The organism is Paucibacter sp. M5-1 (genome assembly GCF_027498415.2).
Classification (GTDB): domain Bacteria; phylum Pseudomonadota; class Gammaproteobacteria; order Burkholderiales; family Burkholderiaceae_C; genus Roseateles_E.
Genome location: NZ_JAPZLM020000001.1, coordinates 1,465,675 through 1,519,920 on the forward strand (window position 1 = coordinate 1,465,675; position 54,246 = coordinate 1,519,920).

The 54,246-nt window shown below is 67.4% G+C and carries 57 protein-coding genes and 1 pseudogene (1 of these 58 only partly in view); 29 read left to right on the plus strand and 29 right to left on the minus strand.

All coding sequences use genetic code 11. The features are described from left to right. Positions 1-26 precede the first annotated feature (26 nt). A complete protein-coding gene (locus O5M90_RS06755; protein ID WP_137944487.1) occupies positions 27-797 on the plus strand; it encodes a hypothetical protein in 771 nt (256 codons plus the stop codon). 251 nt (positions 798-1,048) lie between these two features. On the opposite strand, the gene O5M90_RS06760 is transcribed toward O5M90_RS06755, so the two are convergent. Together O5M90_RS06760 and O5M90_RS06765 are read right to left on the minus strand one after the other, a co-directional pair. Then, positions 1,049-1,738, minus strand: coding sequence for a hypothetical protein (locus O5M90_RS06760; RefSeq protein ID WP_137944488.1), 690 nt, complete (start codon positions 1,736-1,738; stop codon positions 1,049-1,051). Then, positions 1,738-2,214, minus strand: a complete 477-nt coding sequence (locus O5M90_RS06765) for a hypothetical protein (RefSeq protein WP_137944489.1) — start codon at positions 2,212-2,214, stop codon at positions 1,738-1,740. Before O5M90_RS06765 ends, O5M90_RS06760 begins: the two co-directional genes overlap by 1 nt. A 284-nt stretch (positions 2,215-2,498) precedes the next feature. Between O5M90_RS06765 and O5M90_RS06770 the strand changes: the two genes are divergently transcribed. Genes O5M90_RS06770 through O5M90_RS06780 form a run of 3 tightly spaced genes read left to right on the plus strand, consistent with a single transcriptional unit; the run spans position 2,499 to position 5,742 of the window. Continuing rightward, entirely contained in the window at positions 2,499-3,665 is a 1,167-nt protein-coding gene (locus tag O5M90_RS06770) for a CBASS cGAMP synthase (RefSeq protein WP_137944490.1), read from the plus strand. Continuing rightward, the gene (locus tag O5M90_RS06775) at positions 3,662-5,278 is read left to right on the plus strand and encodes a ThiF family adenylyltransferase (RefSeq protein ID WP_137944491.1); all 1,617 of its coding nucleotides are present in this window, start codon (positions 3,662-3,664) and stop codon (positions 5,276-5,278) included. Before O5M90_RS06770 ends, O5M90_RS06775 begins: the two co-directional genes overlap by 4 nt. Next, positions 5,266-5,742: a Mov34/MPN/PAD-1 family protein gene (locus O5M90_RS06780; protein ID WP_137944492.1), complete on the plus strand. Its 477-nt coding sequence runs from the start codon at positions 5,266-5,268 to the stop codon at positions 5,740-5,742. The genes O5M90_RS06775 and O5M90_RS06780 overlap by 13 nt, the downstream gene beginning before the upstream one ends. Positions 5,743-5,807: 65 nt before the next feature. Here the strand turns inward: O5M90_RS06780 and O5M90_RS06785 are convergent, their stop codons facing one another. From O5M90_RS06785 to O5M90_RS06795, 3 genes are all read right to left on the minus strand, one after another. Continuing rightward, complete coding sequence (locus O5M90_RS06785; protein ID WP_137944493.1) at positions 5,808-7,220, minus strand: CBASS cGAMP synthase; 1,413 nt, start codon at positions 7,218-7,220, stop codon at positions 5,808-5,810. A gap of 1 nt (position 7,221) precedes the next feature. Beyond that, positions 7,222-8,220, minus strand: coding sequence for a CBASS cGAMP-activated phospholipase (locus O5M90_RS06790; RefSeq protein WP_137944494.1), 999 nt, complete (start codon positions 8,218-8,220; stop codon positions 7,222-7,224). Positions 8,221-8,665: 445 nt separating this feature from the next. Continuing rightward, the gene (locus O5M90_RS06795) at positions 8,666-9,130 is read right to left on the minus strand and encodes a hypothetical protein (RefSeq protein WP_137944495.1); all 465 of its coding nucleotides are present in this window, start codon (positions 9,128-9,130) and stop codon (positions 8,666-8,668) included. 84 nt (positions 9,131-9,214) lie between these two features. Between O5M90_RS06795 and O5M90_RS06800 the strand changes: the two genes are divergently transcribed. The 3 genes and pseudogenes from O5M90_RS06800 to O5M90_RS06810 all read left to right on the plus strand — a co-directional run bounded on the left by O5M90_RS06800 (position 9,215) and on the right by O5M90_RS06810 (position 10,473). Beyond that, complete coding sequence (locus tag O5M90_RS06800) at positions 9,215-9,460, plus strand: helix-turn-helix domain-containing protein (RefSeq protein ID WP_137944496.1); 246 nt, start codon at positions 9,215-9,217, stop codon at positions 9,458-9,460. Positions 9,461-9,703: 243 nt separating this feature from the next. After that, a pseudogene (locus O5M90_RS06805) lies at positions 9,704-10,222 on the plus strand (nicotinate phosphoribosyltransferase); the annotation flags it as partial. Between the two features lie 53 nt (positions 10,223-10,275). Beyond that, complete coding sequence (locus O5M90_RS06810; protein WP_137944497.1) at positions 10,276-10,473, plus strand: putative motility protein; 198 nt, start codon at positions 10,276-10,278, stop codon at positions 10,471-10,473. Positions 10,474-10,493: 20 nt separating this feature from the next. Here the strand turns inward: O5M90_RS06810 and O5M90_RS06815 are convergent, their stop codons facing one another. Both O5M90_RS06815 and O5M90_RS06820 read right to left on the minus strand, forming a co-directional pair. Then, entirely contained in the window at positions 10,494-11,309 is an 816-nt protein-coding gene (locus O5M90_RS06815; RefSeq protein ID WP_269840453.1) for a LytR/AlgR family response regulator transcription factor, read from the minus strand. A 10-nt stretch (positions 11,310-11,319) separates the two neighbouring features. Then, positions 11,320-12,402: a sensor histidine kinase gene (locus O5M90_RS06820; protein WP_269840454.1), complete on the minus strand. Its 1,083-nt coding sequence runs from the start codon at positions 12,400-12,402 to the stop codon at positions 11,320-11,322. A gap of 92 nt (positions 12,403-12,494) precedes the next feature. On the opposite strand from O5M90_RS06820, the gene argH reads away from it, so the two are divergent. The 3 genes from argH to O5M90_RS06835 all read left to right on the plus strand — a co-directional run bounded on the left by argH (position 12,495) and on the right by O5M90_RS06835 (position 15,873). After that, positions 12,495-13,904, plus strand: a complete 1,410-nt coding sequence (argH, locus tag O5M90_RS06825; protein WP_269840455.1) for an argininosuccinate lyase — start codon at positions 12,495-12,497, stop codon at positions 13,902-13,904. 51 nt (positions 13,905-13,955) lie between these two features. Further along, the gene (locus O5M90_RS06830) at positions 13,956-14,438 is read left to right on the plus strand and encodes a hemerythrin domain-containing protein (protein ID WP_269840456.1); all 483 of its coding nucleotides are present in this window, start codon (positions 13,956-13,958) and stop codon (positions 14,436-14,438) included. 205 nt (positions 14,439-14,643) lie between these two features. After that, the gene (locus O5M90_RS06835) at positions 14,644-15,873 is read left to right on the plus strand and encodes a DNA polymerase Y family protein (RefSeq protein WP_262969430.1); all 1,230 of its coding nucleotides are present in this window, start codon (positions 14,644-14,646) and stop codon (positions 15,871-15,873) included. Here the strand turns inward: O5M90_RS06835 and O5M90_RS06840 are convergent. Next, a complete protein-coding gene (locus O5M90_RS06840) occupies positions 15,870-16,778 on the minus strand; it encodes a LysR substrate-binding domain-containing protein (protein ID WP_440401902.1) in 909 nt (302 codons plus the stop codon). The two genes, O5M90_RS06835 and O5M90_RS06840, sit on opposite strands and share 4 nt — an antisense overlap. Before the next feature lie 70 nt (positions 16,779-16,848). Between O5M90_RS06840 and O5M90_RS06845 the strand changes: the two genes are divergently transcribed. The 3 genes from O5M90_RS06845 to O5M90_RS06855 are packed head-to-tail and all read left to right on the plus strand — an operon-like array spanning position 16,849 to position 19,567. Beyond that, the gene (locus O5M90_RS06845) at positions 16,849-18,201 is read left to right on the plus strand and encodes an acyclic terpene utilization AtuA family protein (RefSeq protein WP_269840457.1); all 1,353 of its coding nucleotides are present in this window, start codon (positions 16,849-16,851) and stop codon (positions 18,199-18,201) included. Between the two features lie 8 nt (positions 18,202-18,209). After that, positions 18,210-18,572, plus strand: a complete 363-nt coding sequence (locus tag O5M90_RS06850; protein ID WP_269840458.1) for an AtuA-related protein — start codon at positions 18,210-18,212, stop codon at positions 18,570-18,572. Positions 18,573-18,598: 26 nt separating this feature from the next. Then, positions 18,599-19,567, plus strand: coding sequence for a Bug family tripartite tricarboxylate transporter substrate binding protein (locus O5M90_RS06855; protein WP_269840459.1), 969 nt, complete (start codon positions 18,599-18,601; stop codon positions 19,565-19,567). Here O5M90_RS06855 and O5M90_RS06860 read toward each other — a convergent pair. Beyond that, positions 19,539-19,949 (minus strand): YbaN family protein, encoded by a 411-nt coding sequence (locus O5M90_RS06860; protein ID WP_269840460.1) that lies wholly within the window; start codon positions 19,947-19,949, stop codon positions 19,539-19,541. The genes O5M90_RS06855 and O5M90_RS06860 overlap by 29 nt on opposite strands. 34 nt (positions 19,950-19,983) lie before the next feature. Here O5M90_RS06860 and O5M90_RS06865 point away from each other — a divergent pair, with 34 nt between their 5' ends. The 3 genes from O5M90_RS06865 (at position 19,984) to O5M90_RS06875 (ending at position 23,353) form a co-directional block, all read left to right on the plus strand. Then, a complete protein-coding gene (locus O5M90_RS06865; RefSeq protein ID WP_269840461.1) occupies positions 19,984-20,883 on the plus strand; it encodes a LysR substrate-binding domain-containing protein in 900 nt (299 codons plus the stop codon). Positions 20,884-20,950: 67 nt separating this feature from the next. Then, positions 20,951-22,105, plus strand: a complete 1,155-nt coding sequence (locus O5M90_RS06870) for an alpha-hydroxy acid oxidase (RefSeq protein ID WP_269840462.1) — start codon at positions 20,951-20,953, stop codon at positions 22,103-22,105. A 9-nt stretch (positions 22,106-22,114) separates the two neighbouring features. Continuing rightward, positions 22,115-23,353, plus strand: coding sequence for an anion transporter (locus O5M90_RS06875; protein WP_269840463.1), 1,239 nt, complete (start codon positions 22,115-22,117; stop codon positions 23,351-23,353). 6 nt (positions 23,354-23,359) lie between these two features. Here the strand turns inward: O5M90_RS06875 and O5M90_RS06880 are convergent, their stop codons facing one another. The 12 genes from O5M90_RS06880 to O5M90_RS06935 form a co-directional block, all read right to left on the minus strand. Continuing rightward, on the minus strand, positions 23,360-24,718 hold the full coding sequence (locus O5M90_RS06880; RefSeq protein WP_269840464.1) for a serine hydrolase domain-containing protein: 1,359 nt from the start codon (positions 24,716-24,718) through the stop codon (positions 23,360-23,362). A 91-nt stretch (positions 24,719-24,809) separates the two neighbouring features. After that, a complete protein-coding gene (gene paaZ, locus O5M90_RS06885) occupies positions 24,810-26,861 on the minus strand; it encodes a phenylacetic acid degradation bifunctional protein PaaZ (RefSeq protein WP_137941900.1) in 2,052 nt (683 codons plus the stop codon). A gap of 104 nt (positions 26,862-26,965) precedes the next feature. Beyond that, positions 26,966-28,123, minus strand: coding sequence for an ABC transporter substrate-binding protein (locus O5M90_RS06890; RefSeq protein ID WP_269840466.1), 1,158 nt, complete (start codon positions 28,121-28,123; stop codon positions 26,966-26,968). A 38-nt stretch (positions 28,124-28,161) separates the two neighbouring features. Then, the gene (locus O5M90_RS06895) at positions 28,162-28,782 is read right to left on the minus strand and encodes a TetR/AcrR family transcriptional regulator (protein ID WP_137941898.1); all 621 of its coding nucleotides are present in this window, start codon (positions 28,780-28,782) and stop codon (positions 28,162-28,164) included. A gap of 7 nt (positions 28,783-28,789) precedes the next feature. Next, entirely contained in the window at positions 28,790-29,869 is a 1,080-nt protein-coding gene (gene paaE / locus O5M90_RS06900; protein ID WP_137941897.1) for a 1,2-phenylacetyl-CoA epoxidase subunit PaaE, read from the minus strand. After that, a complete protein-coding gene (gene paaD / locus O5M90_RS06905) occupies positions 29,866-30,390 on the minus strand; it encodes a 1,2-phenylacetyl-CoA epoxidase subunit PaaD (RefSeq protein ID WP_269840467.1) in 525 nt (174 codons plus the stop codon). The genes paaE and paaD overlap by 4 nt, the downstream gene beginning before the upstream one ends. Beyond that, on the minus strand, positions 30,390-31,163 hold the full coding sequence (gene paaC / locus O5M90_RS06910; RefSeq protein ID WP_137941895.1) for a 1,2-phenylacetyl-CoA epoxidase subunit PaaC: 774 nt from the start codon (positions 31,161-31,163) through the stop codon (positions 30,390-30,392). The genes paaD and paaC overlap by 1 nt, the downstream gene beginning before the upstream one ends. 10 nt (positions 31,164-31,173) lie before the next feature. Then, entirely contained in the window at positions 31,174-31,476 is a 303-nt protein-coding gene (gene paaB, locus O5M90_RS06915) for a 1,2-phenylacetyl-CoA epoxidase subunit PaaB (protein WP_137941894.1), read from the minus strand. Then, a complete protein-coding gene (paaA, locus tag O5M90_RS06920) occupies positions 31,473-32,480 on the minus strand; it encodes a 1,2-phenylacetyl-CoA epoxidase subunit PaaA (protein WP_137941893.1) in 1,008 nt (335 codons plus the stop codon). Before paaA ends, paaB begins: the two co-directional genes overlap by 4 nt. 11 nt (positions 32,481-32,491) lie before the next feature. Continuing rightward, the gene (paaK, locus tag O5M90_RS06925; protein WP_269840468.1) at positions 32,492-33,802 is read right to left on the minus strand and encodes a phenylacetate--CoA ligase PaaK; all 1,311 of its coding nucleotides are present in this window, start codon (positions 33,800-33,802) and stop codon (positions 32,492-32,494) included. Next, complete coding sequence (paaI, locus tag O5M90_RS06930; RefSeq protein ID WP_137941891.1) at positions 33,799-34,236, minus strand: hydroxyphenylacetyl-CoA thioesterase PaaI; 438 nt, start codon at positions 34,234-34,236, stop codon at positions 33,799-33,801. The genes paaK and paaI overlap by 4 nt, the downstream gene beginning before the upstream one ends. A 6-nt stretch (positions 34,237-34,242) precedes the next feature. Then, positions 34,243-35,055 (minus strand): enoyl-CoA hydratase-related protein, encoded by an 813-nt coding sequence (locus tag O5M90_RS06935; protein WP_269840469.1) that lies wholly within the window; start codon positions 35,053-35,055, stop codon positions 34,243-34,245. A 143-nt stretch (positions 35,056-35,198) separates the two neighbouring features. Between O5M90_RS06935 and O5M90_RS06940 the strand changes: the two genes are divergently transcribed. Next, positions 35,199-35,810, plus strand: coding sequence for a phenylacetic acid degradation protein PaaY (locus O5M90_RS06940; RefSeq protein ID WP_269840470.1), 612 nt, complete (start codon positions 35,199-35,201; stop codon positions 35,808-35,810). Here the strand turns inward: O5M90_RS06940 and O5M90_RS06945 are convergent. The 3 genes from O5M90_RS06945 to O5M90_RS06955 are packed head-to-tail and all read right to left on the minus strand — an operon-like array spanning position 35,788 to position 39,024. Continuing rightward, on the minus strand, positions 35,788-36,606 hold the full coding sequence (locus tag O5M90_RS06945; RefSeq protein WP_269840471.1) for a TIGR03915 family putative DNA repair protein: 819 nt from the start codon (positions 36,604-36,606) through the stop codon (positions 35,788-35,790). The genes O5M90_RS06940 and O5M90_RS06945 overlap by 23 nt on opposite strands. Further along, the gene (locus O5M90_RS06950) at positions 36,603-37,847 is read right to left on the minus strand and encodes a putative DNA modification/repair radical SAM protein (protein ID WP_269840472.1); all 1,245 of its coding nucleotides are present in this window, start codon (positions 37,845-37,847) and stop codon (positions 36,603-36,605) included. The genes O5M90_RS06945 and O5M90_RS06950 overlap by 4 nt, the downstream gene beginning before the upstream one ends. 55 nt (positions 37,848-37,902) lie before the next feature. After that, entirely contained in the window at positions 37,903-39,024 is a 1,122-nt protein-coding gene (locus tag O5M90_RS06955; protein WP_269840473.1) for a YbdK family carboxylate-amine ligase, read from the minus strand. A 217-nt stretch (positions 39,025-39,241) separates the two neighbouring features. Between O5M90_RS06955 and moaA the strand changes: the two genes are divergently transcribed. The 7 genes from moaA (at position 39,242) to O5M90_RS06990 (ending at position 44,924) form a co-directional block, all read left to right on the plus strand. Then, the gene (gene moaA / locus O5M90_RS06960) at positions 39,242-40,354 is read left to right on the plus strand and encodes a GTP 3',8-cyclase MoaA (RefSeq protein ID WP_269840474.1); all 1,113 of its coding nucleotides are present in this window, start codon (positions 39,242-39,244) and stop codon (positions 40,352-40,354) included. Between the two features lie 3 nt (positions 40,355-40,357). Continuing rightward, entirely contained in the window at positions 40,358-40,936 is a 579-nt protein-coding gene (locus O5M90_RS06965; RefSeq protein WP_137941884.1) for a GNAT family N-acetyltransferase, read from the plus strand. After that, a complete protein-coding gene (moeA, locus tag O5M90_RS06970; RefSeq protein ID WP_440401904.1) occupies positions 40,933-42,216 on the plus strand; it encodes a molybdopterin molybdotransferase MoeA in 1,284 nt (427 codons plus the stop codon). The genes O5M90_RS06965 and moeA overlap by 4 nt, the downstream gene beginning before the upstream one ends. 146 nt (positions 42,217-42,362) lie before the next feature. Next, positions 42,363-42,713, plus strand: coding sequence for a hypothetical protein (locus O5M90_RS06975; protein WP_137941882.1), 351 nt, complete (start codon positions 42,363-42,365; stop codon positions 42,711-42,713). Between the two features lie 3 nt (positions 42,714-42,716). Then, positions 42,717-43,262 (plus strand): cell division protein FtsI, encoded by a 546-nt coding sequence (locus tag O5M90_RS06980; RefSeq protein WP_269840476.1) that lies wholly within the window; start codon positions 42,717-42,719, stop codon positions 43,260-43,262. Between the two features lie 7 nt (positions 43,263-43,269). Next, positions 43,270-43,962: a flagellar basal body L-ring protein FlgH gene (locus O5M90_RS06985; protein WP_440401905.1), complete on the plus strand. Its 693-nt coding sequence runs from the start codon at positions 43,270-43,272 to the stop codon at positions 43,960-43,962. 134 nt (positions 43,963-44,096) lie between these two features. Beyond that, entirely contained in the window at positions 44,097-44,924 is an 828-nt protein-coding gene (locus O5M90_RS06990) for a Crp/Fnr family transcriptional regulator (protein ID WP_269840478.1), read from the plus strand. On the opposite strand, the gene O5M90_RS06995 is transcribed toward O5M90_RS06990, so the two are convergent. Next, positions 44,921-45,484, minus strand: coding sequence for a dihydrofolate reductase family protein (locus O5M90_RS06995; RefSeq protein WP_269840479.1), 564 nt, complete (start codon positions 45,482-45,484; stop codon positions 44,921-44,923). The two genes, O5M90_RS06990 and O5M90_RS06995, sit on opposite strands and share 4 nt — an antisense overlap. A gap of 115 nt (positions 45,485-45,599) precedes the next feature. Continuing rightward, on the minus strand, positions 45,600-46,274 hold the full coding sequence (locus tag O5M90_RS07000) for a DJ-1/PfpI family protein (RefSeq protein ID WP_269840480.1): 675 nt from the start codon (positions 46,272-46,274) through the stop codon (positions 45,600-45,602). 92 nt (positions 46,275-46,366) lie between these two features. Here O5M90_RS07000 and mfd point away from each other — a divergent pair, with 92 nt between their 5' ends. The 5 genes from mfd (at position 46,367) to O5M90_RS07025 (ending at position 51,902) form a co-directional block, all read left to right on the plus strand. Next, on the plus strand, positions 46,367-49,831 hold the full coding sequence (mfd, locus tag O5M90_RS07005; protein ID WP_440401906.1) for a transcription-repair coupling factor: 3,465 nt from the start codon (positions 46,367-46,369) through the stop codon (positions 49,829-49,831). Positions 49,832-49,892: 61 nt separating this feature from the next. Beyond that, complete coding sequence (locus tag O5M90_RS07010) at positions 49,893-50,216, plus strand: antitoxin (RefSeq protein ID WP_440401907.1); 324 nt, start codon at positions 49,893-49,895, stop codon at positions 50,214-50,216. Between the two features lie 8 nt (positions 50,217-50,224). Beyond that, entirely contained in the window at positions 50,225-50,632 is a 408-nt protein-coding gene (locus tag O5M90_RS07015; RefSeq protein ID WP_269840647.1) for a PIN domain-containing protein, read from the plus strand. Positions 50,633-50,655: 23 nt separating this feature from the next. Further along, positions 50,656-51,351 carry a phosphoserine phosphatase SerB gene (gene serB / locus O5M90_RS07020; protein WP_440401908.1) on the plus strand — a complete coding sequence of 232 codons (696 nt, stop codon included), beginning with the start codon at positions 50,656-50,658 and terminating at the stop codon, positions 51,349-51,351. Continuing rightward, the gene (locus O5M90_RS07025) at positions 51,348-51,902 is read left to right on the plus strand and encodes a flavin reductase family protein (RefSeq protein ID WP_269840482.1); all 555 of its coding nucleotides are present in this window, start codon (positions 51,348-51,350) and stop codon (positions 51,900-51,902) included. The genes serB and O5M90_RS07025 overlap by 4 nt, the downstream gene beginning before the upstream one ends. Here the strand turns inward: O5M90_RS07025 and rraA are convergent. The 3 genes in view from rraA to O5M90_RS07040 are tightly spaced (at most 30 nt apart) and all read right to left on the minus strand, a layout consistent with a single transcriptional unit that may run on beyond the window. Beyond that, entirely contained in the window at positions 51,889-52,389 is a 501-nt protein-coding gene (gene rraA / locus O5M90_RS07030) for a ribonuclease E activity regulator RraA (protein ID WP_269840483.1), read from the minus strand. The two genes, O5M90_RS07025 and rraA, sit on opposite strands and share 14 nt — an antisense overlap. 30 nt (positions 52,390-52,419) lie before the next feature. Next, positions 52,420-52,650: an RNA-binding S4 domain-containing protein gene (locus tag O5M90_RS07035; protein ID WP_269840484.1), complete on the minus strand. Its 231-nt coding sequence runs from the start codon at positions 52,648-52,650 to the stop codon at positions 52,420-52,422. Between the two features lie 4 nt (positions 52,651-52,654). Further along, a protein-coding gene (locus tag O5M90_RS07040; protein ID WP_269840485.1) for a thiamine pyrophosphate-binding protein crosses the window boundary here: on the minus strand, positions 52,655-54,246 show its 3' portion. 133 nt of this gene lie beyond the right edge of the window; only the last 1,592 of its 1,725 coding nucleotides appear in the window; its start codon lies beyond the right edge, outside the window; it ends in the stop codon at positions 52,655-52,657.

Sequence of the window (54,246 nt, forward strand, 5' to 3'; positions counted from 1 at the left end):
TCCCCAACAACAACGGAAAAGTCCCCATGCGACTCGCCCGCATCGCAGCCACTGCGGCCATCATTGCCGCGCTGAACACCGCCCATGCCGGTGTCAGCAAGGCGGTGGACACCGCCGGCGCCATTCAGAACTTCGACGTCCTCGGCGTCAAACTCGGCATGACCGAAGCTCAAGCCGTGGCGGCAATCAGGCAACGCTTTCCAGATGGCAGTAAGGACAGCCGCGGTCGCACCATCAAGTTGAAGATATCGGATTACGCTTGGCCCAACTCGATCACCCGCGCGCCAATGCGCGCCGGCATCCGCTTCGATATGTTTGCCGAGCAGAAGAGCAACTACGATTTCGTCAAGATCCTGATCCACGATGGCAAGGTCTGGGCGATCTGGCGCGACGACACGACGTCAACCTACTCCTATGAGAAGACCATCGGCGACATGAGCAGCAAGTACGCTGGTGCTGCGCCCATCAACGACTATTTCGACATCCTCATCAACGGGCAACGCAAGAGCGACGGCACCAAGACGCTGACGGGCTTCGAGCTTTACCAGGGCGCCTGCAGCGACAACACCCTGCCGTTCGGCCGTGTCAACCAGGGCGACTCGATGCGCCTTGAGAACGGCTGCAACAAGGTCTTCCGGCTCAACTACGGCGTGATCTCAACCGCCGGCGTGAAGAGCATGGGCAACGGCAGCGCCCAGCTCGTGGATCTGGATGCAGGTCGAGCGTTCTTTGCGTCCATGGCGAGTGCGGCGGCAAATAGCGCGGCTAAGGGAGCGACGTCGGGTGCCAAGCTCTAAACCGACGCTGATATCCTTTCCGCAGCGGTTGCGGTCCGTCGCCGCGGCGGCACTGACGCACGGTCTTTGTAGCGTAGCAGTCATCCGTACGGCGTCGGTTGCTCTTGCTCGTTGACCGCTTATGGTCGAGCATCCGACGTTATCTGCGCAGAGCCAGACCAAGTCAGTCAACCGACTGCTGTCTCCACTGCATTGGCAATGCCAACGCTACCGACCGTTACAGACTGAGCGATAGCGAAAGCAGTCGGAATTTATTTAACGACAGCCGAGCCCGGGATCTTCCGCAACTCGGCACGGGCCTGCTGGGCATCAGCAAATGAGCCGATGCCGTTGAAATCCCGCGTCACAAGGTCCAGAGAAATGCGGCCGCGGGTGGGCGAGTTGGTCCAGTAGTAGCCTTCCAACCGCTTGTCGCCGGAGGTGAGCTGAAGGTCGCCGTAGCCGATGGTGATCTTGTCCTCGGCATCCTGCATCCGCCTCATCTCGAACACGTACTGAAGCTGCGCTATTGCGCTCCGCGGCTCCACCATCATGGTTTCCAGCGTGGAGCGAGCTGGCTGGCCGGGCGTGTAGGACTGGATCGTCAGGAAGAAGTAGCTCTGCTGGACCACGAACGCGATCGGGATGGGCGGCAACGGATCGGCACCTTCGGAGGACTTGAACTCCGACTTCAGCTCACCCCACCACAGTCCATGGACCATGCGCTTGTCCATGAGCCAGGCGAGCTTCGGGTACTTCCACTGCAGCTTTGAAAGCAGCAGGATCAGCAGCGGCGGCACGGCCAGCGCAGTAGAGACGCTTTGCCAGATGACCTTCAACGGGTGCGCCTGCAGTTCCGCCAGGCGGAAGAAGAGGATCGCGGCGGCCACCACCAGCACGACATAGCCGCAATACTTGAACAACCGCAGAAGATCGGCGTAGGTCAGGCTTACGGGCAGCATCAGAGGGTTTCATTCAAGGTCAGCCGTCCGGCTTCGTAGATAGAGGCCACTCGTTCGTGGGTCAGCAGCCCGATGGCGGCGATCCCCGCCACATTCGACGCCAACAGCGCCGTCATGTGCCGGGCACCACTGGCCCGGGGCGGGCCTGCGGACGGATCGGGTAGCGGCGGCGCGATGAACTGGCAGAGGTGGGTAAGCGACGCAGAGCCCGCGTGGACGAAATGGAAGCCGTCATGCCAGCGCGATGACCGGCGCGCCGTTCGGGCCAGCACGTCACAGATGGGCTCTAGCCCCTCGATCGGGAGCTCGAAGCGCTCATTGCCACAGACTTCAAGCTGCAGGTGCGGCAGCGCAGCCAGCGAATCGTAAAAAACGATGCCCAGCCCGACGAAGTCGTTGGCCAGCCGGGGAGCGGCGTGCCGCAGCAACTGAAGCGCACTGAATGCTTGGAGGGAACGCAAAGGCAGGATCTCCATACAGGCACGAGCCTGACGATCTACCAATCATAGATGTAGCCTATGTGTTGCTGAAGACAGATTGATCGATGAACGATCACCGCACTCTATAAGTATCAACCCTATATTGTCAGCGCGGCTATTGAAAATCCTAACGTCGTCACCATTGGTGTTGTGGTCGAGATCCTCAGCACGCTTTGGAGCAGTAGCCGGCTTGCCGGCTGAAGGGTGGCACGGGTGGCTCGGCACCTGCAAGCGACGCGTCTGGACGCGCGTCGTGCCGTCCACCTCACGCCCATCTGCCCATGCTGAACCTGAGCGCCCTTTTTTACACAGAAGTCGAATTTGAACCCTGCCTCTTCGGCAACCTGAACCTGCGCGACAACGACCGCAAGGACATCGCCGATGCCAAGCATGAGGTCCGGATGGCGCTGCGCGACGGAATCCCCCGGGTCTACGCGGCGGAAGGTCATCCCGGCAAGGTCCCGCAGCCGCGCTTTTTCACCCAGGGCTCCTGGGCGTACAAAACGTTGAACGCCCCGGCGCAGCGGCCCCAGCAGGCCGACGTCGACGACGGGTGCTATCTGCCGCTCAGCTTCCTGAACCAGACCGACAGCCCCAGCGTCGCGGCGGACGTCTTCTTTGGCGTGGCGGAGGAGGCGCTGGCTGACCTCGTCAAGGAGAAGGGCTGGAAGCTCTCTGGCAAGCCCACCTGTATCCGCGTGGAGATCAGCGACCTCGCGCACATCGACATCCCGCTGTACGCGATCCCGGACAACGAGTTCGAGACCCTCGTCAAAGCGGAGAACGCCCTGCGCGCTTCCCTCGATGGCATCCGCAACTTCGCCGAAGCGGCGATGGACAGCTGGGAAGATCTGCCCAAGACGAAGGTGCTGCTGGCCCACCGCGAGGAAGGTTGGATGCACTCCGATCCCCGCCCGGTTAAGGAGTGGTTCGTCGACCAGGTCGAAACCAGGGGCGAACAGCTCCGCCGCGTCGTGCGCTACATCAAGGCGTACCGCGACTGGACCTGGAAGTCGGGTGGCCCCAGCTCGATCCTGCTGATGGCGGCGGCGGCACCGCTGTTCGTGAAGCAGGATCGTCGTGATGATCAGGCGCTGGTCGACGTCGTCAAGCAGCTGCCGGCGGCGCTGCGCAAGGGCGTCAGCAACCCGATCAACTCGAAGGAGTCGCTGACCGACCGGCTGCGTTCGGTCAGCGATGAAGTGGACTTGGTCGAACAGGCGGCGCTGCGGTTTGAGGATCTGGGCCGCCGACTCCAGGCGGCCCTGGATGCCGGCAGCGCCGAGCAGGCGTGCACCTGGCTGCAGGGGCTATTCGGGCCGCGCTTCCCTGACCGCCCCGACCGCGTGAAGGTGGGCGCGGTGGCTTCGGGTGTGGCCGCCGCCATCGCTTCCTCCCCGGCGATCGCCGGCCCGAACGAACTGGTCGGGCGGACACGCGCCGGATGAAATTCGAGAAGGTCGCAATCCCGGACCTGACAGCCGCGCTACACCAGCGCGGCTTTTCGTATTTGAAGCGCGACGGGCGCGGCTGGATGAGGTTCGCCGGCCAGCTGCGTCTGAAGGCGAAGAACTACCCCTGTGAGCTGGCTGTCTCGCCCGCGCTCGATGAATTTCCTCGTGTTTGGCTGACGCCGGTTCCGCCGGGACGTCCTGAACTGCAGCCACACCTCAGCGCGAGCGGGTATCTGTGCTACCTGGCGTTGGGCTCGGTCATCTTCGACTTCTTCGACCCGATCCGCCAGACGATGGTCTGCCTCGACCGAGCTGAGCAGGTCTTGGAAGACATCCTGGCCGGCAAGATGGTCGAGGATCTGGCGGAGGAATTCCACATCACCTGGGGCAGCAACTGGTGCATGCTGGACGTCGACGAGCGCCGGCCCGGCGGTCTGGACGCCTACACGTTCGGTGGAAAGACGAGCATCGTCACGGACGACGAGACGCGCACCCACGCAAAGCTAGAAGCCTTTGGCCTGGGCCTGCCCAAGGTCGAATTGTCAGCGTTTCGCGTGCGCACCAAGGTAAGGCCGATGCCGCTGCAGGAAAGCTGGCCGCCCAAGACCGTCCAGACGTTCCTGAAGTGGCAGAACACGTTGGACCCGAGGTGCAGCAAGAAGATCGAGCAGCGCCTCATGGAGATGTTCCGGGTGAAGGCGACGCGCGTGTTGGTCCTGATCGACTCGCCGCAGGTCCAGTACGGCATCGAGGTGGACCTCAAGCGCGATCCCGCAGGCGCAGGCAACAAGCCGTCGCTGCGCGAGATCCTCTACCGTCTGCCAGTCCACCACATCTCCGTGTGCCGCATCGATGACCCGTACCTTGCCGAGCGCAACCTCCCCGGCTCCAAGACCCTCGCCGGGCTCAAGGTCGGGCTGGTCGGGTGCGGGACCATCGGTGGTTATCTCGCCGAGATGCTGGCGAAGGCCGGCGCGGGCACGGTTGGTGGGAAGCTGACGTTGGTGGACATGGGATCGCTTGAGCCAGGCAACCTCGGACGCCATCGGCTCGGTTTCAATGCACTCACCAAGAAGAAAGCGGAGGCGATGTGCGAGGAACTCAAGCGCGTCGCGCCAGGCATCGACGCGGTGGCCGTGGTCGGGGATGTCAAGGATGCGAACCTGGGGCCGCTGGACCTGTTGATCGACGCCACCGGGGAACAGGGCCTGACCGACTGGCTCACGTGGCAGTACGCCGACAAGGTGCCGTTCCTGTCGACCTGGGTGGAGGGGGCTGGCGCCGCCGTCCGCGCCCTGATGAAGGCCAAGCCTGAACTCGCCTGTGCGCGATGCGTGTCACAGCCGCCCCTGAAGGACCAATACCGCGTGTTCGACGTGCCGCCGGAGGTCATCATGAAGGGACATGGCTGCGAAGGACTTTACGTCCCGTTTCCTGCCGCCGCGTCCGTGCAGGCGGCCGCGCTGGCGATGGAGATGGTGCAGGCCTGGTTGGACGGCGCCGAGTCGCCCAGCTTCAGGACGCGCGTGCTCGATCAACAACGCGCTGCCCACTTCAAGGATTCCTCGCCCCAAAGGTACGAAGGATGCCCCGCATGCGCCACGTGAGCGACTGGACGCTGGCCGACGGCAGCCTGCTGCTGAACTTCTCCGACGAAGTCCGCGGTGTGTTCGAGAGGAATGTCCAGGTGGGCGACCTCCCGGAGAGCGGCGGCGTGCTGCTGGGGACTGTCCACGAGCGCGGCCTGCTCGTCACCGTGGCGACAACGCCCACGCGCCTGGACCGTCAGCTCCGCTATCTCTTTGAACGGTTGCCGTTCGGCCACCGCGCGGTGGCAAGACGCCAGTGGCGCCAAAGCGCTGGCACCACCCGCTACATCGGTGAGTGGCACACGCACCCGCAAGACATCCCCGCCCCCTCAGGCATCGATCTGAACGAGTGGCGGAAGCTGGCCAAAAAGAGGGCCGACAAGCGACCGCTGCTGGCCGTCATCGTTGGTAGACATGGCCTTCACGTGGAGCTGGCGCACGGTAACGGCCATCGAGAACTGCTCAGTCCTTACATCGAATGAGCACGTAGGGTGCAGCGCCTGCGCTTCATGTAGCCGCAACTCCACTCAGGCCAGTTCGATGTGGATCATCGCCGACGCTTCATGCGCAACCGCGTGTACGACGGCTTTGCGGGGGCGTGGACGTGGTGCTGAACGTCGCGGATGGTGACCGGCACCCGCCGTGCGGCGTAGACCTGGCCGTTGACGCGCACGATGCAGTCCATGTGATGCGTACCGAGGTAGCGAGTACGCTCTTCCGACTGCAGCAGCCGCATCCCCATCTTGCGATGGCCAAGGTCGCTGAAGGCGTCGGCATCCAATCCCTTGTTGCGTACCGTCCATTCGACGGTGGCGAACTGCGGGACGATGTGAGGGTTGGCGATCGTGAAGACCAGCGTGCAGCCCTTGGCGACCCCGGCCACCTGGTTGCGGTGGGTGGCCACAAAGCGGCGATTCATGCCGGTGCCTGTGTAGACCGTGATGTCGATGTCGGGCAGCTGCATGAGCGACCGTGAGGTGCGCTCGTCCACCAGTTCGACCTCATCCACGTTCGGTAGCGGCATCAAGAAAGAAAACACCTCGCTCCAGATCAGCGCCGCCGAGCCCTCATCGGCCGCCTCTGCGGCGCGCTCCGCGATGTCCAGCAGCACATCGAGCCTCGGCAAAAACGCGGCCCACGCCTCCTCACTCATGCGGTTGAGGTCTTCTTCGGCTTTGGTGGCTGGGTTCTGAACACTGCGATTGCGGTTCAGCCGTCCGTGCATGGTCCTGATGATGGAGATCAGGGCATCGTCATCGGCGACACCGAGCAGGAGCGCGAGCCCGATGTCGGGGTAGGCCTCGGTGGCCAGGACCGTGAGGAAGATCGAGGACGGACGCGAGTCGGGGATGTCGTCGAACGACAGGGCGGCCCAGGCCTTGAGGTAACGGATCAGTCTGCGCACCTGCTCGCGCTCGTCCCCCGTCAGTGCGTCCCGGAACCACTTGTAGAAGGCCTTGGGGTCGCTGGCCTCCCAGCCCTTGGTCAGGCAGGCCAGGCGCCGCTTGTCGGTGTCGCTGTTGAGGTGGTAGACCGGGGTGTCGATGTGGAACTGATGTTGGTACGACGCCCGCGAACACCGCTCCTTAGGCGGCTCCGCTACCGACCGGATGTCCGCACACTGGCCACGGTAGTCGACGAGCTCCTGCTGCACCCAGCGACGCAGTTGGTCGGCCGTTGGCTCGATGTTCTCGCCCTTGCCCCATCCGAAGTAGACGCCGAGGTCGACGTCGTATTCCTCGCCGGGGTGGACGGGCTTGATCAGCGTGCCGTACTTGTAGGAGCCCTGGAGCCACGTCGAGATCGGGTAGCCGTGCTTCGCCTTGAGCGACACCTTGAGGTACTCAGCCAGCAAGTTCCAGCTGTTCTGCAGGAACTCGCGCTGCCGCGTCGTGGGGCTGACGCGGCTGATCAGGGTCTGTTCACCGGCGCCGTTGAACAGAGAGCTGGCGCGGCCCACCTCAGCCGCCCCGGAACAGGGTCATCTGGGGCTCGTGTTTCAGGAATGGCGCCAGCTTCGTGTTGAGGATATCGCTGGCCGCCTTCTTGCCCAAGGCCATCAGCGTGCGCCGCGCAGCCTCGGTCGCGACGTCTAGACCGAGGTCCTTGGCCTGCTCGTTGGATGGCAACGCGTCGAGCCGGAAATACCGGTCCTTCAGCTTGTGCTGCATCAGTTGGTCCACCAACTGCTGCTGCGACGAGATCGTGACGGAGAAGAGCCGGTTGTCATCCATCCAACCCTGGATGCCAAGCTCGCGGCCTGACTCGAACGACAGGGAGTACATGTTGGTCGTCGTGCCGACGCTGAGGATGCGGACGGCTTCGCTGGGCACGCCGAAGAAGTGTTCTGCCTCGTGCAGCGCCAGCAGGTCCGGTGCGTTGGCGTACAGGCCACCGTCGGCGTAGCGCTGGCCGTCAAGCTCCGCCAGCTCGAAGAACGTCGGTGCGGCCGAGGTGGCCAGGGCCACGTCTACCACCTTGTACTTCCAGTCGCGGGTCCACTCCGCCTTGTGCCGGGTCTTGAAGACCTGCGGCTTTCCGCTGGTGACATTGACCGCAGGGATGCCGACGGCGTGAATGGCGTCGTTGAGGGTGGCGTCCTCAGGAATGAGGCTCGTGATCACGTCGCGCAGGGCCTGTGTCCGGTACCGAGGCTGATCCCAATGCCGCCAGATGTCCAAGCCCTTGCCGATCTTGCCCTTTGGCTTGTCCCGCGGCGGGAAGATCTTCTCGCCCGAATGCTCGAAGGCCTGGACGACCTTCAGCATGGGGACTTCGAACGCCACGGCCAGCGCGATGATGCCGCCGATCGAGGTGCCATAGGACAGGTCAAACCGACGGCCGATGGGCTCCTCGATGTGGTCTTCCATCTCCTGCAGCGCACGCGCCGTGAACAGGCCGCGATAGCCTCCGCCGGTCAATGCCAACGCCTGAAAGGGCCGGTCTTTGGTCCACGACATACTTATCCTCCTCAATCTTGGTTTTAGGATTGAGGATACCAATCAGCGGGCATGCGCTCGATCACTTCACGCATCTTCCGTCGCTCGCGCTTAGATTACTGGCGCTGTTGACTGAGCAGTCGGTTTGGGCAGCACTTCGGTCGTAAGTGCCGCTTGCCCTCGAACGTTCGGTTGCGGCGGAAGCGGCTGCTAGGGCCTTCGCCGGCGAATGACTCAGATCCGCCTATGGTCACCGTTGCTCGGATGAGAGCAGCCATGCAACATAAGTGATCCATGGCGACACACCGATCGGCCATCTGAGCCGTCCATATCTAAGGACTGGTCTTGAGTCAGCAGCGATCAATTGGCGCCGTGGTCAGTGAATGATCGGTGTGCGCTTCAGCGGCCTATTACGGGACTCAGCCGCAAAAGTCTCTCGATGCCCGCTCGCTCGCTCGCGACGAGTCTATGCCCGATACCTACGTCCCACCGACCAATACGCCTCGCTGTCCTCCACCAACTGAAAGTCTGCCTCGCCAGCCAGAAAGACGTTCCCAGAGGCACATAGAAGGGCTGTTCTGGTATCGCCCAGCGATACGCCATGCCAAGGCGCTATTTTTTGCACCAACTCGACCCGTGGCGAGCCATCGCCATTCTCCGGAGGGATCAGAACCGAGATGGACTCGATTTCGGCATCGATTTCGCCCAGGAGCTGAAGGCCCGCAGTGTTGGGGGCAACCAGGAGCAACCTGTCCGAAGGCTGCAAGTCGCGTTGAGCAAGACAGACCAGCAATATGCAGGACCATCTCCAAGGCGCGGCCAGCCAACTCTCACGGTTGTCGGCCGAGGCGATTTTCTTATTGGAAGCCAGCGTTTCCCGTTGGCCCTCTGTGATCGTCAGGCTTTCTTGCATGTATTTGGCGCTACTCATGCGTCGACGATAAGTGCTCGCACGCGATACAAATGTGGAAGATCATCCGTGGTGTGATTGGCATCATATGGCAACCATTCCCGGATGCCAATTGCCTCGCCACGACATGCGAACGACCCTGCGCTAGTAGCGCTCGGAGTAGCGATTCGCGCCGCGCGTAAAGAGCGCGGAATTTCCCAGGAAGAGCTTGCGCATATGGCAGCCATTGACCGGTCGTACCTCAGCAGCATCGAGCGCGGTGCACAGAACCCGGGGATCGTGTCGATCCTTCGGATGACGAACGCGATGGAAATGACGGCAACCGAACTCTTTGCCGAGGCGCGGCTCTGATCAAAAAATGCGGCAACGGGATAAGCTCTGCATCGTGACGAGGCTGCCCTGTGAGATGCAAAAATTGCGCAAAACAACTCCTTCAGCCTGAATATCTCAGCCCCTCGTGCCATGGACATCGCCGTCTTCATGGACAACTTGGGAACGCCAGCACAACGCAAGTCATGGACATCACGGAGTTTCCGTAAACCATTGCTGCGCCTGGGATTTTTTGATGTCCATAGCACTCCCACTCGCGGGTGCCACGAGTATCTGCAGACCTTCCAGGCCCTGGATGTGCGCCTGCGCGACCACCAGAAGGCGGCGTTGGAGGCCTGGGTGCAGGAGTACCGCGGCGATCTCGGCGTGGCGCTGACCGATGTGGTGGGCATGGATGCCTTCCTGGCCGATTTCGATCTCTATTTCGCCAAGCTCTTCGACGGCCTGCGGCATGACTCGGGCGATCCGGTCTGGTGGGGCGAGAAGGCGCTGGCCCATTACGCCAAGCTGCGCATCGATGCACACACCAAACGCCTGGTGTTCTCCGACAGCCTCAACATCACCAAGGCGCTGGAGCTGTACCGGCATTTCGCCGACCGCACCCAGCTGGGCTTCGGCATCGGCACCTCGCTGTCCAACGATATGGGCCTGCGCACCCTGCACATCGTGATGAAGCTGACCCAGGCCAATGGCCAGCCGGTGGCCAAGCTGTCCGACAGCCCCGGCAAGACCATGTGCGACGACCAGACCTTTCTGGCCTATCTGCGCCAGGTCTTCGGCATTCCCGCCCCTCAAGTTGCCGGGCCAGCGGCCGATAAACAGGGCTCGGAGGCGCCATGGACATCAACACCACATCCCTGATCAACAATCTGCATAGCTCGCAGGCCGGCTCGGTGCAAGCCAGCGCCCAGCTGCTGGTGCTGAAGCAGGCGATGAACCTGCAAGGCCAGGGCGCGATGGCGCTGCTGGCCTCGGTGCAGCCGCCGCTGGCCACCAGCGGCAATCTGGGCACCCAGCTGAACGTCTACGCCTGAGTGGGCCGCGGGCGCCGGGCTCAGTCCCTGTGCCCCGCCAGCGCCTCGCGCACCGCCGCCACCTGGCGCCGCGAGACGGCCAGCCACTCGTTGACATGGGCGATGCGCACCGCCCAGCCCTCGGCCCCTTCGCCGCCATCCGCCGAGCCGCCATCGAGCTCGCCGAAATCGGTCGCCGCATGGCGCTCCAGTTCACGCACCGCCGCCTTGGCCACCAGCGCATTGCGATGCACGCGCAAAAAGCGCTCACCCAGGCGCTGCTCCAGCTCCGAGAGACTGCCGTCCATCACCAGGCTCTGACTGGCGGTGCGCAGGGTCAGATACTTCATCTCGGCCTTCAGGTACAGCACCTCGGACAGCGGGATGCGCAGCAGGCGGCCGCGGTCATTGATCGAGATCACCTCGGCCTCAGCCGCCCTTTCGCCGGGCTCGCGGCGCGCCGCCGCCCGCTCGGCCAGGCGCTGCGCCACCCGTGCCAGCGCGGCCTGCAGGCGGTCGCGCCGCACCGGCTTGGTCAGGTAGTCGATCGCATCGAGCTCGAAGGCCCGCAGGGCATGCTCGGCATAGGCGGTGACGAACACCACCGCCGGCCGCAGCGGCAGCTCGCGCAAGGCCTCGGCAAGCTGCAGTCCGTCCGGGCCGGGCATTTGCACATCAAGAAGCACCAGATCGCAGCCATGATCTTTCAACCAGGCCTGGGCTTGGGAGGCGGTGCCGGCCTCGGCCACCACCTCGGCGCGCGGCTCGTCGCAGGCCTCCAGCAGGCCGCGCAGGCGCATCCGCGCCAGCGGCTCGTCATCAACCAACAGGACTTTCAAAGCGGGCTGTGTATGCATGGCAATGGGCTCAGCGCGGCAGCAGGATGCGCACCGTGAAACGCTGGGCCTCCTGGCTCACCTCAAATCGGGCGGCCACATCATGCATCAGACGCAGACGCTGGCGCACATTGCGCAGCGCCAGGCCGTGGCCGGCCTGCTTGGCCTTGGCGCCGACCGTGTTGACCACCAGGATCTCGACCTCGGCGCCGCGCGCGCGCGTGCTCACCTGCACATCGCCGCCGCCGTCATTGGGTTCGACCCCATGGCGCACCGCGTTCTCGACCAACGGCTGCAGCAGCAGCGGCGGCACCCGGGCGCCGGCGGCCGCCGGGTCGAGCTGCCACTGCACCCGCAGGCGCTCGCCGTAACGGATCTGCTCGATGTCCAGATAGCGCCGCGCGAGCTCGACCTCGGCCTCCAGGCTGACCACGGTATCGGCCTCGGCCAGCGCCACGCGAAACAGCTCGCTGAGGTCCTCCAGCACCCCCTCGGCGCGCTGCGGGTCGACACGCACCAAGGCCATCGCGGTGTTCAGCGTGTTGAACAGGAAGTGCGGCCGGATGCGCGACTGCAGCTCGACCAGACGGGCCAGCGCATCGGCCGGGCGCTGCGTGCGCTCGCGCAGCTTCAGCCAGTACAGCAGCATCGCGGCGGTGGCGCCTCCGGCCAGCGCCACGCTGAGCAGGCGAAACCAGCCACTGGCCTCGTCGCTGGCCAGGTTCAGCAGCTGCCAGCCCCCCAGCGCGCACAGCGCCCCCAGGCTCAGCACCACCAGCCACTGCCAGGGCTCGCGCCAGCGCGCCAGCAGGCGCCGCAGGCCACAGACCAGCAGCAGCCACAGCAGCACGCCGCTGAGCGTCACCACGGTGCCGCTGCTCATCCACAGCGCCCATTGGGAAAAATCGCGGGCCCCCAGCGCCAGCCCCAGCGCCAGCAGCAGCTGCACGCCCAGCACGGCACGCAGCACCAGGCCGACATGGCAGACATCGAAGACCCGCTGGGCGTCGAACAACGGTGAGAACCGCTGGGCCTCGGTCGGCTGCGGCGCCAGGCCCAGCACGCTGGTCAGGTTGCGACTGTCGGACCAGTCATGCTCATGTCGTCCCGCCATCGTCTGCCAGCCCCTCGATAGAATCGCGTTTTCCCTATTTTGCTCCAGGCCGATCTCGCGTCGATGCGGGCCGGCCCTGCCGCCATCCCACCATGTCCCAGCCCGCAGACAACCAACTCGCCAACAAAGCCCAAGCCTGGTCCGCCCTGTTCTCCGAGCCGATGAGCGAGCTGGTCAAGCGCTACACCGCCAGCGTGTTCTTTGACAAGCGCCTGTGGGCTGCCGACATCCAGGGCAGCCTGGCCCACGCCGAGATGCTGAAAGCCCAGGGCATCTTGTCGGCCGAGGACCACGGCGCGATCGAGCGGGGCATGGCCCAGATCCGCGGTGAGATCGAGGCCGGCAGCTTCGAGTGGAAACTGGACCTCGAGGATGTGCATCTGAATATCGAGGCCCGCCTGACCGAGCTGGTGGGCATTCCGGCCAAGCGCCTGCACACCGGGCGCAGCCGCAATGACCAGGTCGCCACCGATGTGCGGCTGTGGCTGCGCGGCGAGATCGACGAGCTGAACGCGCTGCTGAGCGCGCTGCAGCTGGCCTTGGTCGAGGTGGCCGAGAAGAATGCAGAGGTCATCCTGCCCGGCTTCACCCATCTGCAGGTGGCCCAGCCGGTGGCCTTCGGCCATCATCTGCTGGCCTACGTCGAGATGTTCGCCCGCGATGCCGAGCGCCTGGCCGACACGCGCCGCCGCGTCAACCGCCTGCCGCTGGGCGCGGCCGCGCTGGCCGGCACCAGCTACCCGCTGGATCGCCAGCGCGTGGCCAAGACCCTGGGCATGGAAGAGGTCTGCCAAAACAGCCTGGACGCCGTCTCGGATCGCGACTTCGCGATCGAGTTCACGGCCGCCGCCTCCCTGATCATGGTGCACATCTCGCGCCTGTCGGAGGAGCTGATCCTGTGGATGAGTCAGAGCTTCGGTTTCATCGACCTGGCCGACCGCTTCTGCACCGGCTCGTCCATCATGCCGCAGAAGAAGAACCCCGATGTGCCAGAACTGGCGCGCGGCAAGACCGGCCGCGTGGTCGGTCATCTGATGGGCCTGATCACCTTGATGAAGGGCCAGCCCCTGGCCTACAACAAGGACAATCAGGAGGACAAGGAGCCGCTGTTCGACACCGTCGACACGCTCAAGGACACCTTGCGCATCTTTGCCGAGATGGCCGGCGGCATCACGGTCAAGCCCGAGGCGATGGAGCGCGCCGCGCTGAAGGGCTATGCCACCGCGACCGATCTGGCCGACTACCTGGTCAAGAAGGGCCTGGCCTTCCGCGACGCGCACGAGATCGTCGCCCATGCGGTCAAGACGGCCATCGGCATGGGGGTCGATCTGTCGGCGCTGCCGCTGGCCGAGCTGCAGAAGTTCGATGCCCGCATAGCCTCCGATGTGTTCGAGGTGCTGTCGCTGCGCGGCTCGCTGAACGCCCGCAACATCCTCGGCGGCACCGCGCCGGCCCAGGTGCGCGCCCAGGTGGCGCGGCATCGCGCCCGGCTCGGCGCCTGATCTTGAGCCAGCGCAAGTCCGACCCGACAGGGTCGGGCTAGGCTGGCGGCCATGAACAGTCTGACTTGGAGCGACGACCTCGCTCTCGACCACCCCCAGCTGGATCGAACCCATCAGGAGTTCGTCGAACTGCTGAACGCGCTGGCCGCCCTGCTTGCCCAGGGGGCTGCCGATCCCCTGCCCCTGTATGCCCAGCTGCTGGCCCATACCGAGGCCCACTTCGCGATGGAAGAGGGCTGGATGGCAGCCACCGGCTTCGCGCCCGACAACTGCCATGCCCGCCAGCACGCGATGGTGCTGGACCTGATGCGCCAGGTGCAGATCCATGCCCATGCGCAGCAAGACCTGGAACCGCTGCGTCGGCTGCTGCCGGAGCTGATCGGCTGGTTTCCCGCACATGCCGAGATGATGGATGCGGCCCTGGTCTATCACATGGGCCAGCTGGGCTTCGACACCGGCACCGGCCGGATGAGTCGACCGCCGCTCCAGTCCACCCCGGCCATCAGCTCTTGCGGCAACAACAGCTGCGCGTAGACGCTTGGCAAGCCGGGCCTGGCTTCGTATACTGTATGCATCAACAGTATTCGAGGGGTCCATCATGCGTTCCTGCTATCGCCAGACCTACAGCCCGGCTCCCGTGCTGCGTGTTCCTCGCTGGCTGCGCAGCCTCTGGGTCTGGTTGTGAGCCGCGCCTGCTGCTGACTTCGCGTTGTCAGCAGGGCCGCCTGACAATCGCCGCATGGCCCGCCCACCGGATTCCGCTGCCCTCCCCGACCGCCTGATCGCGCATCTGGACATGGATGCCTTCTACGCGTCGGTGGAGCTGCTGCGCTATCCCGAGCTGAAGGGCCAGGCCGTCGTGATCGGAGGCCGCCGTGCCCATGAGCCCAAGACCTTGGCCGACGGCACCCGCCGCTACGCCCGGCTGCGCGACTACACCGGACGCGGCGTCGTCACCACCTCGACCTATGCGGCGCGCGATCTGGGTGTGTTCTCCGCGATGGGCCTGATGAAGGCAGCACTGCGCGCGCCCGACGCCATCCTGCTGCCCACCGACTTCGACGCCTATCGCAAGTACTCCCGCCTGTTCAAGGCGGCCGTGGCCGAGATAGCACCGGTGATCGAGGATCGCGGCATCGACGAGATCTATATCGACCTCAGCGAGGTCGCCGGCATCCGCGAGCCGGTCGGGCACGACCCGCTGGGCGGCGTGCGCGCGGTGGCGCGCGATATCAAGAACTCGGTGCAGCGGGCCACCGGCCTGAGCTGCTCGATCGGCATCACCCCCAACAAGCTGCTGTCCAAGATCGCCTCGGAGCTGGACAAGCCCGACGGGCTGACGATCCTGCTGGCCAGCGAGATCCCGACCCGCATCTGGCCGCTGGCGGCGCGCAAGATCAACGGCATCGGCCCGAAGGCCGCCGCCAAGCTCGCCACCCTGGGCCTGGAGACCGTCGGCCAGATCGCCGCCGCCGATCCGGCGATGCTGATCAGCCAGTTCGGCACGAGCTACGGCAGCTGGCTGCACGAGGCCGCCCACGGCCGCGACCAGAGGCCGGTGGTGACCCACAGCGAACCGGTCTCGATCAGCCGCGAGACCACTTTCGAGCGCGATCTGCATGCGGTGCATGACCGCGCCGAACTGTCCGCCATCTTCAGCCGGCTGTGCGAACAGCTGGCCCGTGATCTGGAACGCAAGGGCTACCAGGGCCGGACGGTAGGCATCAAGCTGCGCTTCGAGGGTTTTGTCACCGTGACCCGCGACCTGACCCTGGATGCGCCGATCGCCGACTTCGCAGCGCTTCGTCATGCGGCCGGCAGCTGTCTGAAACGGGTCGATCTGAGCCGGCGGCTGCGGCTGCTGGGCGTTCGGATCGGCGGCTTGTCGCGACCTGGCGACGCCCAGGCGGTACCCAGGCCGCTTCGAAAGGCCGCCGCGCCCCGGCTGGAAAGCCAGGATCTGTTCTAAGGCCGGCGTCGCAACAGCAGCTCGTACAAGGCCCGGGCCGCCGTGCTCAGCTCCCGGTCACGCCGCCGCACCAGAAACAGCTGCCGGTCCGCCAGCCCTCGCCAGCGCAGCTCACGGGTGGCAAGTTCCGGCTGCCTGAAATGAAACAGGCTGAAGGCCGGCACCACCGACAGGCCCAGCCCGGCGCGCACCATGCCCATCACGGTGGCCAGCTGCTCCACCTCCATCAGGGTCTGCAGCTGCAAGGGATGGACGGCCGCGTCCAGCAGCTGGCGCACGCTGCTGTGGCGGGCCAGGTGGATGAAGGGAAAGGGCAGCAGATCGCGCGGCTTCAGGCTGGGCCGCGCCAGCAGCTCGTGGCCCAGCGGACAGACCAGGTGGAAGCGGTCGCTGGCAAACGGCTCGGCGCGCAGCTCGAGCGTATCCGCCCGCACCGCGGCGATCGCGAAATCGGCCTGGCCCTCGCGCACCCGCTGCAGACAGGGCTCGCTGAGCACATCGGCCACCTGCAGCGCGATGCCCGGGTGGGCGGCGCGGAACTCGCTGAGCAGGCCCGGCAACCAGCCCGCCGCCAGCGAGGGCAGCAAGGCCAGCGAGACCTGGCCGCGGCGCAGCTGGGCATGGTCGCGCACCTCGGCCAGGGCCTGACCCAGTTGGGCCAGCAGCGGCGCAGCGCTGCGCTCGAACACCTGACCCTCCACCGTCAACGCGACATGGCGGGTGCTGCGCTCGAACAGGCGTGCGCCGACCGCCGTCTCGAGGCCCTGGATCAGCGCGCTGAAGGCCGGCTGCGACAGATGGCAGTGCACGGCGGCCTGGGTGAAGCTGCGCAGCCGCGCCAGCGCAACAAAAGCCTGCAGCTGGCGGCTGGAGATGCTGGCCGAGAAAGCGCGATCGTCATTCATCTGAATTTCAGAATAACCGATCTGAACAATCGAATTCACAGCTCAGACGTCCGAGCCTAGAGTCGCTGCCATGGATGCGATAAGACCTGCTGTGTTGCGTGTCGCCTCGGCCGCCGGCTTTTCCGGCGACCGCAGCGATGCCGCCCTGCCTCTGGTGCGCGAGCTGCAAGCCTGCGGCGGGCCGGGCGTGCTGATCTTCGAGACCCTGGCCGAGCGCACGCTGGCGCTGGCCCAGCTGGCGCGCCGCGCCGACCCCGAGGGCGGTTATGAGCCGATGCTCGACGAACTGCTGCGCCCGGTGCTGGCCGACTGCCTGGCCAGCGGCATCGCCATCGTCAGCAATTTCGGCGCCGCCAATCCGCGCGGCGCGGCACGGCGCATCCGCGCGCTGGCCGCCGAGCTGGGCCTGGCGCCGCCGCGCATCGCCATCGTGCTCGGTGATGACCTGAGCGGCCCGGCCCAGCGCGCCCTGCTCGAAAAGGCGTTGGGCGAGGCCGACAGCTCGGCCTGGGTCTCGGCCAATGCCTACCAGGGCGCGGCACCGATCGCCGAGGCGCTGCGCTCCGGCGCGCAGATCGTCGTCTGCGGCCGGGTCGCCGACCCGGCGCTGGTGCTGGGTCCGGCGATGGCCCACTTCGGCTGGGCAGCGGACGACTGGGACCGGCTGGCGCGCGGCACGATGGCCGGCCATCTGCTGGAATGCGGTGCCCAGGTCAGCGGCGGCTACTACGCCGACCCCGGCTACAAGGATGTGCCGGGTCTTGCTCAGCTGGGCTACCCGATTGCCGAGATCGATGCCGACGGCGGCTGCGTCATCACCAAGCCGCCCGGCAGCGGCGGCCGCATTGACCGCCACACCGTCACCGAACAGCTGCTCTACGAGCTGCACGACCCGGCCGCCTATCTGACCCCCGATGTGATCGCCGATGTCAGCGCGGCCGAGCTGCATGAGGAAGGGCCGGACCGCGTGCGCCTGTCCGGCGTGCGCGGCCATCCGCGACCGGACACTCTCAAGGTCAATGTCTGCCAGCCCAGCGGCTGGCTGGCCGAGGGCGAGATCTCCTACGCTGGCCCGCGCGCCGAGGGCCGCGCACGGCTGGCGGCCCAGGTGCTGCGCGAGCGCCTGCCCGAGCTGGCCCTGCGGGTCGATCTGATCGGCGTGGCCAGCCTGCTGGGCGATGACGCCGGCCTGTGGCTGGACGCACAGCCGGCGGGTGCGGCGCGCGATGTGCGCCTGCGCATCGCGGCCCAGCATGCCGACAAGGCCACGGCCGAGCGCCTGTGCCGCGAGCTCAATGCCCTCTACACCTGCGGCCCGGCCGGCGGCGGCGGCGTGCGCACCGCGCTGCGCCAGCGCCTGGCGCTGGCCTCCTGCCTGCTGCCGCGCGAGGCCGCGCCGGCCTGGTTTGAATTCCTGGAATGAGGCAAGCGATGAGCCATGAACTGAAAGTCCCGCTCTACCGCCTGGCCCACAGCCGCAGCGGCGACAAGGGCAACCGCAGCAATATCAGCGTGACCGCCTGGCATGCCACGCTGTGGCCGCTGCTGGTCGAGCAGCTGACGCCCGAGGCGGTGGCCGCGCATTTCGCGTACCGCCGCCCGCAGGGCGTTCAGCGCTATCTGCTGCCCCGGCTCTGGGCCATGAATCTGGTGCTCCACGAGGTGCTGGACGGCGGCGTCAACGGCGCCCTCAACCTCGATGCCCATGGCAAGGCCTTGAGCTACTGGCTGCTGGACATGGAGCTGACCGTGCCCCCGGCCCTGCAGCCGCTGCTGCTGCCCGAGCCGATGTGAAGAATTTCAACAAGGAGACAAGCAACATGACTATCCAGACTTCCAAGCGCCTGGCCCTGCTGCTGGCCGCGCTGTCGCTGAGCCCGGCGGCGCTGGCCCAGGCCTACCCGGCCAAGCCGCTGACCTTTGTCGTGCCCTTTGCGGCCGGCAGCGCCACCGACCAGCTGGCCCGCGCGCTGGGGCAGAGCCTGGGCGAGCAGAGCAGGCAGACCGTGGTGGTCGACAACAAGGCCGGTGCCAGCGGCATGCTGGCGGCGCAGGCGGTGGCACGCGCCCCGGCCGACGGCTACACGGTGCTGATCACGACCAACACCACGCACGCGGCCAACGAGCATCTGTACAAGAAGCTGGGCTATGACCCGGTCAAGGACTTCACGCCGATCACCGCGCTGGGCAAGGGCGGCCAGGTGCTGGTCGTCAACCTTGCCTCGCCCTACAAGAGCGTCGCCGAGCTGCTGGCCCAGGCCCGCAAGACACCGGGCAAGCTCAGCTTCGGCAGCGGCAGCTCGTCGAGCCGGGTGGCCGGCGAGATGCTGCAGCAGCTGGCCGGCGTGCAGCTGCTGCATGTGCCCTACAAGAGCAATCCGCAGGCCGTCACCGACCTGCTGGGCGGCCAGATCGATCTGATGATCACCGACACCGCCACCGGCCTGCCGCAGATCCGCGGCGGCAAGCTGCGCGGCCTGGCCGTCTCGATCAACAAGCGCATGGCCCTGCTGCCCGAGCTGCCCACCATCGCCGAGGCCGGTGTGCCCGGCTATGACATGGGTTATTGGTTTGCCGCCTATACGCCCGCCGGCACGCCGCCGGCCGTGGTGCAGCGCCTGCAGGAGCTGCTGGCCAAGGCGGTGCAGAGCCCGGCCGCCAAGAGCTTCTTCGAGAGCAGCGGCGCCGAGCCCTATACCACCACGCCCGAGGGCCTGGCCCAGTTCCAGCGTGAGGAGGCCCTCAAATGGGGCCGCATCATCAAGGCGGCGGGGATCGAGGCCGAGTAGGCAGGGACCACATCCAGGCTGCCACCGCCGTGCAGCAGGCCCCGGGCACCCAGCACCAGGCCAGCGGCAGCGCATAGGCGGCCCAGAGCGAGCTCAGCGCCATCATCGCAGTGGCGAACTGCTTGGCCCGCAAAGGGATGGCGCGGGTGGCCCGCCAGTCGCGCACGACGGGGCCGAGGCGCGGATGGTTCAGCAGCCAGTCCTCGCAGCGCCGGCTGCCGCGCGAAAAGCAGAAGGCCGCCAGCAGCACGAAGGGCGTGGTCGGCAGCAGCGGCAGGAAGATGCCGACAATGCCCAGCAACAGGCACACGCCGCCGGCCAGCAGCCATAGGGCGCGCAGCCAGGTGGGGCGTCGGGACAGGGCCAGCTCGGTCGAGGTCATCGGCCAAATCTTCGCACAGGGCTACAGTGCAACCATGAACGAGCCCGCCGACCTGCGCTACCCCTCCATCGACGCCCTGCGCGCCTTCGAGGCTGCGGCCCGGCTGGGCAGCCTGGAGCGGGCTGCCGAGGCCTTGTGCATCAGCGCCAGCGCGGTGTCCAAGCGCCTGACGGCGCTGGAAGAGCTGCTGGGCACGCCGCTGCTGATGCGCGCCGGCAAGCAGCTCAGCCCCAGCCCCGCCGGCAAGGAATATCTGCAGCAGGTGCGCGGCGTGCTGGCCGCGCTGGCCGCCATGCCCTTGCACCAGCGCGCTGCGCAGCGCCAGCAGCGTCTGCGCATCACCGTGCCGCCGACCTTCGCGCGCCAGATCCTGGTGCCCGCCCTGCCCGGCTTCGGCGCCGCCCATCCCGAACTGGAGCTCGAACTGGTGCTGAGCATCCCGTTCCTGGAAGAGTCGGCGCCCGAGGCCGATGTCGAGATCCGCAATGCCGAGCTGAGCGAGGGTCAGGTCTTGCTGATGGATCGCGTCACGCCGATGGCCGCTCCCGGCTTGCTGGCAGGCCTGCCGGCCATGGCCACGCCGGCCGATCTGGCGGCCGCGCCACTGCTGCGCACGCCGCTCCAGCCCTGGGCGCCCTGGCTGCGTGCGGCCGGCCTGGACTGGCCCGAGCCGAGCCAGGGCACACGCTTTGTCGACCTGGGCCTGACCTTGGAGGCCGCCGTGTGCGGCCAGGGCGTGGCGCTGGCCCGGCCCAGCCTGGCCCTGCCCTATCTGCGCAGCGGCGCGCTGGTGCGCCTGTTCCCGCTGAGCGTGCCGGCCGACAAGCCCTACGGCCTGCTGCAGCACAGCGACAGCGCGGCCGCCGAGGCCTTTGCCGCCTGGCTGCACGCGCACTGCCGGCGGCTGGCGGAAGAAATTTCCGTGCTGGCCTGAACAAGATTCTGCAGCCGCCGGGGTCGGCTGGTCTAGCATGCGGCAAGCAAACAAGGAGACGCTGCCCATGCCCGTGATCACCTGCATCGAAGACCTGCGCGTGCTGGCCCAGAAACGGGTGCCGCGCATGTTCTACGACTATGCCGATTCGGGCAGCTGGACCGAGAGCACCTACCGCGCCAACAGCGCCGACTTCCAGGCCATCAAGCTGCGCCAGCGGGTGGCGGTGAACATGGAGAACCGCAGCTGCGCCACCACCATGGTGGGCCAGGCCGTCAAGATGCCGGTGGCCATCGCGCCGGTGGGCCTGACCGGCATGCAGCATGCCGATGGCGAGATCCTGGCGGCGCGGGCGGCCGAGAAGTTCGGCGTTCCCTTTACCTTGTCGACGATGAGCATCTGCTCGATCGAGGACATCGCCGAGCACACCAGCGCGCCCTTCTGGTTCCAGCTCTATATGATGCGCGACCGCGAGGCGATGGCCCGCATGATCGAGCGCGCCAGCGCCGCGCGCTGCAGCGCCCTGGTGCTGACGCTGGACCTGCAAGTGATCGGCCAGCGCCACAAGGACCTGAAGAACGGCCTCACCGCCCCGCCCCGCCCGACGCTGCGCAACCTTATCAACCTGGCCGGCAAGCCACGCTGGTGCCTGGGCATGGCCGGCACACGCCGCCACACCTTCCGCAATCTGGTCGGCCATGTGAAGGGCGTCAGCGATATGCGTTCGCTGGCGGCCTGGACCAATGAGCAGTTCGACCCGCGCCTGTCCTGGGCCGATGTGGCCTGGGTCAAGGAGCGCTGGGGCGGCAAGCTGATCCTGAAGGGCATCATGGACGTGGAGGACGCCGAGCTGGCCGTGGCCAGCGGCGCCGACGCCATCGTCGTCAGCAACCATGGCGGCCGCCAGCTCGACGGCGCACCCTCCAGCATCCAGGCGCTGCCGGCCATCGTCGCGGCCGTGGGCTCGCGCATCGAGGTCTGGATGGACGGCGGCATACGCGGCGGCCAGGACGTGCTGAAGGCCTGGGCCCTGGGTGCGCGCGGCACGATGATAGGCCGCGCGATGGTCTACGGCCTGGGTGCGATGGGCGAGGCCGGCGTCACCCGCGCGCTGGAGATCCTGTACAAGGAGCTGGATGTCACGATGGCTTTTTGCGGCCATACGCAGTTGACGAATGTGGGCCAAGACATCCTGCTGCCCGGCACTTTTCCCCAAGCCTAGAATCGCCGGATGTCTGAATTCCATCCGCAGACCGCCATCGTCCTGGCGGTCTTTTTCATTGTCTATCTGGGCATGATCCTGGGCGGCCTGCCCCGGCTGCATCTGGACCGCACCGGTGTGGCCCTGCTGGGCGCCATCGCCATCGTCGGCTTCGAGGTGATGACTCCCGAGCAGGCGGCCCAGTCCATCCACCTGCCCACCATCTTGCTGCTGTTCTCCTTCATGGTGATCTCGGCGCAGATGCGGCTGGGCGGCTTCTATGACGCGGTGACGCGCCGCATCGCCGCGCTGCCGCTGGGCTCGATGGGGCTGATGGGCGTGATCATCGGGGTCTCGGCCTTGCTGTCGGCGGTGTTCTCCAACGACATCGTCTGCCTGGCGATGGCGCCGGTGCTGGCCGAGGTCTGCCTGCGCCGCCGGGTCGACCCCATCCCCTTTCTGCTGGGCCTGGCCTGCGCCAGCAATATCGGCTCGGCCGCCACCTTGATAGGCAACCCGCAGAACATGCTGATCGGCGAGGTGCTGCGCCTGCCCTTCGCGGCCTATCTATGGCAGGCCCTGCCGCCGGTGGTGGCCGGCCTGCTGGCGCTGTGGGCGCTGCTGGCCTGGCCGCTGCGTCGCCCGGCCGCGCCAGCCAGCCCGGCCCAGTTGCAGGCGCTGCAGACCGAGGCCACGCCGCTGGACCGCTGGCAGACCGCCAAAGGCCTGATCGTCGCGCTGGCCCTGGTGGCGATCTTTCTGTTCACCGACTGGCCGCGCGATGTGGCCGCCCTGGTCGGCGCCGGCCTGCTGCTGCTGAGCCAGCGATTTCACTCCTCCAAGGTGATGGGCCTGATCGATTGGGAACTGCTGATCCTGTTCATGGGCCTGTTCGTCGTCAACCATGCGCTGGAGCTGACCGGGTTGACCCAACAGACCGTGGCCTGGCTGGCCACGCAGGGCATCGACCTGAGCCAGCCGCTGGCGCTGTTCATCGCGACGCTGGGTCTGTCCAACCTCGTCTCCAACGTGCCGGCCGTGATGCTGCTGCTGCCGGCCGCCGAGGGTGCACATGCCGGCGCGACGCTGGCCCTGGTCAGCACCATGGCCGGCAATCTGCTGATCGTCGGCTCGATCGCCAACATCATCGTCGTCGATGCCGCGCGGCGCTGCGGCATCGAGATCGACTGGCGCCGCCATGCCCGCACCGGCGTACCGGTGACGGTGCTGACGCTGGCGATCACCGCGATGTGGGTGGCGCGCCTCTGACGCGCCTCAGCGGGCTCTGCCCCAGAGCAGCGCTTGCAGACGCTCTTCCCACCGCGGGAAACTCGAGTAGCGCCCAGGGTGCGCGGCTGGGTTGGCGCCGCTGCCACCGATCGCATAGGCGATGCCGTGGCCGGTGGCCGGGTCCAGCAACAGGCCGGACTGCAGCCCATAGGCAAAGCCCAGATGGCCCCAGGCCTGCTGGCCGCCGGCTTCGACCAGGCGATCCCCACGCCCGCCCTGGCTGCGATCAATGAAGTGCTGGAGGCCCAGGCCCCAGGCCTGGAACAAGCCGTCCAGCGGGTCGCCGTTGGGCGCCGCCGCCTCATAGCGCCACTGCTCGCTGAACAGGGCCTGCACCGAGGCGGGCTGCAGAAAGCGCCGTCCCTGATGGCGCCCACCGGCGGCCAGCATCGCCGCCACCGTGCCCAGATCGGCCACCCGCGTGCGCAGGCGTCCCTGCGGGCCGAACAGCGAGCCATTGCTGCCGAGCAGATAGCCGTCCAGTCCGCTGGGCGGCGCCGGACGCCGGCTGCGGAAGTCATCGGTCTGCACGACCCAGGGGCCGGCGGTGTGCCAGCGCGCCTCGTCATCGGTGGCGCGTTTGCGGTACAGGGTGGCGAGATTCGCCAGCTCGGCCGCGCCCAGCTGGCTGGGCTCGAACCCGCCGACCAGGCCCAGCGGCGACATCACCTGCTCGCGCATCAGCACATCGAAGCGCTGGCCGGCGGCGCGCTCCATCACGCTGGCGATCACGCCGTAGTTCAGATTGCTGTACTCGAAATACGCGCCCGGCGCCTGCGCGGGTGGCGACCAGGACTCGCCGCGCCCGAAATGCGCACCGCCCGGCAGCAGCTTGGACGCCAGCGTCTGCCCTGCCGTCAGATAGGCTCCGCCGGGATCGCGCAGCCCGGCGCGGTGGCTCAGCAGCAGGCGCAGGCTCAGACGCTGCGCCGGGAACGCCGGATGGCGCAGCGCAAAACCCAGGGCCTCGCCGATGTCGGCATCCAGGTCCAGAACGCCGGCCTCGACCAGGCGCAGCACACCCAGCGCGACGACCAGCTTGCTGACCGAGGCGACGCGGAACAAGGTGTCGCGGGTGACAGGCAAGTCCTGACCCCGATCCTCGCCCGGCGCGATCCAGCGCCGGCCGAACTGGCCCTCGTAGACCGGCTGTCCGGCGCGCATCACCAGCACCGACAGGCTGGCCAGCGGGCACTGCGGGTCGTCGAGCAGCTCTTGCATGCGGACCGGCAGCCGCGCATCGCTGCCGCTGTCAGTTGCGCAGCCAGGCATCGCACAAAGCAGCGAGCCCGTCTTCAGCAGACGGCGGCGCCACACATCGGGGGAAGGAGGTTTCGCAGGCATGACCGCAGTGTGCCCAGCCCCGCGCGCCGGATGGCTGAGATTCTGTGCTGCGGCCATGCATGGCGGTTATGCGCTGGCCCGCAGCGCACGCTCAGGCCGCCTGTTTCTTCGCCACCAGGGTCAGGATGTCATAGCTGGCCACCAGTTCGCCGCGCTGGTTCATCACCTGCACGTCCCAGGCCACCACGCCCTGGGGCGGCTGGTCCGGGCGGTTGCCACGATCAATGCGGCGCTTGCAGGTCAGGCGGGCCTGGATGGTGTCGCCAATGGCCACCGGGTTGACGAAGCGCAGGGTATCCAGGCCGTAATTGGCCAGCACCGGCCCCGGGGCCGGCGAGACGAACAGGCCGGCCGCCGCGCTGAGCACGAAGTAGCCGTGCGCGATGCGCTGGCCGAACTGCGTGTCCTTGGCCGCGATCTCGTCGAAGTGCATGTAGAAGAAGTCGCCCGAGATGCCGCCGAAGTTGACGATATCGGCCTCGCTGACGGTGCGCCGGTGCGTCAACAGCGAGTCGCCGATCTGGATTTCCTCGAAGTGCTTGCGGAAAGGATGGATCGCATCCTCCTGCACCTTGGCGCCGCGCTGGTACTCGCCGGTGATGGCGGTCAGCATCGTTGGCGAGCCCTGCACCGCACAGCGCTGCAGATAGTGCTTGACGGCACGGATGCCACCCAGTTCCTCGCCACCGCCGGCGCGGCCCGGGCCGCCGTGCTTGAGCGCCGGCATCGGCGAGCCGTGGCCGGTGGACTCCTTGGCCGCCTCGCGGTCGAGGATGTGCAGGCGGCCATGGAAGGCGCCGGCGTGATAGACCGCCTCGGCCGCAATCGCCGGGCTCTTGGTGATGACGGAGCCGACCAGGCTGCCGCGGCCCTTGGCGGCCAGGGCCAGGGCCTCGTCCAGATCGCCATAAGGCATCAGCGTGGAGACGGGGCCGAAGGCCTCGAGCTCATGGACCGCCGGGTTGCTGAAGGCATCGCGGCACAGCAGCAGCGTGGGTGCGAAGAAGGCACCGTCGCCGACGCCCTCGCCGATGGGCGCAAAGCCATCGCGCTCGCCGAACACGATCTCGTTGCCGGCGCTCAGCTGGGCCAGGCGCGCTGCCACATCGGCCTGCTGCTCCTTGGAGGCCAGCGCCCCCATGCGCACGCCCTCGATGGCCGGGTCGCCGACCCGGATCTTGGCCAGGCGCTCGCGCAGCATCGCGGCCACCGCGTCGATATGGCGGGCCGGCACGATGGCGCGACGGATGGCCGTGCATTTCTGGCCGGCCTTGGCGCTCATCTCGCGCGCCACTTCCTTGACGAAGAGCTCGAATTCCGGATCTCCGGGCTCCACATCGGGCGCCAAGATGGCGCAGTTCAGGCTGTCGGCCTCGGCATTGAAGGGGATGCTGCGGGCCACGATGTTTTTGTTGACCTTGAGCATCGCGGCGGTGTCGGCCGAGCCGGTGAAGGTCACCACATCGGTCTCGCTCAAGCGGTCCAGCAGATCGCCGGAACTGCCGACGATCAGCTGCAACGCGCCGGCCGGCAGCAGGCCCGACTCATGGATCAGGCGCACGCAGGCCTCGGCCACAAAGCTGGTGGCGGTGGCCGGCTTGACGATGCAGGGCATGCCCGCCAGGAAGCTGGGCGCGAACTTTTCCAGCATGCCCCACATCGGGAAATTGAAGGCATTGATGTGCACGGCCACACCGCGTTTGGGTACCAGCACATGCGAGCCGATGAAGCTGCCTTCGCGGCCCAGCGCCACGGCCGGGCCTTCGTGGACGATATTGCTGGAGGGCAGCTCGCGCCGGCCGGTGCTGGCATAGGCGAACAGGGTGCCGGTGCCGCCCTCGATATCGATCCAGCTGTCGGCGCGGGTGGCACCGGTATGGGCCGAAATCGCGTAGAGCTGTTCCTTGCGCTCCACCAGATAGGCGGCCAGGGCCTTCAGGATGGCGGCGCGCTGCTGGAAGTCCAGCTTCAGCAGCGCGGGCAAGGCCTGACCCCGGGCATAGGCCAGCGACTCGGCGAAGTCCAGGCTCTCGGCATGGGTCTGGGCCACGGCGCGGCCATTGATGGCGCTGTGCAGGCTGCGGCCCGGCTCGGCCCCCACCCAGCGGTTGGCGATCAGGCTTTGGAGGATGGGAGTACTCATGGCGATCTCAGCAAGTAAATCAGTCTTGACCAGGGTATCGGGCGGGCAAAGGACGCAGCGAGCGGGCTGAGATCAGCCCGCTCCGCAGTCAGAAGCCGCTGCGATCAGGGCTGGTATTTCCAGGCGCCGTTCTCGATCTTCACCATCACGCGGGCACGCTGGTCCAGGCCCAGGTGGTCGGTGGGCGACATATTGAACACGCCGTGCGCACCGGGCAACTCCTTGACCGCTTCCAGCGCGTCGCGCAGCGCGGCGCGGAAGGCCGGGGTGCCCGGCTGGGCGCCGCTCTTCAGCGCGACCGGAACGGCGGCCTGCAGCAGCAGACCGGCATCCCAGGCATGGCCGCCGAAGGTCGAGACGCTGCCCTTGCCAAAGGCTGCTTCGTACTTGGCGATATAGGCCAGCGCGCTCTTCTTCACCGGGTGGCTGGCCGGCAGCTGGGCCGCCACCAGCACCGGGCCGGACGGCAGGAAGGTGCCCTCGACGTCCTTGCCACCGACGCGCAGGAAGTCGTTATTGGCCACGCCATGGGTCTGGTAGTACTGGCCCTTGTAGCCGCGCTCCTTCAGCGCCTTCTGCGGCAGCGCGGCCGGCGTGCCGGAGCCGCCGATCAGCACCGCATCGGGCTTGGCCGCCACCAGCTTCAGCACCTGGCCGGTCACCGAGGTGTCGTTGCGGTTGTAGCGCTCGTTGGCGACGATCTTCAGGCCCTTGACCGCAGCGATCTTGGCGAACTCCTGGTACCAGCCTTCGCCATAGGCATCGGCAAAGCCGATGTAGGCGGCGGTCTTGGCGCCGTTGTCCACCATGTGCTGGACGATGGCCAGGGCCATCATGATGTCGTTCTGCGGCGTCTTGAAAACCCACTTCTTCTTCGCGTCCATCGGCTCGACGATGCGGGCCGAGGCGGCCATCGAGATCATCGGCGTGCTGGCCTCGGAGACGGCGTCGATCATCGCCAGCGAGTTCGGCGTCACGGTGGAACCCACCACCACATCGACCTTGTGCTCGGTGATCAGCTTGCGGGTGTTGGAGACCGCCGCCGTGGTGTCGGAGGAGTCGTCCAGCACGATGTAGTTGATCTTCTGGCCCGCGATGGTCGTGGGCATCAGCGTGATGGTGTTCTTCTCCGGGATGCCCAGCGACGCGGCGGCGCCGGTGGCCGACACCGTCACGCCGACATTGATGTCGGCCTGCGCGGCAAAGGCCACGGCGGCAGCGGCCAGGGCCACCAGGTTCTTGATCATGTTGTTGCGCTTCATCGTCATCGTCTCCAAGGGTTTGTTTTGCACTGACTCAACTACTCAACAAGAGCGGCCGGCTTGCTGGCCTGCACCGCGCCCAATCCGCCAAAGAACAGGTCGGCCACCATAGGCGCCACCGATTCGTAACTCAATTCACCATCGGGCCGCAGCCAGGTGAAGGTCCAGTTGATCATGCCAAACAGCAGCATGGTCAAGGGCTTGTGCAGGCGCGCGGCCTGCAGCTCCGGGCGAACTGCGGCCACCGCCTCGGCAAAGGCCGCCACCACCTGGCGCTCGACCAGCAGCAGGCGCTCGCGGTCGGCGTCGTCGAGGAATTTCACATCCTCGGTCAGCACCCGGTGCTGGTGCTGCGCCTCGCCATACTCGCGCACAAAGCGCGCGATCAGCGCGCGCAGATGCGGCTCGGGGGCCAGGTCTTGCGCGCGCACCTCCTCGACCAGACCGGCGAGGCTCTGCACATGGCTCTCGCAGATCTGCATCAGGAGTTCATGCTTGTCGCGCACATAGTGGTAGAGCGTCGGCTTGGAGACCTCGCAGGCCTCGGCCACCTCGTTCATCGAGGTGCCGGGATAGCCCTTGCGCGCGAACAGCCGCGCGGCGGCGGCGAGGATTTCCTCGCGGGTGGATTCGAAACCTGGGGCTCTGCCTCGGGCCATGGAGTGCTTATCTTTCGTCGAATGAGATCACCACGCGCGGCGTCAGCGCATGGGCTTGGCAGCTGAGGATAAAGCCGGCCGCCAGCTCTTTCTTGTCGAGCGCGAAATTCTTGTCCATGCGCACCTCGCCCTCGATCAGCTTGCAGCGGCAGGTCGAGCAGACCCCGCTCTTGCACGAGAACGGCACGTCCATGCCGGCACGGGCCGCAGCATCCAGGATGCTGGGGTCGGTCTTGCTGAACTCGATCTCCCGGCTGACGCCGTCGCGTATCACCGTGATGCGGGCGCTGTCGGCATCGCCCTCGCGCACCTCGTGCGGCGCCGGCTTGCCGGTCTGCATCTCGACCGTGCCAAAGCGCTCGATATGGATGCGCTCCTCGGGCACGCCGCTCGCCAGCAGCGCCGCCTCGACCTCGTCATTCATCTGGAAGGGTCCGCAGACAAAGACCTGGTCGATGCCGGCGGCCGGCACCAGGGTCTGCAGGAACTCGGCGATCTTGGCGCGGTCCATGCGGCCGGCCATCAGCGGCGAATCCACCGCTTCGCGCGAGAACACATGGTGCAGCGACAACCGGGTCAGGTACTGGTTCTTCAGGTCCTCGATCTCTTCCTTGAACATGGTCGAGGCCTGCCGGCGGTTGCCATAGATCAGCGTGAAGCGCGACAGCGGCTCGCGCGCCAGCACCGTCTTCATGATGGACAGGATGGGCGTGATGCCCGAGCCGGCCGCGATGCCGACATAGTGGCGGCGCGCGGCCGCGTCCAGCGGCGCAAAAAAGCGGCCCTGCGGCGGGAACACCTGGATCTCGTCGCCGGCCTTCAGGGCCTGGTGCACCCAGGACGAAAATACGCCGCCCTCGACCTTGCGCACGCCGACGCGCAGCTCGCCATCATCGACGCCGGCGCAGATCGAGTAGGAGCGGCGCAGGTCCTGGCCGGCCACCTCGTGGCGCAGGGTCAGGTATTGCCCCTGGGTGAAGCGGAAGGTCTCGCTCAGTTCGGCGGGCACCTCGAAACTGACGATCACGGCCTCCTCGGTATCGGGCCGGACCTCGCGCACGCGCAGCGGATGGAAGTGGAGGCTCATAGCGGTTTGAAGTACTCAAAGGGTTCGCGGCAGGCCATGCAGCGGTACAGCGCCTTGCAGGCGGTGGAGCCGAAGGCCGAGAGTTTTTCGGTCTGCTCGCTGCCGCAGCGTGGGCAGGCCAGCTTGGTCAGCGAGGCGCGATGCACCAGCCGGATCGGCTGGCCCTGGCCCGCCGCGACCGGCCCCGGCGGGGCAATGCCATAGGCGCGCAGCTTCTCGCGGCCCGCGTCGCTGATCCAGTCGGTGGTCCAGGCCGGGGCGCGCTGCATCGTGATCTCGATCTCGCCGAAGGCGGCCAGCGCGGCACGCACATCGTCCTGAATCAGCTCGGTGGCCGGGCAGCCCGAGTAGGTGGGCGTCAGCACCACCTCCAGGCCACCGGCGGTTTCCTTCAGATCGCGCACGATGCCCAGCTCGCACAGGCTGATCACCGGCACCTCGGGGTCCGGGACCTGGCGCAGCACCTCCCAGGCGGCTTCGAGCCGGCCGCAGGCGGGGCCGTGCGCGCTGGCCTGGTTCATCACCACCGGCCTCCGGGGTAGGCACGCTGCAGATACTGCAGGGTCGCCAGCATATGGCCCATATGCTCGCTATGGATGCCGCGACGGCCCTGGCTCTGATAGGGGCTGTCCTTGGGGCAAGCCAGGCCGGCATCGGCCAGCACCTCGGCCATCTGGGCCTGCCATGCGGGCTTCAGTTCGGACCAGGCAGGGCCCAGGCCTTGCGCGGCCGCGGCGGTGTCGACCGCATCGCTGTCGAACAGCTCGTTGAAGTAGGGCCAGAGGCTGGCCAGTGCGGCCTGCATGCGGGCGGCGGACTCCTCGGTGCCGTCGCCCAGGCGCACGACCCAGTCGGCAGCATGCTGCTGGTGATAGGCGGCTTCCTTGACGGCCTTGCCGGCGATCGCCGCCAGCTCGGCATCGCTGGAGCTCAGCAGGCGCTGCCACAGCAGCAGCAGCCAGGTCGCGACCGCGAAATTGCGCAGCTGGGTGTAGGCGAAATCGCCGCGCGGCAGCTCCATCAGCACCGGGTTCAGGTACTGGCGCTCGTCGCGCAGAAAGGCCAGCTGGTCCTCGTCATGGCCCTGGCCATCGAGCTTGGCCGCATGGGTCAGCAGGCCGCGCGCCTGGCCCAGGAGGTCCAGCGCCATATTCGACAAGGCCAGATCCTCTTCCAGGATGGGCGCGTGGCCGCACCATTCGGAGATGCGCTGGGCCAGCACCAGGCAGCTGTCGCCAAGGCGCAGCAGGTACTGGACTTCGGGGCTCGCGCCCACATTGATTGATGCAGCCATGGTGGACCGATTACATATGGTTCAGGGATTCGGGCAGCTCGTAGAAGGTCGGGTGGCGGTACACCTTGTCTTCCATCGGGTCGAAGTACATGCCTTTCTCGCCCGGGTCGCTGGCGACGATCTGGCTGGACAGCACCACCCAGATGCTGGTGCCTTCCTGGCGCCGGGTGTAGACATCACGCGCCATCTGCAGCGCCATCTTGGCGTCGGCCGCATGCAGGCTGCCGCAATGCTTGTGGTCCAGGCCCGCCTTGTTGCGCACGAAGACTTCCCACAGCGGCCATTCGGTCTGGGTCGAGGTATTGCTAGTCATGCTGCTTGTTCCTTGGTTGCTTGCTTGCGCGCATGGGCCAGCGCGGCCTCGCGCACCCAGGCGCCGTCGTCCCAGGCCTTGACGCGGGCGCCCAGGCGCTCGCGGTTCATCGGGCCGTCGCCGTTGACGACACGCCAGAACTCGGCCCAGTCGATCGCGCCGAAGTCGTGTTCGCCGCGCTCGGCATTCCACTTCAGGTCGGGGTCGGGCAGGGTCACGCCGAGGATGTCGGCCTGCGGCACCGTGGCGTCGACAAACTTCTGGCGCAGCTGGTCATTGGTGATGCGCTTGATGCCCCAGCGGATCGACTGCTCGGAATTCGGCGAGTCCTTGTCGGCCGGGCCGAACATCATCAGCGAGGGCCACCACCAGCGGTTCACCGCGTCCTGCACCATGGCCTTCTGCTCGGCCGTGCCCTCGCGCATGATGACCAGCAGGCTCTCATAGCCCTGGCGCTGATGGAAGCTCTCCTCGCGGCAGACACGTATCATCGCCCGCGCATAGGGCGCATAGGAGCAGCGGCACAGCGGCACCTGGTTCATGATGGCCGCCCCGTCCACCAGCCAGCCGATCACGCCGATATCGGCCCAGGTCACGGTGGGGTAGTTGAAGATCGAGCTGTACTTGGCCTTGCCGCTGTGCAGCGCGTCCAGCATCTGGTCGCGGCTGGTACCCAGGGTCTCGGCGGCCGAGTACAGATACAGGCCGTGGCCGGCCTCGTCCTGCACCTTGGCCAGCAGGATCGCCTTGCGCTTCAGGGTCGGTGCCCGCGTGATCCAGTTGCCCTCGGGCAGCATGCCGACGATCTCGCTGTGCGCATGCTGGCTGATCTGCCGCACCAGGGTCTTGCGGTAGTGGTCCGGCATCCAATCCTTGGCCTCGATGAAGTCGCCGGCGTCGATGCGGGCCTCGAAGGTTGCCTCGCGCTGCATCTCCTCGGCGCTCTTGATCTTGCTGCTGCTCGGCGCGTCCTGCGGACCGACGCTCATGGCTTGGGTGTACATATGAAAGCTCCTTACTTCGGACGCTGGTCGATCACACGACGGGCCTTGCCCATCAGCGTGCGTTCAATCGAATCGGGGGCGCCGATATGCACCTTGGTGCTGACGCCGATCAGGGTCTTGATGCGGTGCTGCAGCGATTTGGCAATGGCGCCGACATCGGCCGCGCCGACCGCCGCTTGCTGCAGCTCGCAGCGCACCTCGACCGCATCGAGCAGGCCCTCGCGGCTGACGACGATCTGGTACTGACCGCTCAGCTGCACCTCCTGCAGCACCAGCTCCTCGATCTGGGTCGGGAACAGATTGACGCCGCGGATGATCAGCATATCGTCGCTGCGGCCGACGATCTTGCCCATGCGGCGCATGCTGCGCGAGGTCGGTGGCAGCAGCCGCGTCAGGTCGCGGGTGCGGTAGCGGATGATGGGCAGAGCTTCCTTGGAGAGCGAGGTGAAGACCAGTTCGCCCTCCTCGCCGTCCGCCACCGGCTCGCCGGTCTCGGGGTTGATGATCTCGGGATAGAAATGGTCTTCCCAGATCACCGGGCCGTCCTTGGACTCGATGCACTCGTTGGCAACACCTGGCCCCATCACCTCGGACAGGCCGTAGATGTCGACCGCGTCGATGCCGGCCTTGGCCTCGATCTCGCGGCGCATCGCCTCGGTCCAGGGCTCGGCGCCGAAGATGCCGACCTTCAGCGAGGACTCGCGCGCATCCAGGCCCTGGCGATTGAACTCCTCGATGATCACCTGCATATAGCTGGGCGTGACCATGATGATGTCGGGCTGGAAGTCCTGGATCAGCTGCACCTGCTTCTCGGTCTGGCCGCCGGACATCGGAATCACCGTGCAGCCGGCGCGCTCGGCACCGTAATGCGCACCCAGGCCGCCGGTGAACAGGCCGTAGCCATAGGCGATGTGGATGATGTCGCCGGGCCGGCCGCCCGAGGCGCGGATCGAGCGGGCCACCAGATTCGCCCAGGTGTCGATGTCCTTGGCGGTGTAGCCGACCACGGTGGGCTTGCCGGTCGTGCCCGATGAGGCATGGATGCGCGAGACCTGCTGGCGCGGCACCGCGAACATGCCGAAGGGGTAGTTGTCGCGCAGGTCCTTCTTGGTCGTGAACGGGAACTTGGCGATATCGGCCAGGGTCTTCAGATCCGAGGGATGCACACCCTGAGCATCGAAGGCGGCCTTGTAATGAGGCACGTTCTCGTAGGCATGCTGCAGGCTCCACTTCAGGCGCTGCAACTGCAGGGCCTGCAGCTCATCCAGGCTGGCGCGCTCGATAGGCTCCAGATCGCCGGGGGCGGGCGTTTTGACGGTCATTCAGAAACTCCTTGAACGATGGGCTTGCCCTTGATCCGGTAGGACTTGCCGCGAAACACGGCCACCAGTTCCTCGCGCTGGTTGCGCACGGTGATGTCGTAGACACCGGTGCGCCCGGCCAGATGCACTTCCTCGCCGACGGCGGTCAGCCGGTCGCCCAGCTTGCCGGGCGCGACGATGTCGACGCTGAATCCCGAGGCCACGGTGAGCTCGTTGTGCGAATTGCAGGCGAAGGCAAAGGTCGAGTCGGCCAAGGTGGTGATCAGGCCGCCGTGGCAGATCTCAAAGCCGTTGAGCATGTCCTCGCGCACCGTCATGGCCAGCGTGGCGCGGCCGGGAGCGATGGACAGGATTTCCATCCCGAGCGCCTTGCTGGCGCGGTCGTTCGCGAACATCGCATCGCGCACGGCTTCGGCAATTTGTTGGGCATCCATGGGCTGTCAGCGGTCCGTGAACGTGGGCTTGCGCTTTTGCAAGAAGGCGGCCGTGCCTTCCAGATAGTCGGGGCTGAAGCCCAGCCGGCTCTGCAGCTGCGACTCGTTCTTCAAGGCCGACTCGTAGTCCATCAGCAGGCCGTCGTCCAGGGCCCGGCGCGTCGCGGCCAGGGCCTTGACCGGCATCTGCGCCAGCTTCTGCGCCAGCGCCTGGGCCGTGGCGGCCAGCTCGGCATCGGGCACGGCGCGGTAGATCAGGCCCATGGCCACAGCCTGCGCAGCCGGCAGCTTGTCGCCCAGCAGCGCCAGCTCCAGCGCCTTGGCACGGCCGACCAGGCGCGGCAGCAGCCAGGTGCCGCCGCAGTCGGGCACCAAGCCGATCTTCGAGAAAGCCTGGATGAAGCTGGCACCCTCGGCCGCCAGCACCAGATCGCAGCTCAGCGCCAGGCTGGCGCCGGCGCCGGCCGCAACGCCGTTGACTGCAGCGATCACCGGGATCGGCATGCCGCGCAGGCGCAGCGCCAGCGGGATGTAGTAGTTGTCGAGCAGATGACCGATGTCCTTGGGTGTCTCGCCCGGTTCCAGCGGCGGCTTGATCAAAGGGTCGGACAGATCCTGGCCGGCGCTGAAACCGCGCCCCGCCCCGGTGATCACGACACAGCGCACCGTGCCGTCCTCGGCGGCGGCCTCCAGGGCCTGGCGCAGCTGCACCAGCAGCGCGGTGGTGAACGCATTCAGCGCCGCAGGGCGATTCAGCGTCAGGGTGCGCACGGCGCCCTCTTGGCTGATCAGCAGCAAGGCCTCGGTGGTGGCTGTCATCGTGTTGGTCTCACTCCATCGCTGTCGGCCAAACACTCTTGACCGACCGGTCGGTAGATCGTAAGGTGCAGCTTGATTTGGCGCAAGCCCAAGATTCAAGGGTTATCCCGAACTCACCCAACCTACTGCCCGGAGACAGATCCATGCCCTGCTATGCCATCGACGGCGTCACCCCGGTTGTCCATCCCAGTGCCCACGTCCACCCGACGGCTGTGCTGATCGGCGATGTGATCGTCGGACCCGGCTGCTATATCGGCCCCTGCGCCTCCTTGCGCGGCGATTTCGGCCGCATCGTGCTGATGGAGGGCGCCAATGTTCAGGACACTTGCGTGATCCACGGCTTCCCGAAGTCGGAGACCGTCGTCGAGGCCAACGGCCATATCGGCCATGGCGCGGTGCTGCATGGCTGCGTGGTGCGGCATGACGCGCTGGTCGGCATGAACGCGGTGGTGATGGACGAGGCCGAGGTCGGGGCCTGGAGCATCGTCGCGGCCTGCGCTTTTGTGCGCGCCGGACTCAAGCTGCCGGAGAAGTCGCTGATCGCCGGGCTGCCGGCCAAGGTGATGCGGCCGCTGAGCGAGGACGAGCTGCGCTGGAAGAAGGAAGGCACCGAAACCTACCAGCAGCTGACCCGGCGCTGCCAGGCCAGCCTGGTCGAGGTGCCTCCGCTGGCGGCCGAAGAGGCTGACCGGCCGCGCCTGCCGGATTCCAACTACGGCAGCTTGCAGGCGCTCAAGGGCGGCGCATCGGCTTGATGCGCCGCGCCGGCGTCGGCTGAGCCTCCACCATGGCCTCGCTGCGCGCCTGCGCTGCGGCGGCCAGCGGGGCGATCAGCGCCGCCTCGGGCAGGTTTTTCCAGTAGCGGCGCGGCATCTCCTTGGCCATCATCGCGAGCTTGAGCCGGGCCGGGTTGAAGATGTTCTCGTAATAGGTCAGCCATAGCGCCGCGCCCGGATCGGCCGGCGGCAGGCCGCTGCGGTCCACGCCGGGGCCGGTGTGCAGGCGCTCGCCGTCCCATTCGATCGAACGCTCAGGCGTGAAGATGGCCCAGCGCATCTGCGCGAAGCGGCGCACGAAGAACGGGGCATTGGCCTCGACCACATGGTGCTCGGGCTCGAACCAGGCGATATGGCGCAGCGCCTCGCCCTCACCATGGGGGAAGAAGCGCACGAAGGCGCGCATCTTGTGGATCTCGCGCCCCACCTCGCGCGCCAGCTGGGCGGCGGCGCGGCGGTCCGGGTCGAGCTCGTCCCGTCGCAAGACCTCGTCGCGCTCGTTCACCAGCCGCCACAGCAGCCTGTAAAGCAGATGAAAGCGGCCGGGGTCGCGATGCAGCAGCGCGGACTCGCACAGCGGCGCCATCCAGGCCGGCACGCAAAAAGGCTTCGCGGGAGCGTCGTCGATGACGACCGCATCATCGGCCCACAGCCCTGGTGTGCCGCGCTCGGTCCGCCAGACCAGCTGATCGGGGGCGACGCCCCGCGTCAACAGCTGGCGCGCCGCGCGCCTGAAACCGTCGATATCGGTCGGCCCCTGAAGGCTGACGATCATGCGAACAGCGCCTGCTGGTGCGGCACCGGCGCCGCCCGCACGGTCGCACCGGGCCTGTGACCGTCGACGCACACGAACGGCAACACCTTGCCCGGCGACACCCGCAGCGCCCTCAGATCCTCGGCACGCAGCCGCCGCACGCGGCGCGCCTGCAGCAGCTTGTCCACCGAGCCGACGCCCAGGCCCGGCACGCGCACCAGCAGTTCGCGCGGCGCGGCATTCAGATCGACCGGGAAGCGTTCCGGATGCGCCTGCGCCCAGGCCAGCTTGGGATCGACATCCAGGCGCAGCAGCCCGTCATCGGCCGCGATGATCTCGCGGTGCTCAAAGCCGTAAAAGCGCATCAGCCAGTCGGCCTGGTAGAGCCGGTGCTCGCGCATCAGCGGCGGCGCGGTCAAGGGCAGGGCCTGCGATGCATCGGGAATCGGACTGAAGGCCGAGTAGTAGACGCGCCGCATCCGGTACTGGCCGTACAGCGCGGCGCTGCTGGCCAGGATGCTGCGGTCGTCGCTGGCGTCGGCGCCGACAATCATCTGCGTGCTCTGGCCGGCCGGCGCAAAGCGCGGCGGGGTGGCCGCGCGCGGCGCGGCGCCCGGCAGCGCGCGTACCGGCGCCGGCTTGGCGCCCTCCTCGCGCGCCTGATCGATATGCAGCTTCAGCCGGCCCATCGAGCGGCGGATCGCACCGCCGTTCTTCTCGGGCGCCAGCGCCTGCAGCCCCTGCTCGGTGGGCATCTCGATATTGATGCTGAGCCGGTCCGCATAGCGGCCGGCGCGCGCCAGCAGTTCGGCGCTGGCATCGGGGATAGTCTTCAGGTGGATGTAGCCGCGGAAGTCATGGGCCTCGCGCAGCCGGCGCGCCACCTCGACCACCTGCTCCATCGTGTGGTCCGGGCTCTTGATGATGCCGCTGGACAGGAACAGCCCTTCGATGCAGTTGCGGCGGTAGAAGTCCAGGGTCAGGTCCACCACCTCCTCGACCCGGAAGCGCGCCCGCGCCACATTGCTGGACGAGCGGTTGACGCAGTACAGGCAGTCGTACTGGCAGTGATTGGTCAGCAGCAGCTTCAGCAGCGAGATGCAGCGACCGTCCGGCGCATAGCTGTGGCAGATGCCCATGCCCTCGGTGGAGCCGATACCGCGCCCGCCCAGCGAGTCGCGCGAATCGCTGCCGCTGGAGGCGCAGGAGGCGTCGTATTTGGCGGCGTCGGCGAGGATGGCGATTTTGCGGTTCAGGTCCATGGCGCAGGGGATGATAACTGTTTAAATATACAGTATCCATACCGCCTGCAGACACTCAATCCTGGGCCCAGCGCTCGCAAGAAGCCTTCACGACGGCCGGCAGATCCAGGCCCTGCTCCTCATGCAGGCCGCGCAGCCATTGGGCATCGCCGCCCCGCTGCGCCACCAGCATGGCCAGCTCGGTCAGCGCCGCCACCGCACCCAGGCGCTCGGCCGTCGGCATCAGGGTCTGCAGCAGGGCCGCCAGGCTCTCCGCCAGCGGCTGCTGGGCGCCGCTTTGCGGGCAGACCAGCACCGCATCGAGCCCGAAGCGGCAGGCCTGGAAGCGGTTGTAGCTATAGACCAGTTGGTCGTCGGCATGCGGCTTGATCGGCTTGTCTTGCAGCAGCCAGGCTGCCAGGCACTGCGCGAAGCCGGCCAGCGCCGCCGCACGCCGCACCGTCAGCGGCGTGTCCAGCACCCGGATCTCTATGGTGCCGAACTCGGGCTTGGGCCGGATGTCCCAGTAGAAATCCTTCATGCTGGCGACGATGCCGGTGCGCTCCATGCGCGCGAAGTAGCGACCGAAATCCTCCCAGCGCAGCTCGAAGGGCGCGGTGCCCGACAGCGGGAAGGCCAACACGGTGTTCAGCCGCGCCGACTGGAAGGCCGTGTCCGCTCCCTGCACATAGGGCGAGGACGCGGCCAGCGCGATGAAGTGCGGCACATAGCGGCTCATCGCCTGCAGCAGCCACAGCGCGCTGTCGCCGTCCGGGCAGCCGATATGGATGTGCTGGCCGAAGACCGTGAACTGCTTGGCCAGATAGCCATAGAGCTCGCTGATCTGCAGGAAGCGCGGCTTGTCGTAGATCTGCCGCTCGGTCCATTGCTGGAAGGGGTGGGTGCCGCCGCCGCAGATCGCGATGCCCAGCGGCTCGGCCTCCTTCAGCAGCGCATCACGGGTGAAGCTCAGCTGCTGCAGCAGCTCGGCATGGTTGGCGCAGACACCGGTGCAGACCTCGATCATCGAGAGCGTGATCTCCGGCGTCACCGCGCCCGGCAGGCCGGCGTTGTCCAGCCGCGCCAGCAGCTCGTTGGCGGCCGGCATCAGATCACCATCGGCCGGATTGATCAGCTGCAGCTCCAGCTCCACACCCAGGCTGAGCGCCTGGGATTTGGCAAAGTCTTGCAAAGGCATGGCGCCCTCCTCTCATCGAATCAACAGGCTTCACTGTAGGTCGCCTGCGGCCCCGCACCGCCCGGCCGCAGCCGGGTCGCGGCCTTGTCCTACAGCGCCCCGGCCGCCACACCTACGCCCCACCTACGCCCTACCCAGCCCTGCTGTTCCTGCCCCAGCGCAAGCCCGGGCAAGACCCCGGCACACGGCGGGGCCGGGTGCAGGGCAAAATGCCCGCATGACCGACCGCGTGATACCTCTGCTGGACCAGCGCTTCGCCAGTCCCCGGCTCCCCGTGCCCGAGCATCCGCAGGCCCCCACCGGCCTGCTGGGCGACGCGCTGGGCCGGCCGCTGCGCGATCTGCGCATCTCGGTGACCGACCGCTGCAACTTCCGCTGCAGCTACTGCATGCCCAAAGAGGTGTTCGACAAGTACCACGAGTTCCTGCCGCACGCCGAGCTGCTGAGCTTCGAGGAGATCACCCGCCTGACCCGCTTGTTCGTCGCCCATGGCGTCAGCAAGCTGCGCCTGACCGGCGGTGAGCCGCTGCTGCGCCGCCATCTGGAGCGCCTGATCGAGATGCTGGCCGAGCTGCGCACGCCCGAGGGCGCCGCGCTGGACCTGACGCTGACCACCAATGGCTCGCTGCTGGCCAAGAAGGCCCGCGCGCTGAAGACTGCGGGCCTGCAGCGCGTCACCGTCAGCCTGGACGGGCTGGACGATGCGGTGTTCCAGCGCATGAACGATGTCGGTTTCCCGGTGGCCGAGGTGCTGCGCGGCATCGAGGCCGCCCAGGCCGCAGGCCTGGGGCCGATCAAGGTCAATATGGTGGTCAAGCGCGGCACTAACGAAGACCAGATCCTGCCAATGGCCCGCCATTTCCGGCACACCGGCATCGTGCTGCGCTTCATCGAGTACATGGATGTCGGCGCGACGAACGGCTGGCGCATGGACGAGGTGCTGCCCTCGGCTCAGGTGCTGGAGCTGCTGGGGCGTGAATTCGAGCTGAGGCCGCTGTCGGCCAGCGCCCCGGGCGAGACCGCCGAGCGCTGGGCCTATGCCGATGGCGGCGGCGAGATCGGCCTGATCTCCAGCGTCACGCAAGCCTTCTGCGGCGACTGCAACCGCGCCCGCCTGTCCACCGAGGGCAAGCTCTACACCTGCTTGTTCGCGCACAGCGGCCATGACCTGCGCGCGTTGCTGCGCGGCGACTACAGCGACGCCCAGATCAGCGGCGCACTGGGGGCGCTGTGGGGTGGCCGCAGCGACCGCTATTCGCAGCTGCGCGCCTCGCAAGCCCCCGAGGCAGCGACCGCGCGGCGGGTCGAGATGCACTACATCGGGGGCTAAGGCATGCAGGCCCAGTCCGCCAGCGCCCTGCCCGTGCCCCGGCTGCCACCCGGCTGCGAGCTGCGCGTGCTGAAAGCCGAGCAACTGGAGGCCTACAAAGGCCTGCGCGACGCGATGCTGGCGGCCCACGAGGAAGCCTTCACCTCGGATGCCGCCACCGAGCTGGCGCGCAGCGCCGAGAGCTATCGCAGCCGGCTGAGCCTGGGCGCCGGTGGCGCCAATCTGTTCACGCTGACCGCCTGGATGGGGCCGCGCCTGGTGGGCGCCGTCTCCTGCGAGCGCGAGCCCCGCGAGAAGGTGCGGCATCTGGCCCATCTGATCGGCATGATGGTGGCCGACGATGTGCAGGGCCTGGGCATAGGCCGCGCCCTGCTCTACAGCGCACTGCGCCTGCTGCAGGCCGAGCTGGGCATCGAGCAGGTGACCCTGTCGGTGACCCGCAGCAACCAGCGCGCCGTGACCCTCTACACCCGCATGGGCTTCGAGCGCTATGGCTGCCTGCCCCGCGCGATCAAGCTGCCCTCGGGCGACTACCTCGACAAAGACCTGATGCGCCTGGACCTGCGCAGCCTCCACCCATGACAACGACCACCAGCCTCCAAGAGATCGCCTCCTGCCTGTCCGGCTACGACCCGCAGGCGCTGCGCGTCGAGCTGGCGCAGGACTTCATCGCCCGGCTGGTGCCACGGGTCGCGGCCGTCGAGCAGCTGGCGCTGCGCAGCGCGCTGGGCAGGGTGCTGGCCGAGGACATTGTCTCGACGATCAACGTGCCGGCCGGCGACAACTCGGCGATGGACGGCTATGCGCTGCGCGGCAGCGATCTGAGCACCGACAGCGATGGCGATATCCGGCTGCAGCTGGCCGGCACCAGCTTTGCCGGCGGGCCGGCCGGGCAAGACCTGGCCCCGGGACAGTGCCAGCGCATCATGACCGGCGCGCTGATGCCGCCGGGGCTGGACACCGTGGTGCCGCAGGAGTTCACCCGGCTTGACGGCGACATGGTGGTCATACCGGCCGGCCTGCTGCGCGCCGGCGACAACCGCCGCCTGGCCGGCGAGGATCTGGCGCTGGGCCAGGTGGCGCTGGCCGCCGGCAAGCGATTGCGCCCCGCCGACCTGGGTCTGCTGGCCTCTCTGGGCCGCGCCGAGGTACCGGTGCGCCGGCGCTTGCGCGTGGCCATGCTGTCGACCGGCGACGAGCTGCGCTCGATCGGCGAGCCGCTGTCCGCCGGCTGCGTCTACGACAGCAACCGCTATACCTTGTGGGCGCTGCTGCAGCAGCTGGGCGTCGAGGTGCTGGACCTGGGCGTCGTGCGCGACGACCCGGCGGCGCTGCGCGCGGCCTTCGAGACGGCGGCGGTCAGCGCCGACGCCATCATCAGCACCGGCGGCGTCAGCGTCGGCGAGGCCGACCACACCAAGCGCGTGATGGCCGAGCTCGGCGAGGTGCTGTTCTGGAAGATCGCGATGCGCCCGGGCCGGCCGATGGCCATCGGCCGCATCAATCAAGCCATCCTGTTCGGCCTGCCCGGCAATCCGGTCGCGGTGATGGTGACCTTCTACGCCTTTGTGCGCGAGGCCCTGCTGGCCATGGCCGGCGCGGCGCCGCAGCCCCTGCCCTGGCTGCGCGCCGCCTGCCTGCAGCCGCTGCGCAAGAAGGCCGGCCGCACCGAATACCAGCGCGGCATCGTCAGCCTCGCCCCCGATGGCGGCTGGCAGGTGCAGATCACCGGCAACCAGGGCTCGGGCATTCTGTCGAGCATGAGCCAGGCCAACGGCCTGGTGGTGCTGGGCCACGAGCAGGGCGATGTGGCGGTCGGCGAGCTGGTCGATGTGATGCCCTTCGAGGGCTTGAACGGCTGAGCCCTGCGCTGCACTTCTGTGTCCTGCTGCACAGCTGAGCAGCAGGGCGCCGACAGCGCGGCAAAGCGCCGCTTTCCGACGCTTCAGCGCGGACCTCGGGTGGGCGGGTCTCCCTAGGATGCAGACATCCCAGAACGGAGGTCTGCATGACGAACACGATAGGCGCAACACCCCCTGCCGCGAGCGCGGCGCCCCTGAGCAGCAATGCCCGCACGCCCGCCGCCGAGGCCGCGCAGCCCACGGCCGGCCAGGCCAGCGCCGGCGATGTGATCTGCGCCTTCAGTCCGGCCGGCCTGGCCGCCCTGTCGGAGGTGGCGCAGCAAGGCCTTGAGCAAGGCATCGATCAGGTGGTGCAACTGGCGCAGGACAGCGGTGATCAGCTGCTGCAAGGTCTGGGTGCGCTCAGCGAGGGCGCACAAAGCCTGGTCGAGGGCGCTGCGCCTTACGCGACCCTCGGTGCGCTGGTGCTGGGCCAGCTGATGAGCGAGCGGGCCTGAGCGATGCGCGCCCTCGCATCGACCGGCCTGCTGGCGCTGCTGCTGGCCGGCTCGCAAACCGGCTGTGCGCTCGTCAGCCCGCTGCCGACCTGGGAGTTGGTCAAGGCCGCCGGCGCCGCCACCTCGACCGCCATCGCCTACGGCCCGGGCCGGGCCGTCAACACCGTGCATCACGGCGACGCGCCGCCGCGCAGCGTCTGCATCGAATACAACCGCGAGGTCCAGATGGCCGACCTGGTGCCGGCGCTGCAGGCCGAGCTGCGCGAGCTGCGCATCAGCAGCCGCGTCTACTCGGCCGGCACCGCCCCGCCCGACTGCGAGACCTGGCTGCGCTATGCCGCCAGCATCCAGTGGGACATTCCGCCGCTGGCCGAGGGCTACCGGGCCTATGTCAACGCCGCGACGCTGAGCCTGCACAAGCTCGACGGCCGCCTGATCGCGCACAGCAGCTATGCGCTGGATGGCGATCTGCGCAGCAGCAAATGGGCCAGCACACGGCGCAAGCTGGCCCCCGTCGTCAAGGCCGTCATCACCGGTTTCGAGAGCTGAGCACATGATGAAAGCCATCCCTCTTACCCTTTTGTGCCTGCTGCTGAGCGCCTGCGCCGGCCCCTCGCCCCGCCTGGTGCAGGGCCCGCTGAGCGCGCCCCCGCTGCCGACACCGCAGTATCTGGAGCGCACGCCCAATGGCGCGATCTACCAGGCCCACTTACCGACGGCCTCGCTGTTCTCCAGCGAACGCCGGCCGCAGCACATCGGTGACACCTTGAAGGTCGACATCGCCGAGAGCCTGCAGGCCAGCCAGAAGAACGCCACCGACACCAGCCGCGACAACAAGTTCGCGATCAAGGGGCCGGGCAGTGGCAGCGGCGACGCCAAGTCGGGCGGCTTCTTCGAGTCGCTGCTGAACGCCAATGCGACGGCCGCCGGCAGCGACTCCTTCCGCGGCTCGGGCCAGACCGAGAACAGCAGCAGCTTCAACAGCCAGCTCGCCGTGACCGTCATCAACGTGCTGCCCAACGGCCATCTGCTGGTGGCCGGCGAGCGCAGCATGGCGCTCAACGGCAGCGCCCAGACCCTGCGCTTCTCCGGCGTGGTCGACCCGCGCGACATCAAGGCCGGCAATATCGTGCAGTCGCGCGATGTGGCCAGCGCCCATCTGGAGTCGCTGGGCCGCGGTGAGGTTTCGGAGGCCGCCTCGCGCAGCTGGATCCAGCGCCTGCTGACGCGCAGCCTGTCGATCTGGTAGGGGCTCGCGGCCGGACGCGAATGTTTCCCGCGTGTGTCGCGTGTGCGCCAGCCGCCCGCAGCAAGCCCTGCTTTTCGGGGCTTTGACGCCGCTGCGGCCATGGACACTGAAGCAAAGAAATCAGAGGTATCGAGGTGGCAATTGACAAGAAGGCGGCCGCCGGCGTGGTCGGCATGCCGAATCTGCGTGCGCCCGGCAGCTGTGGGGCGGTAGAAGGCGCCCCCGCACAGAGCTGGCTGAAGCTGGCCACGGTGCAGCACTACGGTCGTGGCCAGGTCATCATCGAGGCCGGTCAGCCGCTGCTGCATTGGATGGCGATACGCGAGGGGGCAACTCGCCTGAGCTCGCGGCCCCATGGTCGTGGGGAGGACGGCGAGGACGTGCCGGTCGCCATCCTGTGGTTCGGCGATGTGATCGGCTGGACCTCACCGGTCGGCAAGGAACTGGCCCGGTACGAGGTCACCGCGCTGACGGCGGTCTCGACCCTGACCATTCCCAAGGAAGGCATTGGCATCACCGGCTCGGCCGAGCAGCTCTGCAAAGCCGATGTGTTCCAGCTCTATGCCGCCACCGCGACCCGCATCCAGGACCAGGTCTCCCTGCGCCTCTCGGGCAATGGCTTCCAGCGCCTGGTCGGCGTGCTGGCCACGCTGGCGATGGCTGCGGCCGGCGCCGCCGGCCTGGCCGCGGCGCGGCGCAGCGGCGGCCTGCATCTGCCGATGGCCCAGGCCCTCATCGGCTCCTTCGCCGGCCTGGCGCGACGCCAGACCTGGGTCTATCTGCAGCAGCTGGCCGAGGCAGGCTGGGTCAGCACCGGCCACTCCAAGCTAATTCTGGAGGCCGCGCCGGCCTGGCTGCAACTGCTGGCCGAGGTCGAGCGCAGCGGCCTGGACTGCATCGCCACCATCGCCGACTGCAACAAGACCCTGTCCGCGCTCTGGCTGGCACAGCAGCGGGCCTAGGCCGAACCCTGGCCGAGCGCATAGCTGATGCGAACCAGGCCGCCGGCCAGCGGCCGCGCCTCCAGCAGGCGCAGCCCATGACGGCCGGCCAAGCCCTGGAACAGCGGCTTGCCACGGCCCAGTATCAGCGGATGCATCAGCAGACACAGCTCATCGACCAGGCCGGCCTCCAGTAGGCTGGACACAAAGGCGGCACCGCCCAGCGCGTGCATGTCCCGGCCGGGCTGCTGCTTCAGCGCTCGAATCGCCGCCAGATCGCGGACCACGCGGGTGTGCTTCCAGCTAGGCTGGCCCATGCGTGTCGACAGCACGATATGGGCGGTCACGGCGGCAAAGCGCGCATAAGCCAGCTCCGCCGGGGCGGCCGCGCCCGGATCGGCCAGGATCGCGTTCCAGTACTGCTCATAGCCCGGATACATGCCACCACCCAACAAGCAGGTGTCGATCCGGGGCATCAGCCCGAAGCCGTCGTCCCAGCTGCCGATCCAGTCCAGCTCGCCGGCCGGCCCCTCGATCAAGCCGTCCACCGACAGCTGCAGTGCCGCAATGATTTTTCTCATGCCCGCCTCCGGTCGCGGGCCAGGCTGCCGGTCACAGGCGATCGGCTTGTCGCTGACCCCGCCCGCTACGACGAAGCAGACCCGGCGGAATCGACAGGAGGATTGCTGCGCGCCGTCAGGGCAGGCTGTCGGCGCCCAGCGCCGCCTGCAGCACCGAGCCATTGGCCGCGCGCCAGTCATAGTCCATCTGGCGGGCGGTGCGGCGCGCCAGCTCGGGGCTGGCCAGCTCGGCCACCAGATGCAAGCTCAGATCGATGCCGGCCGAGATGCCGGCCGATGTGAACAGCCGGCAGGTGCCGCCATGATGCACCCAGGGCTTGGCCTCGACCCAGCGCTGCTTGGCCAGCACCTTCAGCAGCGAGCCGGAAGCCTGGGAGGCGGCGCGCAGATCGTCCAGGTCTTCCCAGTGCGTGATGGCCTCGCGCTCGGTCAGCAGCCCGGCTTTCTCGAGCAGGAAGGCGCCGGTGCAGATCGAGGCCAGCACCTTGAGCCGGCAGCTCTGCACCAGCAGCCAGTCGTCCAGGCCCGGGCGCTGCAGCTCGGCCGTGACCACGCCGCCGGGCACGATCAGCACATCCAGCTCGGGATGCTGGTCCAGCGTGTACTGCGGCGTGACCATCAGGCCGGCACGGGCACGCACCGGGTCAAGGCTGGGCCCCAGGGTCAGCACCTCGAACGGCGGCTCGCTGCCGTCACGCCCGGCCAGGCGCGAGGCGGTCGAGAACACCTCGAAGGGGCCGGCGAAGTCCAGCACCTCGACCTCGTCGAACAGATAAATTCCGAGCTTCATCGCCTGCTTCTCCTGTCTGAGGCTGCAAGCATGCCATGCCTGCCTACAATGCCTCCAGGCCCCGCGACGGGGCTGTTGTCGTTTCTGAAGCCATGCAGCTGCCCCTGATCGTCCCCGGAAAAAAGTTCAACCAGCCCCGCCCCACTGGCTCGGCCGATGCCCTGCTGCTGGCGCGCTTTGCGCTGCAGCAGCGCGAAGCCGGCCGCCTGAGCCTGATCGTCACGGCCGAGCCCGGCGACACGCAGCGGCTGGAGGACGAGCTGAAGTTCTTCGCGCCCGATCTGCGCGTCGCGGTGTTCCCGGACTGGGAGACCCTGCCCTATGACACCTTCTCGCCCCACCAGGACCTGATCTCGGAGCGCCTGGCCACCTTGTGGAGCCTGCTGCAGAGCCAGGGCAAGCCGGTGGACCAGCGTCCGGTCGATGTCGTGCTGCTGCCGGCCACCACCGCGCTCACAAGGCTGGCACCGCCCAGCTTCCTGGCCGCGACCACCTTCCATTTCAAGCAGAAGCAGCGCCTGGATGAGGCCAGCCTGAAGTCGCAGCTGACCCTGGGCGGCTACACCCATGTCAGCCAGGTCGTCTCGCCCGGCGAGTACGCGGTGCGCGGCGGGCTGATCGATCTGTTCCCCATGGGTTCGCTGGTGCCTTACCGGGTCGACCTGTTCGGCGACGAGGTCGACTCGATCCGCACCTTCGACCCCGACAGCCAGCGCAGCCTCTACCCGGTGCCCGAAGTGCGGCTGCTGCCGGGCCGCGAGTTCCCGATGGACGAGGCCTCGCGCAAGGCCTTCCGCTCGCGCTGGCGCGAGAAGATGGAGGGCGACCCGAGCAAGTCGCGCATCTACAAGGACATCGACCAGGGCATTGCCAGCGGCGGCATCGAGTACTACCTGCCGATCTTCTTCGAGCAGACCGCAACGCTGTTCGACTTCGTCGGCGCCGAGCTGGGCTTGGCACTGCACGGCGATATCGACGCGGCGCTGAACCGTTTCTGGACCGACACCCGCGAGCGCCACCGCTTCCTGCAGCACGACCCCGATAGACCCATCCTGCCGCCCGAAGAGCTGTTCCTGAAGGTCGAGGACTTCTTCGCGCTGACGCACAGCCATGCGGTGCTGGCGGTGCGGGGCAGCGAGGCCGTCGACTATGCGCGGCCGCTGCCCGATGTGTCGGTCGAACGCGGCGCGCAGGAGCCGCTGGCCCGGCTGGGCGCGCACTTGAAGAGCACACCGCATCGCGTGCTGATCCTGGCCGAGAGCGAGGGCCGGCGCGAGAGCCTCTTGGAGCTGCTGCGCGACAACAAGATAGAGCCGCCCTCGGTGAAGGACCTGGCCGAGTTCGAGGCCAGCGACGAGAAGTTCGCGATCACCGCAGCGCCGCTGGCCGCCGGTTTCTTCTGGCGCGAGCCCGAGGCAGGCCGAGAGATCCAGCTTTTCACCGAAACCGAGCTGTTCGCGACCACGCCGACGACGCGGCGCCGCCGCAAGCAGGAGCAGGTCAGCGATGTCAATGCGCTGATCAAGGACCTGTCCGAGCTCAAGGTCGGCGACCCGGTGGTGCACAGCAACCATGGCATCGGCCGCTACCAGGGCCTGATCAATATCGATATCGGCGACGGTGCCAGCGAATTCCTGCACCTGGAGTACGCCGACAAGGCCACGCTGTACGTGCCGGTGGCCCAGCTGCACCTGATCAGCCGCTACACCGGCGTCTCCGCCGAAGAGGCGCCACTGCACCGGCTCGGTTCGGGCCAGTGGGAGAAGGCCAAGCGCAAGGCGGCCGAGCAGGTGCGCGACACCGCCGCCGAACTGTTGAACCTCTATGCCCGCCGCGCCGCGCGCGAGGGCCATGCCTTCCGCTACTCGGGCCATGACTACGAGGCCTTTGCCGCCAGCTTCGGCTTCGAGGAAACGCCCGACCAGCGCGCCGCGATCCATGCGGTGATCCAGGACATGATCAGCCCCAAGCCCATGGACCGCCTGGTCTGCGGCGATGTCGGCTTCGGCAAGACCGAGGTGGCGCTGCGCGCCGCCTTTGTCGCGGTGATGGGCGGCAAGCAGGTCGCGGTGCTGGCGCCGACCACGCTGCTGGCCGAGCAGCATTTCCAGAACATCGCCGACCGCTTCGGCAAGTGGCCGGTCAAGGTGGCCGAGATGAGCCGCTTCCGCTCGGCCAAGGAGATCAAGGCCGCGATGGAGGGCCTGGCCGACGGCACGATAGACATCGTGATCGGCACCCACAAGCTGCTCAGCGCCGAGGTCAAGTTCGCCCGCCTGGGCCTTTTGGTGATCGACGAGGAGCACCGCTTCGGCGTGCGCCACAAGGAGGCGATGAAGGCGATGCGCGCCGAGGTCGATGTGCTGACGCTGACCGCGACGCCTATCCCGCGCACGCTGGGCATGGCGCTGGAAGGACTGCGCGATCTCAGCGTGATCGCGACCGCGCCGCAGCGGCGACTGGCGATCAAGACCTTTGTGCGGGCCGAGAGCAGCGGCACGATACGCGAGGCCATGCTGCGCGAGCTCAAGCGCGGCGGCCAGGTCTACTTCCTGCACAACGAGGTCGACACCATCGAGAACCGGCGCCAGAAGCTCGAGGAGCTGGTGCCCGAGGCCCGCATCATCGTCGCCCATGGCCAGATGCCCGAGCGCGAGCTGGAGCGGGTGATGCGGGAGTTCGTCGGCGGCAAGCACAACGTCTTGCTCTGCTCGACCATCATCGAGACCGGCATCGATGTGCCCAGCGCCAACACCATCATCATCGCGCGCGCCGACAAGTTCGGCCTGGCCCAGCTGCACCAGCTGCGCGGCCGCGTCGGCCGCTCGCATCACCAGGCCTATGCCTATCTGATGGTGCCCGACATCCAGGGCCTGACCAAGCAGGCCACCCAGCGCCTGGACGCGATCCAGGCGATGGAGGAGCTGGGCTCGGGCTTCTATCTGGCCATGCATGATCTGGAGATCCGCGGCGCCGGCGAGGTGCTGGGCGAGAACCAGAGCGGCAACATGATGGAAGTCGGCTTCCAGCTCTACAACGAAATGCTCAGCGAGGCGGTGCGCTCGCTGAAGGCCGGCAAGGAGCCGGATCTACTGAGCCCGCTGGCGGCCGTCACCGAGATCAATCTGCATGCGCCGGCCCTGCTGCCCGATGCCTATTGCGGCGATGTCCATGTGCGCCTGAGCCTCTACAAGCGCCTGGCCACGGCCGACAAGAGCGAGCAGATCGACAAGCTGCTCGAAGAAGTCACCGACCGCTTCGGCAAGCTGCCGGCCCAGGGCCAGACCCTGTTCGACACGCACCGCCTGCGCGTGCTGGCCAAGCCCTATGGCGTGGCCAAGATCGACGCGGCGCCCAGCGTGATGAATATCAACTTCCGCCCGAATCCGCCGATCGACGCGATGCGCGTGATCGAGCTGGTGCAGAAGAACCGCAATATCAAGCTGGTCGGCAACGACAAGCTGCGCATCGACAAGGCGCTCAGTGATCCCAAGGACCGTGCGCAGGCGATCCGCGAGGTGCTGCGCCTGCTGGGCCAGCCCTTGAAGCAGGATTGATGTTCGGCATATGCTGCGGCATAGGCTAGACTTCACACACCGCCACCGTCTGGAGTCTGCCATGCCCCATGCCAGCGAAAGCGCTCCCGCCTATATGCCGGAAAGCACCGAGCGCCATGTCCGCCTGTTCCGCAACGGCGCCAACCAGGCGGTGCGCATCCCCAGGGAGTTCGAGTTGCCGGGCAACGAGGCATTGATGCGCCGCGAGGGCGACCGGCTGATCATCGAGGCCATCAAGCCAGAGTACGAGAAGGGATCACCGGCTGCGCTGCTGGCCGCCCTTGCAGAGCTGGCCAAGCAAGGCCCCATCGACGACGAATTCCCCGACGTGGATGCAGGGCTGCTCCCCCTGGATGACATCGTGCTGGAAGCGCCGGACTCCTGAGCCGCACGATGCTTTACCTGCTGGACACCAACATCATCAGCCACCTCATGCGGGACGCGGAGGGCAGCGCCGCCAAGCGCCTGGAGGATCGACTCCAAACCCTCGGCGCCTGTCAACTTTCCACCAGCACCGTGGTGCAATGCGAGCTGCTCTACGGTCTGCAAAAACGCCCCTCCCCTCGCCTGCAGCGTCAGTACGAAATCGCCATGCGGCCACTGCTGCTGCTGCCGCTGGACGACAAGGTGGCGCCGGTTTACGCCTCGCTGCGCGCCCAACTTGAAGCCGCCGGCACCCCCATCGGCCCCAACGACCTCTTGATCGCCGCCCATGCGCTGGCACTGGGGGCCACCCTGGTCAGCGCGGATGCGGAGTTCCGGCGTGTGCCGGGACTGAACGTTGAAAACTGGCTGAACTGACCTTCTCAATCCAAGCTATGCCGATGCAAGACCTCATCACCCAGGGCTTCACGCCCCCGCTGCGACTGGCCGACTTCAAGCTCGCCGCCTTCGACATGGACTCGACCCTGATCAATATCGAGTGCATCGACGAGATCGCCGACGCGGCCGGCAAGAAGGCCGAGGTGGCCGCCATCACCGAGGCCGCGATGCGCGGCGAGATCACGGACTTCAAGGACAGCCTGCGCCGCCGTCTGGCGCTGCTGAAGGGCGTGCCGGTCAGCGCCTTGGAGCAGGTGCTGCGCGAGCGTCTTCAGTTCAACCCCGGTGCCCGCGAGCTGTGCGCCGCGCTCAAGGCCGCCGGGCTGAAGCTAGTGCTGGTCTCGGGTGGCTTTACCTTCTTCACCCGCTATGTCGCGGCCGAGTTGGGCATGGATTACGTGCGCAGCAACGAGCTGCAAATCGTCGACGGCGCGCTGACCGGGGGCCTGGTGATGCAGGCCTGGGGCGAAATCTGCGATGGCGAGGAGAAGCGTCGCATGCTGTTGCAATGCGCGGCCGAGATCGGCGCCACGCCGGCGCAGACCATCGCTGTCGGCGACGGCGCCAACGATCTGCCCATGATGGGCGCCGCCGGCCTCTCGGTGGCCTTCCATGCCAAACCCAAGGTGCGTGAGCAGGCCATGGTGGCGATCAACGAAGGCGGGCTGGACCGCCTGCTGAGTGTGTTCGCCGCATGAGGGTCGCCGTCGACCTGGCCAAGGCCAGCCGCCTCTTGAACCACGGCCCCACCGTATTGGTGGCCAGCGCGCATGGCGGGCAGCGCGATGTGATGGCGGCGGCCTGGAATATGCCGCTCGATTTCTCGCCGCCCAAGGTGGCGGTCGTCATCGACAAGAACACCTTCAGCCGCCGCCTGATCGAGGCCTCCGGCGAATTCGTGCTGAGCGTGCCCTGCGCGGCCCAGATCGAGATGGTGGTCGGTGTCGGCAACAGCAGCGGCCGCGATCTGGACAAGTTCGCGCGCTGGAATCTCGCCACCGCGCCGGCCTCGCAGGTCCAGGCACCGCTGATCGCCGGCTGCCTGGCCTGGTTGGAATGCCGCGTCTACCCCGAGCCGCACAACGAGAAGACCTACGACCTGTTCCTGGCCGAGGTCGTGGCGGCCTGGGCCGACGACGCGGCCTTCATCAACGGACGCTGGCAAGACCTGGCACCGCCGCAGCGGGCCCTGCATCATCTGGGCGGTGGCGAGTTCTTCACCAGCGCCGGTTCGATCAAGGCGGGCTGAGGGGCTTGGCGCTGATCACGACACCGTCGTCGTCGGCATAGAGCCAGTCACCCGGGCGCACCCACAGCCCATGCAGTTGCAGGGCCACATCGGCCAGGCCCTGGCCGCGCCGCTCGGTAGGCATGGGCACATGGCCCAGCGCCAGGATGCCGAGCTGGGTGGCGCGCAGCTCGGCCAGATCGCGCACGCAGCCATGGATCAGCAGGCCGGCCCAGCCGTTCTTGGCGGCGGCGGCGGCCAGATTGCCGCCAATCAGCGCGCGCTGCATCGAGCCGCCGCCATCGAACACCAGCACCCGGCCCTGACCGGGGCTCTCGACAGCGCTCTTGAGCAGGCTGTTGTCCTCCAGCGCGCGCACCGTCGTGACCGGGCCGGCAAAGCGCGCCAGGCCACCATAGCTGCGGTAGAGGCCGCCGGGGACGACGCGGAACTCGCCGCTGTCGTCGCTCTTGTGCTCGTCGCAGAAATCGCAGGTCGAAAAGTTCATCGGCGGCTTCCTTGTGCTTCAGTGCTTGCGTTAGTCTTGCAGCGGATCGGCCAGCACCTTGATGCGCGCGCCCTGCAGGCTCACGACCTGGCCAGCACGGATCTTGGCGGTCTTGCGCAACTCGGTCTGCCCGTCCACCTGGACCTGATGCTCGGTGATCATCATGCGGGCCACGCCGCCGCTATCGGCCAGGCCGGTGGCCTTGAGCAGCTTGTCCAGCTCGATGAATTCGCCGCGCAGTTCGAAGTTGATGTGTTCCATCCCCTCATTGTCCCAGACGCTGTCTGGCCGCCTCGCGGATCGCCGTCAGCGTGCTGCGGCTGGTCGAGACATCGGTGGACAGGCGCAGATGCAAGAGCGTCGGCTTGCCGGCCGCCAGCGCAGCCTGCAGCGCCGGGGCGAAGTCCTCGGTGTGATCGACACGCTGGGCGGCCCAGCCATAGGCCAGCGCCAGTTGCACGAAGTCGGGATTGAACAGATCGCTGCCCGAGACCCGGCCCGGGTACTCGCGCTCCTGATGCATCCTGATCGTGCCGTAAGTGCCGTTGTCGACCACCACCGAGATCAGCCGTTTCGCGCCATAGCCGGTGGCAGTGGCCAGTTCCTGGCCGGTCATCAGGAAGTCGCCATCACCGGCGATATTGACGACCCAGCGCTCGGGATCGAGCAGGCTGGCCGCCACGGCCGCCGGCACGCCGTAACCCATCGCGCCCGAGGTCGGGGCCAACTGGGTGCGGCCATGCTGGTGCAGCGCCGGGTACTGATGGAAGCGGTGCAGCCAGCCGCTGTAGTTGCCGGCGCCATTGGTGAAGATGGTGCCCTCGGGCATCGCCCGGCTCAGGGTCTTGACGACCTCGGCCATGTCCAGCGGGCTGACCGGCTGGGGGAGCAGATTCGCTTGGTAGTCGGCATGGGCCTGATGCGCCCAGTCGGTCCAGGCGACGCTGTCCGGCGCCGCCAGGCTCTGCAGCGCCTGGGCCGCACAGCTCATGCTGGCATTGATCATCAGATCGGCCGCATAGACACGGCCCAGCTCCTCGGCGCCGGCATGGATGTGCAGCAGTTGCTGGCTGGGGCGCGGTGCCTGCAGCAAGGTGTAGCCACCGGTGGTCATCTCGCCCAGGCGCGGGCCCACCGCGAGGATCAGGTCGGCCTGCTGCACCCGCTGCGCCAGCTTCGGATTGATGCCGATGCCCACATCGCCGGCATAGAGCGGGTGGCGGTTGTCGAACAGATCCTGGAAGCGGAAGGCACAGCCGACCGGCAATTGCCAGGCCTCGGCAAAGCGCTGCAGCGCCGCGCAGCTGTCAGGCGTCCAGCCGCCGCCGCCGACGATCACCAGGGGCCGCAGGGCCGCCAGCAGCCGCGAGCGCAGATCGGCCAGCGCGGCCGGCGCCGGCCAGGCCTGGGCCGGCGCGACGCGCGGCAGCACCGGCGCGGCCGTCATCTCGGTCAGCATGTCCTCGGGCAGCACCAGCACGACCGGGCCGGGCCGGCCCTGCAGCGCGGTATGGAAAGCGCGGGCGATGTACTCGGGCAGGCGGTCGGCATCCTGCACCTCGCCGACCCATTTGGCGAAACCCAGCGTGCCGGGGCCGAACATCTGGCGGTAGTCGAGCTCCTGAAACGCCTCGCGGTCGCGCTGCTCGCTGGCCACCTGGCCGATGAAGAGAATCATCGGCGTGCTGTCCTGGAAGGCGGTGTGCAGGCCGATGCTGGCATTGGTGGCGCCCGGCCCGCGGGTCACGAAGCAGATGCCAGGCCGGCCCGTCAGCTTGCCTTGGGCCTCGGCCATGAAGGCCGCCCCGCCCTCCTGGCGGCAGGCGATGAAGCGGATGCCTTTGTCGCGGTGCTCGT

Coding starts and splice junctions, on each gene's coding strand:
- O5M90_RS06950 (WP_269840472.1), bottom strand. CDS start 37,847: ATGGACCTGAACCGCAAAATCGCCATCCTCGCCGACGCCGCCAAATAC.
- rraA (WP_269840483.1), bottom strand. CDS start 52,389: ATGAACTTTTCGACCTGCGATTTCTGCGACGAGCACAAGAGCGACGAC.
- O5M90_RS06895 (WP_137941898.1), bottom strand. CDS start 28,782: ATGGCCCGAGGCAGAGCCCCAGGTTTCGAATCCACCCGCGAGGAAATC.
- O5M90_RS06865 (WP_269840461.1), top strand. CDS start 19,984: ATGAACGAGCCCGCCGACCTGCGCTACCCCTCCATCGACGCCCTGCGC.
- O5M90_RS06945 (WP_269840471.1), bottom strand. CDS start 36,606: ATGATCGTCAGCCTTCAGGGGCCGACCGATATCGACGGTTTCAGGCGC.
- O5M90_RS06820 (WP_269840454.1), bottom strand. CDS start 12,402: ATGGCGGGACGACATGAGCATGACTGGTCCGACAGTCGCAACCTGACC.
- O5M90_RS06995 (WP_269840479.1), bottom strand. CDS start 45,484: ATGAGAAAAATCATTGCGGCACTGCAGCTGTCGGTGGACGGCTTGATC.
- paaC (WP_137941895.1), bottom strand. CDS start 31,163: ATGGCTGCATCAATCAATGTGGGCGCGAGCCCCGAAGTCCAGTACCTG.
- O5M90_RS06890 (WP_269840466.1), bottom strand. CDS start 28,123: ATGAAGCGCAACAACATGATCAAGAACCTGGTGGCCCTGGCCGCTGCC.
- O5M90_RS06980 (WP_269840476.1), top strand. CDS start 42,717: ATGCGCGCCCTCGCATCGACCGGCCTGCTGGCGCTGCTGCTGGCCGGC.
- paaA (WP_137941893.1), bottom strand. CDS start 32,480: ATGTACACCCAAGCCATGAGCGTCGGTCCGCAGGACGCGCCGAGCAGC.
- O5M90_RS07035 (WP_269840484.1), bottom strand. CDS start 52,650: ATGGAACACATCAACTTCGAACTGCGCGGCGAATTCATCGAGCTGGAC.
- paaI (WP_137941891.1), bottom strand. CDS start 34,236: ATGGATGCCCAACAAATTGCCGAAGCCGTGCGCGATGCGATGTTCGCG.
- O5M90_RS06940 (WP_269840470.1), top strand. CDS start 35,199: ATGCCCTGCTATGCCATCGACGGCGTCACCCCGGTTGTCCATCCCAGT.
- paaE (WP_137941897.1), bottom strand. CDS start 29,869: ATGAGCCTCCACTTCCATCCGCTGCGCGTGCGCGAGGTCCGGCCCGAT.
- O5M90_RS06860 (WP_269840460.1), bottom strand. CDS start 19,949: ATGACCTCGACCGAGCTGGCCCTGTCCCGACGCCCCACCTGGCTGCGC.
- O5M90_RS06955 (WP_269840473.1), bottom strand. CDS start 39,024: ATGCCTTTGCAAGACTTTGCCAAATCCCAGGCGCTCAGCCTGGGTGTG.
- paaZ (WP_137941900.1), bottom strand. CDS start 26,861: ATGAGTACTCCCATCCTCCAAAGCCTGATCGCCAACCGCTGGGTGGGG.
- O5M90_RS06935 (WP_269840469.1), bottom strand. CDS start 35,055: ATGACAGCCACCACCGAGGCCTTGCTGCTGATCAGCCAAGAGGGCGCC.
- O5M90_RS06880 (WP_269840464.1), bottom strand. CDS start 24,718: ATGCCTGCGAAACCTCCTTCCCCCGATGTGTGGCGCCGCCGTCTGCTG.
- O5M90_RS06755 (WP_137944487.1), top strand. CDS start 27: ATGCGACTCGCCCGCATCGCAGCCACTGCGGCCATCATTGCCGCGCTG.
- O5M90_RS07015 (WP_269840647.1), top strand. CDS start 50,225: ATGCTTTACCTGCTGGACACCAACATCATCAGCCACCTCATGCGGGAC.
- O5M90_RS06790 (WP_137944494.1), bottom strand. CDS start 8,220: ATGTCGTGGACCAAAGACCGGCCCTTTCAGGCGTTGGCATTGACCGGC.
- O5M90_RS06855 (WP_269840459.1), top strand. CDS start 18,599: ATGACTATCCAGACTTCCAAGCGCCTGGCCCTGCTGCTGGCCGCGCTG.
- O5M90_RS06770 (WP_137944490.1), top strand. CDS start 2,499: ATGCTGAACCTGAGCGCCCTTTTTTACACAGAAGTCGAATTTGAACCC.
- O5M90_RS06800 (WP_137944496.1), top strand. CDS start 9,215: ATGCCAATTGCCTCGCCACGACATGCGAACGACCCTGCGCTAGTAGCG.
- O5M90_RS06845 (WP_269840457.1), top strand. CDS start 16,849: ATGGATGCGATAAGACCTGCTGTGTTGCGTGTCGCCTCGGCCGCCGGC.
- O5M90_RS06795 (WP_137944495.1), bottom strand. CDS start 9,130: ATGAGTAGCGCCAAATACATGCAAGAAAGCCTGACGATCACAGAGGGC.
- O5M90_RS07010 (WP_440401907.1), top strand. CDS start 49,893: ATGCCCCATGCCAGCGAAAGCGCTCCCGCCTATATGCCGGAAAGCACC.
- O5M90_RS07025 (WP_269840482.1), top strand. CDS start 51,348: ATGAGGGTCGCCGTCGACCTGGCCAAGGCCAGCCGCCTCTTGAACCAC.
- paaB (WP_137941894.1), bottom strand. CDS start 31,476: ATGACTAGCAATACCTCGACCCAGACCGAATGGCCGCTGTGGGAAGTC.
- O5M90_RS06875 (WP_269840463.1), top strand. CDS start 22,115: ATGTCTGAATTCCATCCGCAGACCGCCATCGTCCTGGCGGTCTTTTTC.
- O5M90_RS07000 (WP_269840480.1), bottom strand. CDS start 46,274: ATGAAGCTCGGAATTTATCTGTTCGACGAGGTCGAGGTGCTGGACTTC.
- serB (WP_440401908.1), top strand. CDS start 50,656: ATGCAAGACCTCATCACCCAGGGCTTCACGCCCCCGCTGCGACTGGCC.
- O5M90_RS06760 (WP_137944488.1), bottom strand. CDS start 1,738: ATGCTGCCCGTAAGCCTGACCTACGCCGATCTTCTGCGGTTGTTCAAG.
- mfd (WP_440401906.1), top strand. CDS start 46,367: ATGCAGCTGCCCCTGATCGTCCCCGGAAAAAAGTTCAACCAGCCCCGC.
- O5M90_RS06975 (WP_137941882.1), top strand. CDS start 42,363: ATGACGAACACGATAGGCGCAACACCCCCTGCCGCGAGCGCGGCGCCC.
- O5M90_RS06775 (WP_137944491.1), top strand. CDS start 3,662: ATGAAATTCGAGAAGGTCGCAATCCCGGACCTGACAGCCGCGCTACAC.
- O5M90_RS06850 (WP_269840458.1), top strand. CDS start 18,210: ATGAGCCATGAACTGAAAGTCCCGCTCTACCGCCTGGCCCACAGCCGC.
- O5M90_RS06830 (WP_269840456.1), top strand. CDS start 13,956: ATGAACAGTCTGACTTGGAGCGACGACCTCGCTCTCGACCACCCCCAG.
- paaD (WP_269840467.1), bottom strand. CDS start 30,390: ATGAACCAGGCCAGCGCGCACGGCCCCGCCTGCGGCCGGCTCGAAGCC.
- O5M90_RS06835 (WP_262969430.1), top strand. CDS start 14,644: ATGGCCCGCCCACCGGATTCCGCTGCCCTCCCCGACCGCCTGATCGCG.
- O5M90_RS06840 (WP_440401902.1), bottom strand. CDS start 16,778: ATGAATGACGATCGCGCTTTCTCGGCCAGCATCTCCAGCCGCCAGCTG.
- O5M90_RS06965 (WP_137941884.1), top strand. CDS start 40,358: ATGCAGGCCCAGTCCGCCAGCGCCCTGCCCGTGCCCCGGCTGCCACCC.
- moeA (WP_440401904.1), top strand. CDS start 40,933: ATGACAACGACCACCAGCCTCCAAGAGATCGCCTCCTGCCTGTCCGGC.
- moaA (WP_269840474.1), top strand. CDS start 39,242: ATGACCGACCGCGTGATACCTCTGCTGGACCAGCGCTTCGCCAGTCCC.
- O5M90_RS06780 (WP_137944492.1), top strand. CDS start 5,266: ATGCGCCACGTGAGCGACTGGACGCTGGCCGACGGCAGCCTGCTGCTG.
- O5M90_RS06870 (WP_269840462.1), top strand. CDS start 20,951: ATGCCCGTGATCACCTGCATCGAAGACCTGCGCGTGCTGGCCCAGAAA.
- O5M90_RS06985 (WP_440401905.1), top strand. CDS start 43,270: ATGAAAGCCATCCCTCTTACCCTTTTGTGCCTGCTGCTGAGCGCCTGC.
- O5M90_RS06815 (WP_269840453.1), bottom strand. CDS start 11,309: ATGCATACACAGCCCGCTTTGAAAGTCCTGTTGGTTGATGACGAGCCG.
- O5M90_RS06765 (WP_137944489.1), bottom strand. CDS start 2,214: ATGGAGATCCTGCCTTTGCGTTCCCTCCAAGCATTCAGTGCGCTTCAG.
- O5M90_RS06810 (WP_137944497.1), top strand. CDS start 10,276: ATGGACATCAACACCACATCCCTGATCAACAATCTGCATAGCTCGCAG.
- paaK (WP_269840468.1), bottom strand. CDS start 33,802: ATGACCGTCAAAACGCCCGCCCCCGGCGATCTGGAGCCTATCGAGCGC.
- argH (WP_269840455.1), top strand. CDS start 12,495: ATGTCCCAGCCCGCAGACAACCAACTCGCCAACAAAGCCCAAGCCTGG.